This is a genomic window from Flavobacterium anhuiense, assembly GCF_004151235.1.
In the GTDB taxonomy this organism is placed as follows: domain Bacteria; phylum Bacteroidota; class Bacteroidia; order Flavobacteriales; family Flavobacteriaceae; genus Flavobacterium; species Flavobacterium anhuiense_A.
In genome coordinates, this window is record NZ_JUIV01000028.1 from 1 (window position 1) to 43,186 (window position 43,186).

The following is a 43,186-nucleotide window of genomic DNA, read 5'->3' on the forward strand; positions in this document are numbered from 1 at the left end:
TAAATTATCTTTTGTTTCTTCCATTATGGCTGTGGCTTTAGTAAAATAGCTTTCTATAGTTTTGATCTGCTCTTCTGAAAAAGTGGCAAGCAATTCCATAGTTTTCTGCTGCAGTTCGTCAAAGAAAGGTTTGAGAAGCTTCATGCTGTTTTCGACATTTGGAACAATGATGACCTTTCTTCGGTCTTCTTTGGTGAAATGCCTTTCCACGAGCTTCATTTTTTCCAATCGGTCTATTAATCCCGTTACGGCACCTGTGCTTAAACCCGTAAGTTTTGAAATTTCTCCCGCGGTTATAGATTCGTAGGGAAGAATAAGCCCTAAATATTTGTGGTCGGTTCCCGAAAGCCCTGCTTTTCGTGCAATCGCAGCATGCATAAATGCAGATGCATCAGAATACTTTCTGCTCGCATTTTGGAATCTTAACAGTATATTTTGGTCGTTAATTTTGCTCATAAACTAAGTATCTTAGTAGCAAAGATAAATAAATTGTATAAAAAATCTTTTTTCTGTATAAAATGTTTTTTGACTATCTACATATTAATGGTGTAAGAATGATAGAAAACTGATACTTTACTGTTTCCTGAGTTCGTGTAAAGAAGATGAAACGATATTGATAATATCCTAAAAAATTAAGATATAAAATATTTTAATGAAATAAATAGTTGGCTTTTTTTATTATAAGTTCTGTAATAATTACAATATGACCCTTTTTCTGATACAAATAGAACCATAGTTTGGCTAGTCTTTATTGTTAATTTGTTCCCTGTCTCTAAGAATTTTTCTAAAGAGGCAAACCAGCTTATTAACTAATACCTAACCAACCAATTATGAATGAAAAAAAAATGCGATGCATTAAAAAGCGCGGCTGCAGTCTTTTTAATGCAGGCATCATAATAGCAATGCTATTGTATGCCGGATTGATGTCAGCTCAAAATTCTGACCAGAAAAAAATCAAGGGCACTGTCACATCAGAAACAGATGGCCAGCCTCTTTTTGGGGTGAATGTCCAACTTAAAGGAACCAATCAGAAAACAGCAACAGATGCCGATGGAGGTTTTGCCATTACGGCAAGAATCGGTGAAACGGTTGTATTTAGCTATCTGGGTTTTGTCAAGGAAGAAGTGAAAATTACCGATACGCAGCTCACAATCAAATTGAAAGAGGATTTAAAAGCGCTAAATGAAGTGGTGGTAATCGGATACGGAAAAGCCAAGCGAAAAGATCTTACAGGAGCCATATCCTCTGTCAGCGGAGATGAACTCCGCAGGACACAGCCTGTTACTTTTGACCAAGCGCTCCAAGGAAAAGTAGCCGGTGTAGTAGTACAGCAGACTTCAGGGCAGCCTGGAGGAGGTGTAAACATACAGATACGAGGTATGTCTTCGTTTGGCAGCAGCTCGCCATTGTATGTAATTGACGGGGTTATCATTGGCCAAAGTTTTGACAGCGGTAATGGCACCAATCCACTAGCAACCATAAATCCTTCGGATATTGAATCGGTTGATGTCTTGAAAGATGCTTCGGCAACCGCAATTTATGGTTCGCAGGCCACAAATGGCGTAATTGTGATTACTACCAAAAGGGGCAAGGAAGGAGCTCCTAAAATAACCTATGAGGTTTCAACGGGATTCCAAGAGCTTATCAAGCAGTATCCGACCATGGATTTAAGGGAATATGCCACATTTATTAATCAGAGAGCTGCAGTTTGGGGTTTTGATGATAGGCCTGAGTTTGCCAATCCAAATTATTTGGGCGAAGGCACAAACTGGCAGGAAGAATTGTTTCGCAAAGCCCCTATGGTGAATCATGTCCTAACTTTAAGCGGAGGTTCTGAAAAAACGCAGTATCTGCTTTCAGGATCGTATTTTAATCAGGAAGGTATAGCCTTGGGGTCTGAATTTACAAGAGCATCAGTGCGATTGAACCTAGACAATAAGACAACCAGCTGGCTAAAGCTAGGAACCAGTCTGCAGCTGACCCACATTGATGAGAATGTGAACTCTACCGGATCAAACGTTATTCAGGAAGCGCTAAGCCAGACACCGGACATTCCCGTGAGAAATGCCGACGGAAGCTTTGCAGGGGAAGAAAGCAGTGAAGGATGGATTGCAAAGCGTGTAAATCCTTATGCATTGGCGCTTATCAATAAAAATAATCCAAAGAGAAATCAGTTTTTTGGCAATTTTTATTTAGATATCGCTTTCACAAAAGACTTTTCTTTCCGTAACGAGATCTCAGGCAATTTTCTGTACAAGACAGAAGACAGGTTTAGCCCCACCTATAAATTCGGTTTAGCCGAAAAAGTGACCAATGAAGCTTTTTACTCATACAATCAGGATTATTTTACCACATTTAGAAGTTTCTTCACCTATTCAAAAGTCTTTAATAAAAAATATAATTTCAATGCCCTTTTAGGACATGAGGCGCAGCTTACACAGTTTGAAAATGTTTCTGCGGGTAGAAGAAATTTCATCTCCAACAATGTAACCAATATCGGAAGCGGCGATATGACCACTGCAACCAATGGAGGTACCAAAGGGGACAGCGCACTGGAATCGTACTTTGGACGTTTAAATTTCATTTATGATGACAGATACCTTTTTACGGCAAATATCCGTGCTGACGGCTCATCAAAATTTGCGCCTGACAACCGTTGGGTAACCACATATTCCGGAGCATTCGCATGGAAATTAAACAATGAGAAATTCTTAAAAGGCTCTAAAATAGTCAATGAATTGAAATTGAGAACAGGATATGGCCTTACCAACAATCAAAATGTCAGAAACAATGCCTACCTGTCAACCTTAGAATCGGTATCAACAGGGCTTTCAGGCAACGCGCAAATGACTACCAATATTGCAAATCCCGCAGTGGAATGGGAAAAAACCAAATACGGAAATATAGGGCTTGATGCTGCGCTGTTTGGATGGAAGCTTAATCTATCTGTCGATGTTTACAACCGTATGACTGATGGACTATTGATGCAGATTCCTCTTCCATTATATTCGGGAACTATTGTGGGGTATTCTCCCGGAGCCATCAATGCCCCTTATGTAAATATTGGACAGGTCCGCAACAGAGGTATAGATCTTCATTTGAGCTCAAAAAATATGGAGCGCGGAGATTTTACATGGACTACAGATTTTACTTTATCCCATAATAAAAATAAGGTAATGAAATTAAATACAGACGGAGCTTTCCTTCCAGGATATTATGGAGGAGATGTTGTGTCTAGAACTGTAGTAGGCGGTTCCATTGGAGCATTCTACGGTTATAAAGTAGATGGAGTATTTGCTACAGCAGAAGATTTTAAAAACCATGCACTGCCAACCAATACCGACGGAACAGTGCTGCCGATTACTCCCAATTCGGGCGGAGTATGGTATGGAGATCTCAAATTTAAAGACCTTAACGGAGATGGAGTAATCACTGAAAAAGATCAGACCTTTTTAGGATCGCCTGTTCCGCAATTTCAGTTTGGACTTGGCAATACTTTCACCTACAAAGGTTTTGATCTGAATATTTTCTTTACAGCCAACCAGGGAAGCGAGGTCGTAAACGGAATGAGAATCAATGGAGACAATCCGCTTACCAATAACGGCTATTTGAAGTCTTTAAAAGATCACGCTGTATTGGCTTTAATTGATCCTAACGGTTCAGCTTCAGATGTCAATAACGTGTATGTGACCAATCCGGAAACGTCTATTGTGGGACTGAAAAACAATGACAGCAACAGAAACAACCGTTTTTCTGACCGATATGTAGAAAACGGTTCTTTTATAAGATGCCGAAACATGACTTTAGGATATTCTTTTCCAAGTGAGATGATGAAAAAAATACATATAAGCTCCCTTAGGCTGTATGTGAATGTCAACAATCCTTTTTTAATTACCAGCTATACGGGAATGGACCCGGAGGTGGGTTCATGGAATCCTCTGCAGGCGGGAATTGATAATGGTTTCTATCCGCAATCCCGAAGCTTTACATTTGGACTTAATCTGGGATTAACTAACTAAAAAATGAAACAGAACAATATGAGGTCTATTTATAAAAATATCATTTTAAGCCTGCTTGCTTCGGCAGTGCTTGCTGGATGCCAAGACGATTTTCTTGATCGTCCATCGCAATCAGAAATAAGTACAGAGAACTTTTACCAGACAAAAGAGGAGCTTCGTTTGGCTACTGCAGCCTTGTATGGAGGAAGAATATGGGCACAATGGAATAATACGGCTTATCTGCCTTTAGGAGATATATTAAGTGGTAATCTTATTCTGCAATATCAGGGTTCCGATCTGGTGCAACTCAATACTTTTACCCTTTCGGGATCCAATGGACGACTGACAACCGGGTGGGCAGCACTTTACATTATCGTGGCACACTGCAATACGACTATTAATGCCATTAATGAGAGAACCCCATCAACAGTTTCAGCTGCAGATAAAAATGCTGCAATAGCCGAAGCAAGATTCATACGTGCCATGGCTTACTATCATTTGGCGATGCTTTGGGGAGAAGTGCCTATTATAGAAGATAACACCAAACTGATTAAATCGCCTCTAATCAATAAAAACAAAATAGAGGATGTGTACAGATTTGTAATTGAGGATTTAACTTTTGCAGCAGAAAAACTGCCTAAAACTGATCAGCCAGGCCGAGTTACGTCATGGTCTGCTAAAGGAATGTTAAGCAAGGTTTATCTGACTAGAGCAGGAGTTGGCCAGACAGGAGGAAGCCGCAATCAGGAGTATTTAAATCTGGCAAAGACCTATGCCAAAGATGTCATTGCAAACAGCGGGCTAAGCCTGCTGCCTAGTTATGCAGATCTTTTTAAGACCAAGTTTAACGACAATCAGGAATCACTTTTTGCGCTGCAGTGGTCTGCCACTACCGAATGGATGCAGGGCAATCATCTGCTGACCTATTCGCCGAGCAATGACATTAATCCTCAAAAAGGGGGCGCTTGGGGTTCTCCAGGCGTGAGCTACGATTTGTATTTAGCTTATACAGAACAGGATTCTATCCGACGCAAAGCAAGCTTTATGCTGCCAGGAGACCATTATCCTGAGCTTAATGCTGCGGGAGGCGGTTATACGGCTGCTTCTCCTGGAATGAAAAAGCATATCATAGGCAATGAAGCCGACAATAATTCTCCTGCTATGTCTTACTTGGGATCTATTGAACATAACGCTCTTCTCAGACTTGCAGATGTATATCTGGTATATGCAGAAGCAGTGCTTGGAAATGATGTTTCAACAAGTGATGCCGATGCGCTCCTCTATTTTAATAAAGTAAGAACGCGTGCTGGTGTGAATCCTCTTACCTCAATTAATGAAGATATCATTTTGAACGAAAGAAGAGTGGAATTTGCTTGCGAGGGACAATATTGGTATGATTTGGTAAGGCTGTCATATTATAATCCCCAAAAAGCAGTACAGCTTTTAACTGATCAGCAGAGAGTATTGTTTGATTATGACAAGGATTCAAAAACAGCAACGCCAAAGGATCCTATTGGAACGATATCGCCTGCAACCTCTGCCACTTTTACCCTGCAGCTTCCAACGACAGAAGTTGTAGTGAATCCTAAACTAAATGAACCGTCAGTTCCATACTATAAATAATGACAGTTATGAAAAAAATAATAGACAATAGTTTTGCACGCCTGTTTTTTGCAAGCATGATGCTTGTAGCGGCAATGTTTGTGTCCTGCAACAATGATGAAGATTCAGGTTCTGGACCGGTGATCACAGAAGTGCGCAATTATGCGGCGGCTCCTAATGACACATTGGTTAATAAACTGGTTCCGGGACAGTGGGTTGTCCTAAAAGGATCCAATTTAAAGGACGCCGTAAAGATTGCCTTCAATGGTATAGCTGTCGATTTTAATGGAGGTCTATTTGCAGACAATTATGCAGTTGTACAGGTGCCGGCAGTGATTCCATTTCCTTCTGTAGCTGAAAATGATTTAAACACCATTGAGCTTGTCACTCCAAAAGGGAAAGTGATTTTTGATATTGATATAATGGCTGGACCTCCCGCGCTGGATCGCATATCAAATGAAAATGCTCTGCCAGGAGAAGAGGTGGTTGTGTACGGAACAAATTTGTTCCATATCAGCGAACTCATTTTTGCAGGCGTGTCAGTACAGGAATTTACAGGTTCAGATGACGGAACATCAGTCAGTTTTATAATGCCTAGTATTGCGACAAGCGGGCCTTTAAAAATAACAACAGAGTCAGGTGAAATTCTTACCGCATTTAATGTGAATGATAAAACAACTGGTGTGATATCAAATGCAGATAATATCTTCAATTGGCCATATTGGGGAGGTGCGCAAGTTGTTAATGGCGCGGGTAATTCTAATTTTCCTGGAGGAAATGTAACGAATTTCTTTGTTATGGATTTTGCTTCTTTATCCGCTGGAGACGGACAGTCTTGGAGCCATGCGGTCAGAATTGGTCAAACACAATGGATACCTGCCGAAAATCTTTCAGATCCTGTTGATAATTGGGCTTTAAAATTTGAAATAAACGTTCCAAATCCTTGGTTGGGCGGTTCTATAATGGTTGCTGCTTCAACAGGAAATTATTTAGCAAGATATGAGCCTTGGCAAGGTTCTCCAACAGGTTTTAAAACAACAGGCTGGCAGACTGTAACGATTCCTTTTGCACAGTTTCGTGATGGAGGAAATGGAAAAGGTGACATCGTGAAAAATATTACAGAGCTGGTTGGAGCAGAAGGAAAATCCGAATGTCAGATATATCTGCATAATTATGGAGCTTCAGGTATAGCTTTTAAAGCTGCTTTTGATAATATAAGAGTGGTAAAAATTATTAATGAGCAAAGTAATTAAAGAATTAAGCCTGCGGATATTCTAAATATCTGAATTTTTTCGCAAGGTTTAAATAAAATTCATTAATTCTAAAATAAATAAAATGAAACATAAATTTTTATATCAGATGCTGCTGCTCTTTATGATCAGCGCATCCTCATTTAGCTGTTCTAAAAATGCAGATGAAGAGCCGTTTTTGACAGTTTCGTCAGAATCAGTTTCTTTTATGCCTGAAGGAGGCACATCTGAACCAATTACTATAGAGGCAAACAGCAAATGGACTATAACAAATTCAGCCTCATCTTGGCTGCAGCTCAGTAAATTAAGTGGTGCTCAAGGGACAGACAAGACCACATTCACTGCCTCTGCCAATAACAGCGGAGTTAGCCGTTCGGCTGTGCTGACTGTTACAGCAGATAACGGACAGGCAAGACGAATCACAGTAACACAGACTGCTAATTTATATCCTAGCTACAATATTTCTCCCAAAGCTCCAGATGCTGCTGGAATGAGCAGCACAGCTTCAGAATTGGCTTCCAAAATGACTTTGGGAATTAATATTGGTAATACTATGGAGGCACTCGGTGGTGAAACCGCTTGGGGCAATGAAAAGATTACTGAAGAGTATATAAAATTTTTAAAAAACAGCGGTTTTACTGCGGTACGAATTCCTTGTTCTTGGGTTAACGGTTATCTGAGTGATGCCTCCAAAATGAAGATTGACCAAGCTTGGCTTAACAGGGTCAAAGAGGTAATCCAGTACTGCGTGAACAATGACATGTATGTGATGCTGAACATTCACTGGGACGGCGGATGGCTTGATGAAAACATCAGTCTGGCTAAAAAAGAAGTGACCAATGCAAAGCAGAAAGCGCTTTGGGAACAGATTGCCACCACAATGCGGGAATTTGACGAACATTTGATTTTTGCTGGTTCTAATGAACCGCCTGCAGATGATGCTCAGGAAATGGAAATCCTAAATAGTTATCATGAAACTTTTATAAAAGCAGTTCGCGAAACAGGAGGAAAGAACAGTTATAGAACATTAGTGGTTCAGGGGCCATCTACAAATGCGGGACTTTCTTATGAGTTGATGAACAAAATTCCCTATGATGCTGTTCCCAACCGTCTTATGGTTGAGGTTCACGAATACACGCCGTCGCAGTTTTGTTTTCTAGACGAAGATGTCAGCTGGGGAAAAATGGTTTTCTATTGGGGGACTGGAAATCATTCTACTCTTGAGCCAGACCGAAATCCTACTTATGGTGAAGAAGACGCCATTTTAGAATCGTTCCGAAAACTTAAAGAAAAGTTTGTCAGTAAAGGAATTCCTGTTGTATTGGGAGAATATGCGGCAATGAGACGCACGATAAATGGGAAACACCAGCCTAAAGATATAGCGCTACATAATAAATCGGTGGATTATTGGACAACTTTTGTAACCAGACAATGTAAGATCAATGGTGTGGTGCCTTTTTATTGGGAAGTAGGAAATGTAATAGACAGAAAAAATAATGCAATAAGAGATCAAGCTATGGTCACGGCATTGAAAGAAGGGATTAAATAATAATCAAAAAGAATTTATAGAGCATATTGCCGCATTTCTGATGCGGCAACTCTTATCAATGCCAAAATGCTGAGAATTAAAAGTATTGGCCAGGTAAGAATAGATTGTAAGGATGATAATATTTTAAACTTTTAAAAACAAATCAAGATGAAAAAAGCTTACTTATTATGTGTATTGATTTTATCAGTTTTTGCTTCCCAAGCCCAGAGCGTTTGGAAAAATGTTCAGATTGGAGGAGCAGGTTTTGTTACCGGCATTATTCCAAGTAAAACAGATGCCAATTTAAAATACGCCCGTACAGATGTGGGGGGAGCCTATCGATGGGATTCATCCAGCAGCAGATGGATACCTTTGTTGGACTGGACCAGTGTAGACCAGCTGGGGTATCAGGGAGTGGAATCATTGGCTATCGACCCTCAGAATAATAATGTGGTATATATGCTGGTAGGAACCGATTATTTTAATGGCCAGAAAACAGCGATTTTAAAATCAACTGACAGAGGCGTTAATTTTACTGAAACTATAGTGACCTCACAATTTAAGGCGCATGGAAACGGCATGGGAAGATCTAATGGCGAGCGATTGGCTGTAGATCCCAACAATTCTAATGTGCTTTTCTGCGGAAGCAGACGCGACGGATTGTTTAAAAGCACCAATGGCGGTTCGACTTGGACTAAGGTATCGTCATTTCCGGTTACGGCAACAGCAAATGATAACGGAATCTGTTTTGTAATTTTTGATTCTGCATCGGTTTCTGGAGGCATCACCCAGACTATTTATGCTGGCGTTTCCAGAACTGGAGCTTCCAATCTTTATAAAAGTACAGATGCTGGAAATACTTGGAATGCCGTTTCGGGAGCCACAGTAAATTATATGCCTCAGCGTGCAGTGTTAGATTCCAACAGGGCTTTATTAATCACTTATGCTGATAAGGAAGGGCCTTGGAATCCTTCTTCAGGGCAGATTTGGAAACTTTCTGCTACGGGTGCTTTAACTAATATTACTCCATCAGGTTTTTCGGGGCCTTTTGGCGGAATTGATGTTGACCCTTCCAATTCGCAGCGTCTGATTGCCTCTTCGATGAATACTTATATGGCGCAGTATACCAATGCACAAGGCAATATAATTTATGCAGATCGTTTCTTTTTAAGTACAGATGGAGGTGCATCATGGAGAGATCTGGTTGGAAATTCAGGAATCAATGTCTTAGACAATGGCTGTACTTGGATTTCAGGATCTTCAGCATCCATTCACTGGACTGGCGATATCAAATTTAATCCTTTTAATACCAATAAGGCAAGCGTAATATCTGGAAACGGCATTTTTACCTGTGATGATCTTAATGCATCAAAAACCTCTTGGAAGTTTGATGCTATTGGCCTTGAAGAGAGTGTTCCACTAGGTTTAATCAGCATTCCAGGCGGACCTTTAATGAGTGTCATTGGAGATTATGACGGATTTAAACATACTGATGTTTCGGTATATGCACCACAATATAAGCCTGCAATGGGAACCACATCTGGATTGGCTTATGCATCAGGAAATACCAATAAAATTGTAAGACTTGGAGAATATATGTACTATTCCAACAATCAAGGAACTGATTGGATAAAGACAACTGCAAACTTAGCAGGACCACGCGGAACGGTGGCACTTTCGTATGACGGCGCAACTATTCTGCATGTTCCGGAATCTTCCAGCACTATGTACCGTTCCACCAATAATGGAGCTAGCTGGACGACTGTAACAGGAATTAATTTCAATACGGTTGCCGTATCTGATGCTGTTACGAACAACAAGTTTTATGCCTACAACGGAAGTAACGGAGATTTAAAAGTAAGTACAGACGGAGGAGCTTCTTTCAATACGGTTTCTAATGTTGGAGCTTGGGGATCTAGCCTGATTAGAACAGTTCCTGGGTATGCTGGGCACTTGTGGATTGCTAAGAATTCTGGAGGACTAATAAGGTCAGTTGATGGCGGAACTAGTTTTAGTACACCTTCAACAGCTGTAAGTAATGCTTCAGCAGTCGGAATTGGTAAAGCGAAGGCTGGCGCTTCTTATCCAACTATTTACATCTGGGGTACTGTAAGCGGCGTTACGGGAGTTTTCCGTTCTGTAGACCAAGGCAGCAATTGGACTCGCGTTAATGATGATGCGCATGAGTATGGAGGTACAGGAAACGGAAACTTCGTAATGGGAGACATGAATATCTACGGACGCGTTTATATGAGCACCGTTGGAAGAGGCCTTGTTTATGGTGACGATCTTGCTGAAACCGCAGCTTATTACACCATTTCAAATAGAAGCACTGGACTGCTGATAGACGGAATGAGCAGAACCACAAATGGAAGTAACGCAGGACAATGGAACTACAGCGGAAGCAGTGCCCAGCAATGGGCTCTAGAGTATAACGGCAGCGAAGTTATGATTAAAAACAGAGCTACTGGATTGTACATCGACGGAATGAGCAGAACAGCTAATCCATCAATCGCTGGACAATGGGGCTATAGTGGAAGTGAAGCGCAGAAATGGATACAGGAAGATGCTGGTTCGGGCTATTTAAAGTTTAAAAATAAAGCGACCGGATTGTACCTGGATGGTTTAGGAAATGCAACTAACGGAGCCGATTTAAGCCAATGGAGTCTCAGTTCAAGTAATAACCAGCAATGGTCTCTTACTGCGGTATCGAGCGCAACTTTGAGGTTAAGTGCTAATGCAGAAAACCTGCAAGATCAAAAAATTACTGTAATCTGTTCTCCAAATCCGTTTACAAGCAGCTTTAAAATTGAAATAAACGATTATAAGGAACCGATAAGCGTGCGAATTTTTGATATTAACGGAAAAAATGTTGAGTCTGCGCAAGTCAAAGACCAAAGCCAGCTGTCAATGGGAAATACGCTTCAGTCGGGATTCTATATCGTAAAAGTGGAAGGAACTGGAGGCAATCTTCTCCAATCATTTAAAATGATTAAAAAAACTAGATAAATTAAATTGACAGAAGTCCTAACAGTAGAATAATCTCTGTTAGGACTTTCATATAGAGATTATGTACCTGTATCGGCAGAATCTGCTGTAAATTAGAAAGCCAATAATCTTTTGCAATAAAAGCCAAAAAGAAAAATTTAAAAATACGTTAGCTCACAGCTAAACAAAAAATAAAAATCAAAATGTATAAAAAGAATAAAAAAAAACAATTATTTACAGCTTTATGTATCCTCTGCGCCAGTTTTTTACAGGCACAGCAAAAATACCAGTCGCCGGTTACAGAGAACACTGAAAAGGTCGCTTCCGGAAAATTTAAACCGACTTGGGAATCTCTCCAGCAGTATAAAACTCCCGAATGGTTTCGTAATGCTAAGTTTGGAATTTGGGCGCATTGGGGACCACAATGCCAGCCGGAGCAGGGAGATTGGTATGGCCGATTTATGTATGATGAAGGCGGAGCGCAGTACAAATGGCATGTAGAACATTACGGACACCCGTCTAAAGCAGGGTTTAAGGAGGTTATTAAGGATTGGAAGGCTGAAAACTGGGATCCTGAGAAAATTGTAGCGCTTTATAAACGAGTTGGAGCACAGTATTTTTTTGCCATGGCCAACCATCATGACAATCTCGATTTATGGAACAGCAAATACCAAGCGTGGAATTCTGTAAAAGTCGGCCCTAAAAAGGATATTATTTCAGGCTGGGCTGCGGCGGCTAAAAAACAGGGATTGCCATTTGGATTAAGCGTTCATGCGGCTCATGCTTGGACTTGGTTTGAAACTTCGCAACGTTCAGACAAAAAAGGGCCTTATGCTGGAATTCCTTACGATGGAAAACTTACCAAGAAAGACGGAATTGGCACTTGGTGGGAAGGGTTAGATCCTCAGGCTTTATATGCGCAAAACCATCCGCTAAGCGCTGGAAGCGAGCAAAGCATTACCTCCTTATGGGGACAGTGGAACTGGGACAATGGAGCCTCTATTCCTTCTGTAGAATATTGCGAAAACTTTTATAACCGCACGATGGATTTAATCAATATTTACAAACCAGACCTTCTTTATTTTGATGATACGGGACTTCCGCTTTATCCGGTAAGCGATGCAGGCCTCAAAATAGCGGCCCATTACTACAATACCAACATGGCGGCCCATGATAACAAGCTGGAAGCAGTTCTATTTGGAAAAGTGCTGACTCCAGAACAGAAAAAATGTATGGTTTGGGATGTGGAAAGAGGAGTGCCCGACCAGATTCAAAACGAAGCTTGGCAGACCTGCACCTGTATTGGCGACTGGCATTACAGCAGGGCAATTTATGACAACAACGGATATAAATCAGCCAAAACGGTTGTTCAGATGCTTATTGATATTGTCAGCAAAAATGGAAACTTGCTGTTAAATATTCCAGTGCGCGGAGATGGTTCTATTGATGATAAAGAAATTGCAATTCTTGAAGATATAGCCAAATGGATGGATATAAACAAAGAAAGTATTTTTGATACCCGCCCTTGGAAAATTTTTGGAGAAGGGCCGATTGCTGAGACAAGCAATCCAATAAAAGATGCAGGCTTTAATGAAGGTAAGGCCAGCTTAACTGAGAAAGACATTCGTTTTAACCAGAAAGGCAATCTGCTTTATGTTTCGGTTATGGGAGCGCCTTCAGAAGATATAATCGTAAAATCTCTTGGCAAAGCAAAAGAAAGCAGAAAAATAAAAAGCATTAAAGTGCTGGGAAGCAATGAAAAAATATCATGGAAACAGAATAATGATTCGCTGGCAATTGCCAAACCAAAAGTTATACCGAATGCCATAGCGGTAGTTTTTAAGATACAGTATTAAGTCGCTGCCAAAAGTTATTAATAATTAGGAACATACAAAATTGTTCAAACTCATAGATATGATAAAAAAAATCTTTCTCATTACCGTATTTCTTGCGATTAATCTTGCAGATGCTCAGAAGATAAATGACTGGGAGAATCCAGCGGTTAATGGCATTAATAAGGAAAAACCCCATGCTTATGGTTTTCTTGCCGAGAAGAAAAAAAATAATCCAATGCTTAGGTCCCTAAATGGGATGTGGAAATTTAACTGGTCTGCTGATCCCCAGTCTAGACCGGTTGGATTTTATGCCAAAGATTTTTCTACAGATAAATGGAATGCTATTCTGGTGCCTGGGAGTTGGGAATTGCAGGGATTTGGAACGCCAATTTATACCAATGTCGCCTATCCCTTCAAAAAAGATATTCCAAGAGTAAGCGCTGAGCCCGATAAAGATTTTACAGCTTATAAAGAAAGGAATCCGGTAGGGAGTTATACAACAAGTTTCGTTGTTCCAGATAATTGGTTTAATAAACAGGTGTTTATTAATTTTGGTGGAGTCCAGTCGGCAATGTATCTATGGGTAAACGGACATAAAGTTGGCTATAGCGAAAACTCTATGTCGCCTGCCGAGTTCGATATTACTCCCTACATAGAGAAAGGGGAAAATAAACTGGCTGTAGAGGTTTACAAATACTGCGACGGCAGTTATATGGAAGATCAGGATATCTGGCGATTGGCAGGGATATTTCGAGATGTGGATCTGATTGCAAGACCTAAAATTTTTATTGGAGATTATTTTGTAAAAGCAGTTCTGGATAAAAGCTTTTCAAAGGCAGAAGTTGCCATCGATGTCCGTTTGGATAATAGGCATAAGGAGCATGTTTCAGGTTTGAAAGTTGAAGCAGCCATAAGCGGGTATTCAAAATCAGGAGATTATATAGAAAAACAGTTTCAGGCAAAAGTGCCTGTTTCATCATCAGATAAAAGCACCTTTACGATTAGCGCCATACTTGAGAATCCGAAACTGTGGTCAGCAGAAACTCCGGATTTGTACAAGCTTGTGCTAGAGCTTAAAAATAAGAAAAATGAGATTGTAGACAGAGCCGAATGCTATTTTGGCGTTCGAAGCATTGAAGTGCGCGGGGACGTATTTTACATCAATGGAAAAGCAGTGAAATTGAAAGGCATTAATAGGCATGAAATGCATCCGCGTACCGGAAAATATATCAGCCGCCAGCTCATGGTGAAAGACATGGAGCTCATGAAGCAGGCCAATATCAATATGATACGCACAAGCCATTATCCCGATGATCCATTGTTTTATGAGCTTTGCGATAAATACGGTTTTTATGTAATGGACGAGGCGAATCAGGAATCCCATGCTTTCGGTCTCGGGAATAAAGAGCTGGGTGAAGATCCTCTATGGAAAACTTCTCATATAGAACGTGCAGTATCGCTTGTTGAAAGAGATAAAAATCATGCGTGCGTTATCTTCTGGTCGTTGGGGAATGAAGGCGGAAAAGGAGAAAATATGAAGGCAATGGCAGATACCATTCGCAAACTTGATAAGACGCGTCTTGTTTTCTCGGATACCCACAGAGAAATATCAGATCTCTATGATGACAGCTATCTGCATCCTGAGGATTTTAGGAAATTGGGCGAGAGGATCAAAGACAAACCCGTAATTATGCGCGAGTATGCGCATGTTATGGGAAATTCTGGAGGCAATCTGCAGGAGTACTGGGATGTAATTTATGCAGATCCAAGCTTATGCGGAGCTGCAATCTGGGAATGGGACGAGCACGGACTGCCAAAAGCTAAAGATGGTTCTCCGTTTAAGCTTACCCAGCATCCTGACGATTATACATTAAAAGACAGTGAATTTTGGGCGTATGGCGGAGATTTTGGAGACAAGCCCAACGATGGCAATTTTGTTATGAGAGGACTGGTTTCTTCTGATCGAAAACCGTATCCGCATTATTATGAGGTGCAGAAAGTCTATCAGCCTGTCGTTTTCCAGATGCAGGATGAAAAGAAAACAAGCATTAAAGCCACCAATCGTTTTGATTTTCTGCCGCTTCAAAATTTCGATATCGAATATGAATATGTCTGCGAAGGAAAATCTTTGCAGAAAGGCCTTCTGAACTTTGGTTCTGTTTTGCCAGGCGCTTCTTCTGTTATTGATCTTCCATATCTTCAGAACGAACAGAAAACCTGTTTTGAAATCTGCCTCAATATTTATGTAAGGCTAAAAGACGCCGCGCTTTGGGCAGAAACAGGCTATTGCATCGCCCGCGAGCAGTTTGTCATTAAACCTTATCAATGGAAAAATAATGTTTCTGGAGCAAAGACTGTTAAAGTAAAGGAAAGCCCTGCTGCTATTGAGCTTAAAACGGATGATATGAATTTTGTTTTCGATAAAACCAATGGTAATTTGACAAGTTGGAAGATTAAAGATCAGGAGCTGTTAGTGGGGCCTTTGGAACCTTATTTCTGGAAAACGCCAAACGATAACCAGAAGCAGAGCGGTTATGCAAAAGAATTCTCAAAATGGAAAAACGCGACAGCCGATAGAGTGGTTAAAAAGGTTTCTGTAACCAGACAAGATTCCTTAGCTACGGTAAAGTTTGATATCAATTTTCCCCGTATTGGAGCCAATTATACACTGGAATATCAGCTCAACGGAGATGGAAAATTAGGCACAAAAGCTTTTTATAGGCCATTAAACGATACTATCGGGCAAATTCCTAAATTTGGAATGAGACTTCGCATTCCCAAAAATTATAATGCTGTAAATTGGTATGGCCGAGGCCCTTATGAGAATTACCCAGACCGAAAAACAGCTTCTTTTTTAGGAGCGTATCACAAAGATCTGGAACATTTTATTGTTCCGTATCCAGCTCCGCAAGATAATGCAAATCGCAGTGATGTGTGCTGGTTTTCTCTTGAATCTCCAAACGGAAACAGTATTAAAGTAACGGGATTGCAACCGTTGAATTTCCGTGCTTGGCCTTATACAGAAGAAGATTTGGAAAATGCCAGACATGACTATCAGCTGGCCAGACGCGATTTTATAAACCTAAATATTGATCTAAATATACATGGTGTTGGAGGCGATGATTCTTGGGGAGCAAAAACAATGGAAAAATATACCAATTCTGGCAGCAAACCGTATGAGTTTGGATTTACTTTAGAATATATCCAAAAGCAGTAGCGTCTTAGCTGCATTATTTTAGAACAGCATAAAATCAAATAACAAAAATGAATAATCTAATTCTGCATCACATACACTATTTAAAGAAAAGCATGCTGTTTTTATGCCTGCTGTTTCTAAATTTTTTATCTCTGCATGCACAGGAAAACGTAAAGAGAAAACAGCTTTTTGACGATGATTGGAGATTTTTTTTAGGAGAGAAAACTAAAGCGTCATCTGATAATTTCAATGATAAAGATTGGCGAAAGCTTGATCTGCCTCATGATTGGAGCATTGAAGGTAAAGTTCATCCAAAAAACACTACTGGCGCAGGAGGAGGATATTTTCCGGCAGGAGTCGCTTGGTACAGAAAAACTTTTACGGTGCCTGACAGCTGGAAGACCAAAAAAACAGCGATTTATTTTGAAGGGGTTTATATGAATTCCGAAGTGTTTATTAATGGCAAGTCGCTTGGGGTTTATCCGTACGGATATTCCCCTTTCAGCTATGATCTTTCTCCGCATCTCAAATATGGAGAACAGAATGTGATTGCGGTGCGAGTAGATAATTCGCAGCAGATGAACAGCCGCTGGTATAGCGGATCGGGAATCTATAGGCACGTCTGGCTAATTCATACTGATCCAGTCCATATAGCACAATGGGGAACAGGAATCAGCACTTTCGAGATTTCTCCCAAAAAAGCCACAGTCCGTGTGGAAACCAAAGTGATCAATGAAACCGAATCGTTACAGGAAATTACCGTTACAGCATTAATCCAAAATCCGAATTCCAATACCGCAGGAGGTCATGAAACAAAAGTGGCGCTTTCTCCAAAGAGCGAAAAAGTCGTGACTCAGCTTATAAAAGTTAGCAATCCGGCACTTTGGAGCCCGCTGCAGCCTTTTTTGTATAAAGCTTTAATAAAGGTTTCAAAACAGAAGAAAATCCTTGATGAGAGTATTGTCGATTTTGGAATCCGCTCTCTTAAATTTACAGTTGAGAATGGATTTCAGCTCAACGGAAAAACAATTAAGCTCAACGGAGGGTGCGTGCATCACGACAACGGTTCTCTGGGTGCCGCTGCTTTTGACCGTGCAGAACAGCGCAAAGTGGAGCTTTTAAAAGCCAGCGGATTCAATGCTGTAAGAACTTCTCATAATCCACCTTCAGAAGCCTTTTTAGACGCTTGCGACAGATTAGGTTTGCTGGTTATGGACGAATCTTTTGACTGCTGGAAGATTGGGAAAAATAAATATGACTATTCAAACTATTTCAATGCTTGGTGGAAACGCGATTTGCAGGCCATGGTGCTCCGCGACCGCAATCATCCGAGTATTTTTATGTGGAGCATTGGAAATGAAATACCAGAAAGGGAAGATCCTGATGCAGTGAATACGGCCAAAATGCTTTCTGAAGAAATAAAGAAAATCGATACAAGCCGTCCGATAACATCGGCTATTGTTAATGGCGGTAAAAATTGGGATATATTCGATCCTTTGATGGCTCAGCATGATGTTGCGGGATACAACTACAGCTTAGATAAAGCGCCGCAAGATCATATAAGAGTGCCTTCTCGAGTTATAGTTCAAACAGAATCGTATCCTAAAGATGCTTTTAAAAACTGGGAATTCGTGCAGAAAAACAAGTACATCATTGGAGATTTTGTATGGACAGCCATGGATTATCTGGGAGAATCTGGAATAGGACGCTACTATTATTCTGGAGAGGTGCCTGGAGAGCATTGGGAAAATGATTTTTTTCCATGGCATGGCGCTTACTGCGGAGATATAGATCTTATAGGTTGGAGAAAACCTATTGCACATTATAGAGGCATGCTTTATAATGATAAAGAAAAACTCTATATGGCTGTTCGAGAGCCGGCACCTGAACCTCTTGAAATCAAACAGACCTGGTGGTCGGTATATCCGACTTGGGAAAGCTGGACATGGCCGGAATATATTGGTAAAAATGTTGAGGTCGAAGTGTATTCAAAATACCCGAAGGTTAGACTGTATCTTAATGGCCAGCTTTTAGGAGAGAAGGAAACAGGAGAGAAGCAAGAATTTAAAACTGTTTTTGTCGTACCTTACGCATCAGGAACCTTGAAAGCGGTTGGTTTAGCAAATGAAGAAGAACAGGAATCCGTTACGCTGAAGACTGCAGGTGAGGCGGTGCAGATTAAATTGGCAGCCGACCGAAAGGAGATCAAAGCCGACGGGCAAGATTTAACTTATATTGCAGTTGAACTACTGGATCGGGAAGGAGTTTTGAATCCTAATGCAGATGGACGCCTTACTTTTAAAATTCAGGGGCCTGGATCTATCCAAGCAATCGATAACGCGAATCTAAAGGATTTTGAACCCTATCAATTTCTTACTCGAAAAGCTTGGCACGGAAGAGCATTGGCAATTGTAAGAAGCACACATGAAAAAGGGGAAATCAAACTAACGGTTTCAGGAGATGGATTACAACCGCAGACCTTTACTATTACATCAAATAATTAAAAGAATATGATATCAGCAGCAAGGCAAAGCCTTTTTTTAATCCTTTTTTTATGTTCATCCTGTATAGACGCCCAAAAGATCAGTTCTCCTGATGGACGCATGCAGGTTATTTTAAACCTGCCAGATAAAAACAAGCCTGATGGTGTTTCTTATAAAGTTTTATACCAAAGCGAAACGACCCTTTCTGAAGTGGTGCGCGAATCAAAATTAGGCATCACACGAGAGGATCAGCAGTTTGTGGGGAATCTATTGTTTGTTGGGCAATCCGAATCTGTTTCGGTGAAAGATACGTACGACATGATTTGTGGCAAGCGCAAGCATTGCGAAAATACAGCGGTTGAAAAAACATTTCATTTTAAAAACACAAACAATCAGACTTTAGATATCATTTTCAGGGTTTATAACAACGGAGTAGCCTTTCGTTATGTATTTCCTGATGCTTCCGATTCTAAACTTAGCATTACTGGAGAAGCTACGACATACAGCCTGCCGAAAAAAGCAGACCGATGGATGCAGCCATACGATCCTTCTTACGAAAGATTTTTTCCTTATAGCACAGGCGAATCAGCAACAGATAAGGCACAGCAATATGGATTTCCAGCATTGTACAAACTTCAAGACCAACCAGTTTGGGCACTGGTTTCTGAAGCTGATATCAGCAAGGATAACTGCGCTGCCAGATTAACGAGCACTTCAGATGCTGATGAATATCAAATCACATATCCTTCTGCTGCGCAATCAGAACAGCCGTGGCATTCCCAATGGCATACCGTAGTAATTGGAAAACTTTCTGATATCGTGGCTTCTACTCTTATTACAGATGTAAGTGCACCTAGCCGCGTGAAAGATACCCAATGGATTAAGCCTGGTGCCGTTTCGTGGATTTACTGGGCCAACAACCGAGGGTCTAAGGATTTTCAGATTGTGAAGGATTATATCGATTTGGCTGTTGAGATGAACTGGCCATACGTGCTCATTGACTGGGAATGGGATGTAATGGCAAATGGCGGCAGTATTATCGATGCGGTAAACTATGCCAAAAGCAAATCAATAAAGCCTATGATATGGTACAATTCTGGCACAAGCTGGATGGAACCTACACCAAACGATCGTTTGCAAACAGCTGAAAAACGAGCTAAAGAATTTTCTTGGCTAAATAAGATTGGAGTGTATGGCATTAAAGTCGACTTTTTTGCAGGCGATCAGCAAGAAATGATGCAGTATTATATCGCTATTTTAGAGGATGCCGCTAAATATCATCTGATGGTAAATTTTCATGGTGCTACTGTTCCTCGAGGCTGGGCAAGAACCTATCCGAATCTGATGTCCACCGAGGCAGTTTATGGAGCAGAATGGTACAACAATACGGCTGAACTTACAGATAAAGCGGCTGTACACAATACCACGCTCCCTTTTACTCGAAATGTAGTAGGCTCGATGGATTACACTCCTGTTACTTTTTCCAATTCTCAGCATCCGCATATTACTTCTTATGGCCACGAATTGGCTTTGGCAGTCGTTTTTGAATCAGGCCTGCAGCATTTTGCCGATAGGCCATCGGCATACAGATCATTGCCTGAACCGGCCAAAGAATTTCTGAAAAAAGTGCCGGTAAGTTGGGACGATACGCAATTAATTGACGGCTATCCCGGAGAAAAAGTTATTATCGCCCGTAAAAAGGCAAATAAATGGTACATTGGAGGCTTAAACGGTAAAGATCAGACTCAGACTTTAACTGTAACATTTGATTTCCTTGGCAAAGGAACTTATAGTTTTGAACTTATAAAAGACGGTAAAGACGATAAATCTTTTTCTTCTGAAATAATAAAGGTAAAAAAAGGCAGTGTATTAAAAATTGAGTGCCTGCCAAGAGGAGGGTTTACAGGGGTAATAAAATAGTTAGAATATTGACAATTAAAATAAAAGCATTTTGAAAACAAAAGGAATTAGAACCGCATTGCTTATTTTTCTGATGGTTGCAGGAAAGACATTTGGACAAAGTAAAACCATTAATCTATGGGATAAGAAAGCGCCAGGCGCTATAGCTAATGCCGGTTATAAAGAGACCAATTCAGACGATAGCTGGATGCAGCGTGTCACAAATCCGAGATTGGACGTGTATCCTGCTCCTGCAGAAAAAGCAACAGGTACAGCTGTCATTATCTGTCCTGGCGGAGGTTACTCGGGAATGGCTATCGGGCATGAGGGAAAACAGGTTGCAGAATGGCTCAATAGTCTTGGAATTACGGCTTTTGTACTAAAATACAGATTGCCAGATACTGCTATAATGACTGATAAATCGGTTGGTCCTATGCAAGACGGACAGCGTACTATCCGTTTGGTTAGAAGCAGGGCCAAAGAGTGGGGAATCGATCCCAAAAAGATTGGCATTATGGGGTTTTCTGCTGGTGGGCATTTGGCATCTACTCTTTCTACGCATTTTAATGCAAAAGTATATGATGATGCAGATGCGACTAGTGCGCGTCCAGATTTTTCATTGCTGATATATCCTGTAATATCAATGCGTGAAGATATCACACATATGGGATCGAGAATTAATCTTTTGGGTGAAAAACCATTAGCGGAGCAGGTTAATAATTTTTCAAATGAGCTGCAAGTCAATAGTGAAACTCCGACAGCATTTTTAGTGCATTCGATGGATGATGGTGCTGTACCCGTAGAAAGCAGTATCGAATATGCTTTAGCGCTAAAGAAAAATAAAATTCCTTGCGAACTCCATATCTACGAAAAAGGAGGTCACGGCTACGGACTTGGCAAATCGGGCAGCACAGAATCTGATTGGAGTCTGGCATGCGGCAGATGGCTTAAAGCAAAAGGCTTGATCAATTAAAAGAACCTAACCCGTTGGTATAAAAATTTTAAACACATAGGAACATAGATTTTATGTTTTTTAAAGTCTCCAAAAGAGAAATTTATTTCTTTCACATAGCTACTATGTGCATTTAAACTAGTGAAACGCCTTTTTTAAGCTTTTCTGAATCTATGTTTCTATGTGTTAAAATTAAATTTGGAGTAATTGCACCCAATGGGCAAGAACCTATATTTAATTTCTCAGCCACTGTCTGTTTGCGGAAGCAGATCTTTTTGGAAAACCAATCAATTCATCTTTATATGGTCTAAAATATAGATGATTACAACAATTATTGCCCTTTTTTAATACAAAGCGTACCGTAGTTAGCTATTTTTTCTTGTCAAATTTGCCCGTTGAAAAAACTTCGAAGCTATAATTCAAATTACCAATATGAATTAGTGCAGCGAGATGTCAAAAATAGTTTTCCAAAAGAGATGACGCTTACTCGAACGTTTTTAAGTTTTTTCAAAGCGCACTAAAAAACATTTACTTACTAACTAGAATAACCACACATCAAATGAACAGGACTTTATTACAGGCAATTATTTTTATATTTTTATCAGCAAGCGGATCGGCGCAAGTGCTTCATCTCAAATCTCCCAACGGAAAGATTGAGATGGAATTAGAAAACGGCACCAAAATCCGATGGTCTGTAAAACATAACAATACAGAAGTCGTTGCTCCTTCTGCTATTTCACTAACCTTGGGCAGCGGAGAGGTTTTAGGAAACAATGCCAAAATTGCAAGTACTAAAAATTCGGCTTCCAACACCATTTTTGAAACGCCTGTTTATAAAAAGAAAACGGTTGTCGACCAATACAATCAGCTGATTGTGAATTTTAAAGGGAATTTTGGCCTGATACTAAGAGCCTATAATGATGGTGTAGCGTATCGTTTTTTTACAAATAAGAATAAAAAAATTACCATTGTATCTGAAGAAGCCAGTTTTAACTTCAGTCAAGACCATAAAGCTTTTGTGCCCTATGTTCGCGATATAAGAGAAAAAGACATGTACACTTCTGCTTTTGAAGCGCTTTATGATGAAATTCCGCTTTCTAAATTTGTCAAAGATTCATTGGCTATTTCTCCGCTTCTTGTTGATTTAGGAAATGGAAAAAAAGCATCTATTATTGAGGCTGAACTCCAAGATTATCCTGGGATGTTCTTAACACGCAATAATGAGGCACAATATGGCCTGAAGGGAATATTTGCCCGTTATCCAAAAAAAGAACGTTTAGGAGGCTATAATAAAATGAACTACATGGTCTCTGAGAGAGAAAACTACATTGCGGAAACAAATGGCAGCAGAAGTTTTCCTTGGAGGGCAGTCATAATAAGCGAAAACGACAGCGAGCTTTTGAATAATGATATGGTTCAGAAACTTTCTTCGCCTTCACAAATTTCCGATATAAGCTGGATAAAGCCTGGTAAAGTTGCTTGGGACTGGTGGAATGATTGGAATATATCGAAAGTAGATTTTAAGGCAGGAATCAATACGCAGACTTATAAATATTATATTGATTTTGCCTCTAAAAACAATATTGAATATGTGGTGATAGACGAGGGATGGAGTGAAGAAACCGATATCTTGAAGATCTCGCCTGCTATGGGCATTAAGGAGCTTATCGAATACGGTAAGAAAAAAAATGTCGGAATCATCCTTTGGGCTTCATGGTATGCCATAAATCAGGTTTTAGATGATGCATTTGCGAAGTATTCGAATATGGGAGTGAAAGGCTTTAAAATAGATTTCATAGACCGTGACGATCAAAAAATGGTTAACTCTCTTTATAATATTGCCAATAAAGCAGCTTCTTACAAACTTCTTATTGATTATCACGGAATGTATAAGCCAACGGGCATTCAAAGAACCTATCCTAATATTGTGAATTTTGAAGGCGTTAAAGGATTGGAAAATGCCAAATGGACACCACATGATGACATGCCGCATTATGAAACAAGCATACCTTTTATAAGAATGCTGGCCGGGCCTATGGATTATACGCCGGGAGCAATGCGCAATGCTACAAAAGCAGATTTTCGTCCAAGCAATTCGCTGCCTATGAGCCAAGGCACAAGATGCCATCAGTTGGGAATGTATGTTCTTTATGAAGCGCCGTTGCAAATGATGGCAGATAGTCCAACAGCTTATATGAAAGAGCAGGAAAGCACCACATTTATATCTCAAATTCCAACCACTTTTGATGAAACTGTTGCGTTGGATGGAAAAGTGGGCCAATATGCGGCCATTGCCAGAAAAAAAGGCAATACATGGTTTGTAGGCGGATTAACCAATTGGTCGGCTAGAGAAATAGAGATCGATTTATCTTTCCTTGGAAAAGGAAGCTTTACAGCAGAAATTTTTAAAGACGGATTGAATGCTGAAAAAGATCCTACAGATTATAAGCGCGAAATAATTAAAGTGACCAATGCCAGCAAACTGAAAGTGCAAATGGCACCTGGAGGTGGTTTTGCGATTATAATTAACCCAGAAAAATAGTTAAAATATCTCGGAATGAATCTCTTGCTTATTGAGGCAAGTATTGTTCTGTAACCTGATAATGAATTAGAAAGTATACCATAATGAAAAAAAGATATATCACTGTACTGCTATTATTATATTTTTTCCTCTCACCATTTTTTGGATGGGCGCAAAAGGCTCTTTATTTAGATCAAAGCCAACCGATCGAAGTTCGTGTAAAGGATGCCTTATCGCGAATGACGGTAGAAGAAAAAGTGGCACTTTGCCATGCGCAGTCAAAGTTCAGCTCTAAAGGAGTTCCGCGTCTGGGCATACCAGATGTATGGTCATCAGATGGATCGCACGGAGTAAGCGATGAAAAATTGTGGGATGAGTGGAACTCGGCACAATGGACCAGTGATTCCTGCACTGCTTTTCCTGCTTTAACCTGCCTGGCGGCAACATTCAACCCAAAGATAGCACAGCTTTACGGCACATCTATTGGAGAAGAAGCCCGATACCGAAACAAAACCATGCTGTTAGGGCCTGGCGTCAATATTTACCGTACGCCACTTAATGGGCGAAATTTCGAATACATGGGCGAAGATCCTTTTTTGGCTTCGCGAATGGTGGTTCCATACGTGCAAGGCGTACAGTCTAATGGAGTGGCGGCATGCGTGAAACATTTCGCCCTGAACAATCAGGAAATTGCTCGTGGTGAAATTAATGTCAATGTAAGCGATCGCGCCTTGCATGAGATTTATTTTCCAGCCTTCAAAGCAGCAGTTCAGGAAGGAAACGTATGGTCTATCATGGGAGCATACAACAAAATATGGGGTGTACATTGCTGCCACAACGACATCTTGCTCAACCAAATCTTAAAAATCGATTGGAAATTTGATGGTGTAGTGGTTAGCGATTGGGGAGGTGTCCATAATACGGATGAAGCGGTCAATGGCGGACTTGATATTGAAATGGGCACTTATACAAACGGATTGACCACGCAAGGCCATTTTCCTTTTTCGAGCTATTATTTAGCCGATCCTCTTTTAAAGGGAATTAAATCGGGCCAATACGAAATGTCAAAACTTGACGATAAAGCAAGCCGAATTCTCCGAATGATTTTCCGCACCACTATGAGCGCCAAGCGTCCTTATGGCCGTTTTGTTTCTCCAGAACATAGCGATGCAGCTAGAAAAATAGCACAGGAAGGAATCGTACTGCTTAAAAATGAGAAACAGTTTTTGCCTATTCCACAAGGCAGATATAAAAAAATTGCTGTGATAGGTGAAAATGCCGTGAAAAGCCTGATTGTTGGCGGAGGTTCTACGTCATTGAAAGCGGCTTACGAAATTTCTCCTTTGCAGGGATTAAAAAATAAATACGGCGAAAATAATATTGTTTACAGTATGGGATATGCTTCGGGACGACCGCTTTATGGCGCCGAAGAACCCTCTAAATTAAACCTTGATTCTTTGCAAAATGCCGCAATTGAAACTGCCCGCCATGCAGATATAGTGCTTTTTGTTGGAGGGTTGAATAAAAATTATTTTCAAGATTGCGAAAGCGGAGACCGTAAATCACTGAGTCTGCCGTTTGGTCAAGATAAGCTTATTGAAGAAATTCAGAAAGTGAATCATAACGTTGCAGTTGTTTTATTAAGCGGAAATGCGGTTTTGATGCCTTGGCTTAATAAGGCAAAAGCCGTTGTGCAAGGATGGTATCTTGGCTCGGAAGCAGGAAATGCTTTGGCCGATATTATTTCGGGCGAAGCAAACCCATCAGGAAAGCTCCCTATTTCATTTCCTAAAAAACTGGAAGACGTAGGGGCACATTCTTTTGACCAGCTTTGTTATCCAGGTGATGGAAATAATGTCTATCATAAAGAAGACATCTTAGTAGGATACCGCTGGTACGATACTAAAAAAATCCCTGTGCTTTTCCCTTTCGGATATGGATTGAGCTACACCACATTCCAGTACGGAAAGCCAGCTGTTTCATCAAAAACGATTACAACTGCTGACTCTTTAGAGGTAACCGTTTCCATAAAAAACACAGGAAAAGTGGCAGGAAAAGAAGTTGTGCAGCTTTATGTTAATGACGAAACATCGAGCCTGCCTCGTCCTACTAAAGAATTAAAAGGATTTGAAAAAATTTCGCTTGAGCCGGGAGAAGAAAAAACAGTGCGTTTTACTTTAACAAAAAAAGATCTTTCTTATTACGACGACACTAAAAAAGAATGGATTGCAGAACCAGGCAAATTCAGAATAATGATTGGAGCTTCGGCTACTGATATTAGAGGTGTGGCAGATTTTAATTTAAAATAAAGCATTGCAATAATTTACAATTATGAAAAGAATAATTTTCCTTTTAATTACTATAGTCGGATGCTGCCATTTTTTGAATGCGCAAGGATACAAGAATCCAGTTATTTCTGGATTTCATCCCGATCCGAGCGTTTGCAGAGTAGGAGATGACTATTATCTGGTGACTTCCAGCTTTGAGTACTTTCCGGGAGTTCCTGTTTTTCACAGTAAAGATTTAATCAATTGGACCAAAATTGGACATTGCCTTACGCGTGCTTCTCAGCTCAAATTAGACAAATGCGCTCCTTCAGCTGGGATTTATGCTCCAACAATCCGTTATCATGAAGGCCGTTTTTATATGGTCACGACCAATGTATCGGGCGGAGGAAATTTTTATGTGCATACCGATAATCCTGCAGGAGAATGGTCAGAACCCGTTTTTGTAGATCAGGGCGGTATAGATCCTTCTTTATATTTCGAAGGGGACAAATCTTATTTTGTATCGAATCAGAATGGCATTACCATTTGCGAAATTGATATTAAAACAGGAAAAAAACTCACCAAAGGACAAACGGTGTGGAATGGAACAGGAGGACGTTATCCTGAAGCGCCTCACATTTATAAAAAAGACGGCTGGTATTACCTGCTTATTTCAGAAGGAGGCACAGAATACGGCCATAAAATAACCATAGCGCGAAGCAGGAACATTTATGGACCTTATGAATCCAATCCTGCCAATCCGATTCTGACGCATATTAACGAAATTGCTCAAAGCAATCCGATTCAAGGGACTGGGCATGGTGATTTTATTCAGGCGCATGATGGTTCTTGGTGGATTGTCTTTCTGGCTTTCCGTCCGCAAAGTCTGCTGCACCATGTTTTAGGCCGAGAAACTTTTTTGGCTCCTGTAAGATGGGATGCAGATGCTTGGCCCGTAATAAATGGCAATGGCACAGTAAATATAGATATGAATGTGCCTACTTTACCATTACAGGCTGTAAAACCTCATGATTTTTCTACGAGTTTTGATGAAATGAAGCTCGGTGTGGATTGGAATTATCTCAGAAATCCTTTCATGCCGCAATACTCGCTTACCGAAAAGAAAGGTTCATTGCGATTAAAAGCCACTTCGGTATCTTTAGACGATAATGATTCGCCAACCTTTGCAGGACGCAGACAGGAACACATTGATTTTTCAGCTTCCACCGTGATGTCATTGAATAATGCAAAAGCAAAAGATGAAGCTGGAATGACCATCTTCTATTCGAGTCAGGCTCATTATGATCTTTCTTTGAAAAAAACAGAAAAAGGCAAAAACAAACTAGTATTGCGTTATAAAATGGGCATATTGAATCATACCGCATCTGAAGTGGAAATTCCTGCCGATACAATTTATTTGAAAGTGGAAGGCAATAAGGATTTTTACAGCTTCTATTATTCTTTGGATGGAAAGGAATTTAAGTTTTTGGATAAAATCAATGTTTGGTATCTAAGCTCTGAGACAAATGGAGGTTTTACTGGCGTGTATGTTGGACTGTATGCCTCATCTCAAAATAAAAATACCAAAGCCTTTGCGGATTTTGACAGTTTCACATATAAACCCGGTAAAATGGAATAGAAAATGGATCGACTGCAAAAAATCTGCAAAGCACAGATAATAGCCGTTTTATTGGCAGTTTTTTTAGCCAGCACGACAAATGCCCAAACAGCAATGGCCAATGCTGCATCTAGAAACTCAACAAGTTTGAATGGGAAATGGAAAGTGCTGTCTGATCCGGGAGCTGCTGGCGACTGGAAGAAAGTTTGGATAGAGCCAAAACCGCAGAAGAAAACAGATTTTTTTGAATATTCATTTGACGGTGCGCCAGAATTGAATGTTCCGGGCGACTTCAATTCGCAATTATGCGAGCTTGCTTTTTATGAAGGTGCTGTCTGGTACAAAAAAACGGTTACTCTTAAAAAGAAAAATTCAAGACAGTTTCTGTACTTTGGAGCTATAAATTATAGCGCCGATGTGTATTTTAATGAAGAAAAACTGGGAAGCCATGAAGGAGGCTTCACTCCGTTCCAATTTGAAATTACAGACAAAATAGAGGATGGCGAAAATACCATAATTGTAAAAGCAGACAATAGGCGTTTAGAGAACGGAATTCCCGGTTTAGGATATGACTGGCTGAATTATGGAGGAATTACTCGCGAGGTGAAAATTATTGAAACCCCAAAAACATACATTGAGGATTATTCCATCCAGCTAGAAAAAGGCAGTCTGAGCAATGTGCTGGGATGGATTCGATTAAACGGCGAGAATTTGAGCCAGAAAATTATAGTTAAAATACCAGAATTAAATATTGTTTATCAGACAAAGACCAATAGCAATGGTTATGCAAAGCTTGAATTTTCGTCCAAGTTCCAGCTATGGTCGCCTCAAAATTCTAAACGATACCATGTAATTGTGGAATGCGACACGGATTCCATTGCTGATGAAATCGGCTTTAGAAGCATTGAGACCAAAGGGAGTGAAATTCTGCTTAATAAAAAACCTCTTTTCATTAAGGCCATAAACATTCATGAAGAAAACCCGATGAAAAAATCTAGAGCATTTTCATTGGATGATGACAGGCTATTGCTTAATTCTGCCAAAGAGCTAGGATGTAATTTAGTGAGATTGGCACACTATCCGCACAATGAAGACATGATTAAAGAAGCTGAAAAAATGGGTCTGATGGTGTGGAGCGAGCTTCCGATCTATCAGAATGTTAAGTTTTCCGATAGTTTGGTTCCCAAAAAAATGCGGCATATGCTGCAAGAAATGATTGCTAGAGACAAAAACCGATGTGCAGTCGTAGTCTGGAGCCTTTCGAACGAAACATATCCGGGCACTCCAAATAGAGATAAAGCGCTTATTGATTTAACAAAAGAATGTAAAGCGATCGATTCTACAAGATTGGTTACCCATGTTATCAATACGCAAGGTTATGCCAATAATGCATTTCATGTTTGGGATCCGCTTTATAATTATTCTGATTTAATTGCTCTTAATGAGTATATAGGCTGGTATATTCCTTGGCAAGGAAAACCTTCAGAAGTGAAGTGGAAAATAGATTTCTCTAATAAACCCGTATTTATTTCTGAATTTGGAGCAGAGGCATTATATGGAACCAGAAATGTTCCTGCAGATCAAGCTGCCTACTGGTCTGAGGAATATCAGGAGCAGGTTTATAAAAATCAGATTGAAATGTTTAAGACTATTCCAAATTTAAGAGGCGTCTGCCCATGGCTACTGTATGATTACAGATCATTGGGAAGAATGCACCCCGTGTATCAGAAGGGATATAATAGGAAAGGATTGATCTCTGAAAATGGAGAAAAGAAAAAAGCTTGGCACATTATAAATAACTATTACAAAGAAGATAAAAAATGAAAAACAAACCATTTTTAATGGCTATGCTGGCCTTGTTCTGCTGGTCTATAGGACACTCCCAAACAGAAAATGCTGCAGATAAAAAATTAAACCTGCAGCCCATAGTATTCAATGCCGACGACAAACCGGCATTTGAAGATCCGCCACAAGGATTTAGGGACAAGCACGCGGAATTAGCTTCGGGAAAACTTACTGTGGTCCAGTACAATTCCAAAACATTGGGCACGCGCCGCGAAATGGCAGTTTACACCCCTGCAGGTTATGCAGCTGATAAAAAATACCCGGTGCTTTATCTGCTCCATGGCCTTAATTCAGATAAAGGGCAATGGACGGATTGGATTCGTGCCCAGGATGTTATAGATAATTTAATCCGTGACGGAAAAATCAAACCAATGCTGGTGGTTTTTCCCAACTGCAACTCAAGTGTCACTGTTGAAAATCCGACTCCTGACCAAGAGAAGGAGAAAGAAATGGGATATAAAAGTTATGGAGTATCTTTTGAGAAAGATCTGCTGAAGGATATCATTCCGTATATTGAATCAAATTATGCTGTATACCGAAATCGAGAGCAGCGAGCTTTAGCAGGTTTGTCTATGGGAGGCGGGCAATCTCTAAACATTGGCCTTTCCAATATCGATACTTTTGCTTTTATTGGAGGTTTTTCATCAGCTCCCAATACAAATGAAGTCGGGGGACTTTCGACTCTTAAGCTTGTGCCAGACGTAAAAGCAGCAAGAAAAAATCTTAAAGTATTGTGGGTTTCTTGCGGCAGTAAAGACTGGCTTTTCAATGTGAGCCAGCGCATTCATGGCTGCTTAAAAGCAAATCAAGTGCCTCATGTGTGGCATGTAGATGGCAATGCGCACGATGATGTAGAATGGGCCAACAATCTGTATCTTTTCTCGCAGCATATTTTTAAATAAATATTCTTTTAAGCAGTTTATAGTAGTTTTTTGAAGCACTTTTAAATAAAACGAATATAGGCTGAGAAAATAAAAAAAGCAGCCTTAATGATGATATTAAAGACTGCTTTTTTATTGCGTTGTTTTTATAGTTTTTTGTGAAGTTTTAAATACTCAGAAGGAGATAAACCAAATTCTTCACGGAAATATTTTGAGAATCTTTTCGGCGAATTAAATCCAACTTCGTAGGCTATTTGCGAAACCTGCAGCTGGCTTTTATCTAAAAGCTGTCGTCCTCTTTTCAATCGGATTGTACGGATGAATTCGGCAGGGCCTTTGCCTGTTATAAACATTAGTTTTTTATACAGATGCCCTCGGCTCAAACCTAAAGTGTCTCCAAGATTTTCTACAGAAAATTCAGTATCGCTAATATGCTGTTCGACCGCTTTTATCGCTTTTTCGATAAAAATTTCATCTAGAGAGGTAATGGTAATCTCCTGCGGATTAACGTCTATTTTTTGTTTAAATGCGGCATGGCTCTTTTTGGTCCATTCTATAAATTTATTAATTCGAAGTTTGAGAATATGGATATTAAATGGTTTGGTGATATAATCGTCCGCTCCATATTTTAGCCCGTCTATATGATATTCCTCAGCAGTGCGCGCAGTGAGCAGAATTACAGGAATATGTGACCAGTAGATATTGGTTTTGACCAATTTGCAAAGCTCAATGCCATCCATTATAGGCATCATTACATCACTTACAATAACTGTAATATTGTGTTTTTGCAGCAGTTCAATAGCCTCTTGTCCATTATGGGCCGTCAGCACCGTAAAGTCATCTTTTAGGTTGTCTTCTATAAATTCGCACAGGTCTTTATTGTCATCCACAAAAAGAACGAGCTGCTGGGCAGGACTTTCTGTTTTTTCTTCTTCTTCTTCTTCTTCTTCTTCTTCAATGGTTATAATATCTGCTTGAGCAGGATTAAGCATCAAATTCTTTTCAGAGCTTTCTCTAATTGGGATTTTAAAGGTAAATGCACACCCATGTGGAATATTATCTTCAATGGTTATGGTGCCGCCATGAAGCTGTATGTATTCATTTGCAATATGCAGTCCAAGACCGCTGCCGGTTTCATTCTGGCTCTGTTCTCCTTGATAAAATCTATCAAATACAAGCGGTTTATCCTTATCGTTGATTCCCGAGCCAGTGTCGAGAACTTTGACGCAGACTTGAGTATCGTTGCGGCTAATTTTTACCTGAATTTTTCCTCCATCGGGAGTATATTTAAAAGCATTCGAAAGCAGATTGGCAAGTGTTTTTTGTATCTTATCCTTGTCAAATTCCATAAGCAGGCTGTCTATTTCGCTTTCAAAAGATAATTGGATATTGCGTTCAGCGGCATACACATTAAACGAACTGCAGATATCCTCGGCGAAACTTACAAACTCTGATGCCTTTAAGTTTAAGCTGACGATTCCTGCATCTAATTTGCGAAAATCTAGCAGAGAATTGATTAAGGAAAGAAGCTGCTGCGCATTTTTATGGATGACATTTATTTTCTTTCGCATAACCTCATCCATAGAATCATTCAAGAGCACTTGCAGAGGCGTTATGATAAGGGTTAGGGGAGTTCTCAGATCATGGCTTATGTTGGTGAAAAAGTTCAGCTTCATTTCGTTAATCTGCCATTCCTTCTCACGATTCATTTTCTCGCGCTGTTCCTCTAATTTTAAATGATGGCGGATTTTTGATCTGCGCACGGTATACCATATTAGGGCCGCGATCGTTAGCCCATAAAAAAGATACGCCCAGATAGTTAAATAAAAAGGAGGCAGTACACTTAATGCCAATACTTTGATATTATCGTTCCAACCCGAAGCATTATCATATGCTTTTACCAAAAGTTTGTAATTGCCGGCTGGCAAGGCAGAAATTGCAATTTTATTGTCCTGAATAGGAATCCATTCCGTATTAAAACCTTCAATCTTGTAAAAATACTTGACCTTATCGGCATTTAATAAATCAGTACTCGTAAACTTAAGAGTAATAAGCCTGTCATCGTGCCTTAAAGTAAGTTTGGAAAGCAGTTCTGTCGAATGCTGCAGCAATTTATGTCCATTATAGACAGAATCCACCTCTATAGTCTGATTTCCAAGAGTTAGCCCTGTAAAAATAATTTTTGAAACCGGCCTATTTTCTTTTAGCAGCTTGTTTGGATTGATTATGGTATATCCGTCCAGATTGCCAAGCAAAATATCACCGTTTCTTAATTGCAGTATAGAGTGTTTGTTAAAATAATTATCCATCAGTCCATCCCTAACCGAATAGTTTTTGCTGCTTATGGATAAATTATCATTGGCATCATAACTTACAGTTAAAATGGAAAGTCCATTAGGGGTAGTAACCCAGATGTTATTGCGGTTATCTTCCAATATGCCGCTTACAGAATTGTCGCAAAGGCCATTTGATTTGTTGAAGTAATAAATGGTATCTTTTTTCGGATCCCAGATATTCAGTCCATCATTATGGGCAATCCATAATATATTGTGTTTGTCTTTGTAGACCGTAGAAATCTGAAAGTGTTTGAATTTTTGCGTTCCTTTTTTATTGCCATACGATACGACTTTCTTATTATTGGTAATATCAATATTGAAAAGCCCGTAACCCGTACCCAGCAGAAGCTCATCGCCTGAATCGTAAAACATATCGAGCGCAAAGACTTGATCTTCAAATACAGAAATCACAGAATCAAAACTTGTGGCATCTGACGGAAGCTGCTGTATTTTTCCTCCCATAGACCCTATCCAGATATTTCCGTAACGGTCCTGTTTTAAGTTCCAGACATTGTTGTTGCTTAGTTTGCTGTTTTTCGTGGTATATTGGGTTATGGCGCCATTTTGCCAGCAAAACAGCCCATTTTGATAAGTGCCGATCCAAATGCGGTTTTTGCGATCTTCCAATAAACAGGTGATAGCTGCTTTGGGAAATGGAATTCGAGAAGTATTTCCTGATTTTTTATCTTTTTTAAAAAGTCCTTTCCCATCTGTTGCAATCCAGAGATCTTCGTTGTGATCCTCCATTATGGTGCTAATATCAGAGCATTCCGGGTGTTTGAAATTGATGAAATTTTTAAAGCTTTCATTAAAAAAAGAGAGCCCTTTTTTGCTGTGTCCAATCCAGATGGTCCTATCGTTGTCGCGATACATGCAGGTTATATTGTTGGATGGCAGAGAATTGTCTTTGTTTGAGTTTTGAACACAGTTTATTATGCTGTTTTTTGATTTGTCAAAAATAAAAAGCCCTTTATGGTCTGTTCCAATCCATATTTCGCCTGGCTTATTTTCGATAATGCTGCTAACGAAATTAATGTCGCTGTCTACACTGGATTTTAATGTTATAGAGCTCCATTTTTTCGTCTGATCATCGCGATAGAAAACTTCATTCGGACTATTGTTGAAATAAGTCCATAATCCGTTGTTGCTGTCCAGAAAAACGATATGCCATTCATCAGTTCCATTTCTTCTGCTTGAAACTGGGAGTGAAATGTTTTTAATATGACCTGTAGTACTGTTTAACTGCCAGCATTTTTGAGAATTTTCAATGCAATATACAGACTCGCCATTATCTGTTACACTAATAAAAAAAGGTTCTTCAATGCTTACGCCTGTAAAGATGGAAGTATGCCTTTTTTTTATGTCGTAGAAAGAAATATTTTTTTTATTGAAAACCCATAAATTCTTTTTTTTATCCACATAAATTTTACAGTTGCTGTCTGCGCGAATGTGCAGCTTGTTTAAAAGAAAACCGATGTCTGTAATAAAGCAGTCCTTATCTCTGTTATATATTGCATTATCATGTCCAAAATTGACCCATATATTGCCCATGCCGTCTTCTTGAAGGCCTAATATATCATTTGAAATTAGGCTGTTGGGCTTTTTAGAGTTGGTAGTGTAAACCTTGAATTCGTAGCCATCATATCTATTAAGTCCGGTTTCGGTGCCAATCCATAAAAAACCGTAACTGTCCCTTAGAAATGTCTTGACATTGGTGCTCGAAAACCCTTCGCTGGTTTTCAACTGATGAAAAATATAATTGGACTGCGCAAGAATGCTCTGGAACGAAATTATTCCAAAAACAGCAAGAAATAATAAGAGGGCTTTATGTTTTTTCATTCGGTCTAAATTAATCATTTATCTGCAGCTGCAGTATCAAAAGGACTGTTTTTATGTAAAATCACAGCCATTATTTCAATCACTATCGATTTTATTTTCTTTTAGAATCGATAGTGAAATTTGAAATATGCAATACGCTTGGCTTATTAAAGATATTTATTTTTCAAAGCTGTATTTAATGCCTTTTGAGATGGTATCCCAGTCATCTGTTCGAAAAGGAGCAGCAGGGAAATTTTCTGCATTGTATAAATTACAGTCGCTAGCATCGTCAGCCCAGCCGTAGCGGACAGCTTCAGGATTTTGTACCTGATCGCTCCAGACCAAAAGCTGACTGCCTTTTATTTGGGCTTTGGCGTAATGAAAAACATGATCAGATCCTGCAACTTCAAATCCTTTTACATATTGGTATTTATCATGAACAGTTAAACCGCTTTCGGCATTGTCAAATGTTAAGAGAATTTGGTTGCCTTTTGTTTCCATAGACTTGTATGCTGGTCCGCTGAAAACATTTCCTTTTTCATACACTTTATTTAAGGCAATGGCCGCCAGTCTATATCCTACCTCTTGTTTATTTTTTGGATGAATATCTTTTGGATCTCCAATATCTGCAGTAACACACATGCCAGTATTGGCAACATTGTTAAGGGTGAAAGCTTGCGCTTCTCTTAATTCTGCCCAATAACTGCCAACGCTGCTGTTTCCTCCAAACTCATTAAAAGAAGACAGCTGGACAAAAAAGAAAGGAAAATCACCTTGATTCCATTTTGTTCTCCAGTCATTGATTAGTAACGGAAAAGCTTTTTTATATTGTTCGGCGCGTGTAGCATTTGCCTCGCCTTGATACCAAAGCACACCCTGAAAAGAATAGGGAACCAAAGGATTGATCATGGCATTGTAAAGAAGAGAGGGATAGCTGTTTGGAGAAAGGTCTGTTTTGATTTCTGTAACCTGAAATTTCCATTTTCCTGCAAGTGGCACAATTGTCGTGCCTACAGTTAATTTTAAATCAGCTTCATCGCCAAAAATGCCGCCCCCTCCGCTGTAATCCGTTACTCGCACTGCAACCGTGTTAATGCCTTCTTTAAGCGTTCCAGAAGGTATTTTGTATATTCTTTTTTTGTCCCATTGGGTATTTTTCCCCACTTCAATTCCATTTACATAAGAAAGATCTTCATCATCTATTTTGCCTAGCTCCAGTAAAGCTTCTTTACTGGCATCTTCTTTTGAAATTATAAAAGACTTGCGCATCCAAACCGTGCCGTCTAAACTGCCTAATTGCTGGTTCCACAATTGCGGGGCATGTACTTCTGGCCATGCGCTATCGTCAAAACTTGCTGTTTTGTACTGGCTTTCAGAGTTTGAAGTTATTTTAGATTTTTGAAGAGCTTCAATTTTTGCTGTAAGCGCATCGAGTTTATTTTTTAGAAATGAATCCATTGTGCCTTTTGGAAGATCGGCAATCATGCTGCTGAACTCAGGGCTTTTTTCAAAAGCTTCTTTGCTGGTCCAGGTTTCTGAGCACGTGCCTCCCCAAGAAGCATTTATTATTCCAATCGGGATCTTTAATTCATTGTACACTTTTTTTGCAAAAAAATAGCCCACTGCTGTAAAGGCGCCCGTATTTTTTTTGCTGCTTTCTTTCCAGCTGCCAGCTTTGATCTCCTCTTTAGGTGTCGAATTTAAATCTTTGTCCACTAAAAATTGTCGTATCCAAGGATTATCTGCTTGACTGATTTCATAATCAGCATTCTGAGCTTGGCCAACGGTCCATTCCATATTAGACTGTCCGCTGCAGATCCAAACTTCTCCGACTAGAACATTCTCAATGGTAATGCTGTTCTTTCCTTTAATCGTCATTTTAAAAGGCCCGCCTGCCTTTTCAGGCTTTAAGTATAAAAGCCATTTTCCATTTTTGTCTGCTTTGGTTCTTTGGATCTGTTTATTAAAAGCGACTTCAATTTTTTCTCCTGAATCGGCCCAGCCCCAAACAGAAATGGGTTTATTGCGCTGTAAGACCATTCCGTCGCTAAAAAGCAGCGGCATTTTTACATTAGCATTTGCGCATAAACTCAGCGCAAAAAGCAAAGTGATTAATTTTTTTTTCATTTTGGTTGGTTTAAATTTATAGTTAGCATTAAATCTGCGGCAAGAGCTGCAGGGATGTTCAAAGATTGCAATTGTTTAAAAAAAATTATTGCTGCCAAACTGTTACACCGCCTGGGGGCAAAGTTTTGCCGCCAATTATTATATTTGCCGTACTGGATATTTTTTCTATCTGATAATCTTCTGAGGAATAATTTACCGCGATCCAAAAACCGTCACGCCAATTGATGTAAACACCTTTAGGATATTGTTCAACAGTAATTCCAGCCTGCTTGTATACATGCTGCAGAACGTCTTTTTCAAGTTGGGCATCATCTGTATCAGTGCCAATATAAGTAACGGTTCCTTTTCCTATTTTGTTGGTTACTGCAGATGCTGTACCTGCGTAGAATTGATTGGTATATTTAGCAAGCACATTTTCAGGTTTATTGGCTTTTACTAGATCTGCCCAGCTATTCCAGTAATACTCCTTTCCGAAACATTGGATTGTGCCTTTTGCGTAGGGTAGAAGATGGTCAAAATCTTCAATTTTGGCATCTATTAGGTCGTATATCGGATTTCCCCACCCTTGGAATAAATGTCCGTTTTTGTCCTTAACGGCGGTGCGCACCGTTAAGATTAAATGCCCGCCTTGTTTTACATACTCTGTCCATTTATTGATAAGTTTCTCGTCTGCCAGCTCATAAGCAGGGGCAATCACCACCTTATAAGAATCTAATGGCTCGTTTTCGTAGATTATTTCTGCCGGCGCGCCGCATGATTTTACGATTTCCAAATATTTCTGGAAAAAAGCTAGGGTATTCCATTGGCTTGTCTGCCCTTGGCGTCCCATGCTCCATAAATTGTCATAATTCCATAATAAGGCAGTTTTTCGAGCCTGTATTTCTTTAGGCATTTCTGTCTTAGGATTATAAGCTTTTCTCAATGATTTCATTTCCTGCATGGTCTGCTGGTAATCTTTTCCTCCCTGCGATAAGGTGGTTCCATCAAGTTTGGTAATCCCGCTGTGGTATTGTTCAGCGCCATAATTTATTTGGCGGTAACGATAGGAGCACGCAAAGGACATTCCTTCAGCCATACAATGATAAAGCCACATGCGCACCGCTCCAGGCTGAAGCAAAGGATTAACATTTCCCCAGTTGACAAAACCAGGCTGGAGTTCCATTATGCCAGAAATGTTGTCTTTAGTTTTGAAAAAACTCAGCGCAAAAGAAAGTTCCCCTGGATCGCCAAGACGAAAACCCTTTTCTCCTATATTAGGAACTCCTTTATTCGGATAACTGGTAAAAGCATTAAAATCGAGTTTTTTTGTTCTTCTTGGATCTGCTGATGGAGTAGTAGCGGTATAATTTGTTGTTACAAATTGATTTTTAGCAATTAAAGGCCTGATAATGTCTGCCTGAAAATCTAAAAAATCGGCCTGCGTATCGGCAGTATATCGTTTAAAGTCCAGCAAGGCATGCGGATTGATTCCCCACCATCCAACAAGATTTGCATTTGGAATTTTAATCTGGCCAAAACTGCTGTAAGTCTGGCTCCAAAAGGCAGTTCCCCATGCAGTATTCAAAGCGCTTATGGTGCGGTATTTACTTTCCAACCAATTGCGGAAAGCATCTTGTGAGGAAGGGCTATAGTCTTCTTTGGCTTCCGGTTCGTTGTCGAGCTGCCATCCTATTACATTTGGATTATGGCCATAGCGTGCCGCCAATTTACTAATGATGTTTTTAGAAAAATTTCTCCATACGGGATTGCTCAAAGACTGCTGTGCTCTTGTGCCATGCTCAGCCCTTTGATAATGGCTGTCCATCAAATAGATTTCAGGATATTTAATGCCCATCCAGATAGGAGAAATTGCTGTAGGGGTGCCTAGAATAACCTTTAATTTGTATTTTCCGGCAAGATTTATCACTTCATCAAGCCATTCAAATTGGTAGTTTCCTTCTTCGGGTTCCATCTCTATCCAAGCGAATTCCGCAATATGGATAAACTCAAAACCAATCTTAGAAATGTTGCTGATATCTCTTTCCCAGTCTTTTTTATTCCAATGTTCTGGGTAATAATAAATTCCCATTGCCATCAGATTTTCTTTAGGAAAGAAAATTGGGGACTTTTGTGCCATTATGCCTGCTGAAGACAGCAGCAATAAATAAATGATATATTTTTTTACTTTCATGGATCTATATTTTTCTCACTTGCATTGAGACCTGCATTAAGTTGTCTTAATGCAGGTGTTCGATGTGATTGTTTTAGAATAATTAAATTTTAATGGCTTGAAGCATTCCGTTATAATGGATTTCTTTTCCAGAAGCATCAGAAAGGAATGCTTTCGGATTAGATGGATCGACAGCGATGATTTTAAATTTTCGGTCTTTTAGCATGCCTTTAAAATCTCCTTTGCGCTCGCCAATGGTTAAAGTTTCGTTTTTTTGATCATAATTGAAGCTTATCGTGGCATAATTGCCTTTTTCGTAATTGTAGTTAACACCTTCATCTTCATACAAGGTAAAGCTTCCGTCGCGGCCTTTATAAACATACAGCACCATATTATCAGCAGGTTTCTGATCGGTGTATTGGATTTCAGGGCCAAAGGGAACTATAGCGCCTTCAGGAATAAAGAGGGGAATGCGTCCATAAGGAGCGTCAGCCTGTAGAGTCTGCCCTCCTGACACATGCTTGCCCGTATAAAAATCATACCAGTTTGTGCCAGCAGGAAGATATACTTCTCTTTTTCTGGCTCCATATTGGTAAACAGGGCACACCATAAAAGAAGACCCAAACATGAATTGGCTGCTGATGTTAACGACATTTTTATCGTTTTGAAAATCCATCACCAAAGGGCGCATAATGGTATAATCGTTAAAATGCGTCATACCGGCCATAGTATAGATGTATGGCATTAGTCTGTAACGCAAACGGTCATAAAATACAATTGATTCGTAGGCAGGATGGCCTTCAGGAGCGATGTTCCAAGGTTCGCGATATGGAAATTGCCCATGAGAACGGTATAAAGGAGCAAATGCCCCAAACTGATGCCAGCGCGTGTTTAATTCGCGCCATTCTTTGCTGTCAGAGTTTTCATTTCCACTTTTGTCGTAGTACTGCTGTGCGCTCACATAGCGGTCTTCAACGCAAAACCCTCCTATATCCATCGTCCAGTACGGAATACCGCTTGCGGCAAAATTAAGGCCTGCCGAAATCTGCGCTTTCAAATCTTCCCATCTCGTTGCAATATCTCCGCTCCAGGTTGCTGTTGAGTAACGCTGCAGTCCGGCGAAACCTGACCTAGTTAAAAGAAATACACGTTTATTAGGATCTACAGCCCTTTGTCCGTCATATATTGCTTCGGCGTTCATTAGGGCATAAGTGTTGAAATACTCTGTCGAAGGCCCTAAAGCGGTTGGTCCCTGCAATTTTTTGCGGTACTCCATATCTGTGCAGTCCAATACGTTAGGTTCGCTAGCATCCATCCACCATGCATCAACTCCTATAGGATATAAATTCTCATAAATCTGCTTCCAAAACAGTTTGCGCGCACCGCTTGCATAAGCGTCATAAAATGAGCCTACATAACCTGGGCCAACCCAGTCGCGTACATTGTCTTTAATGGCCTGCTGATACATCCATCCTTTTTGGTCGAATTCTTTAAAGTGGTCTGTGGTTTTATAAAATTTAGGCCAGACGGAGATCATCATTTTGGCATTCATCGAATGGATGGAGTCTGTCATGGCTTTTGGATCAGGAAAACGCTTAGGATCAAATTTGTGGCTTCCCCATGCATCATCTTCCCAATAATTCCAGTCTAAAACTATATTATCAATTGGAATCTGGCGCGTTCTGAATTCTTTTAAATTGCTTAAGATTTCATCTTGGGTTTTGTATCGCTCGCGGCTCTGCCAATAGCCCATTGCCCATTTGGGCATAATTTGGGATTTTCCCGTCAAGGTTCTATATCCCTTAATTATGCTGTCCATGGAATTGCCATGAATAAAGTAGTAATCGATTTTTTTGTTCATTTCGCTCCACCAGACCTGGCTGTTTTTTTCCTCAGCCAATTGAGGCGTTCTTACCCTTAATCCGCAATAGGATGTTGAACCGTCCGGTTTCCATTCTATTCTTAAAGCAGTGCGCTTGTCTGCTTTCAGATTCATAGAGAATTTGTAGCTGTTAGGATTCCAAGCTGTTCTCCATCGCTCAGGAACCACTAATTGATTGTCTAGATAGACTTTTACATATCCGGAATAATATAAAGTAAATTTATACTCTCCGTCTTGCGGCGCTTCGATTTCCCCTTCATAAGCAACAGCAGCATTCTTTAAAGGCAGATCTTTTGGCAGATTTTTAATGCTTTTAACGTCTTCAAAAAAAATAGACTGCTCTTGACGGATGAGTGGTGCATTTTTCTTCTCTGGCGTGATGTAGGTTCCCGTTAAGAAGCCTGGTTCGCCATTTTTTCCATATAATTTGAAAACCTTGTTTAGCTGCTCATAAGGACGGCTGTCTCCAAATCGGCTTAAGGAATAGCTGTCCCATAAAAGGCCATAGTTTTTATTTGATACAATAAAAGGAACCGATACCTTGGTATTGTATTGGAAAAGCTCTTCGCTTTTATCTTTGTAATTGAATTCATCCGACTGATGCTGTCCCAGCCCATAAAACGCTTCATCTTTAGGCGATTCAAATATCTGTCGCACCGTATAGCCTTTTGTCTGATCAGCCTCTATAGGAAGAAAAGTCCTCCCGCCGCCTGCTTTTTCAGCCAGCAGCATTTTGCCGTTTTTATCTTTAAACTTGATTCCTCCATCTTTTGCCGAAACCATTACATTTAAAGTCTTGGTTGCGAGTTTAATGGAGTCTTTTAATTGACTGATTTTGAAGGGGACAGTTTGCTGGCCGGGAACAATAATCAGGCTGGAATCTTTCACAGATTCTTTGGCTGACGCAGCAACATGTATCAGATCATTGCCTAAAACCTGCAGACGCAGTGTGCGCAATTGGTTTTCTGCGTTTGGTTTCAAGTCTATAAACACACTGTCATTTGTTTTGGTGTAATTTTTAACAGCGCACGATGCCAAGAGCAATCCGGCGGAAAGACCTAAAGCGATTGTGTTTTTTTTCATGTTTTTTGGTTAAGAATAGTTTATATGATAATTAGCAGTTTTTGCGATTTATGTTTTCCCCGATCTAGAAGTTACTATATTCAGTCGAGCTAAATTTCAAATGGGTTCCAAACGATGGCAAGCTGTAAAAGTCAAATGGCAATCTGCATTTTTTGGTGACTGCATGAGGCTCATTCAAGTTGTATTGGCAGCTGATAATGCTGGGGTGTAAAAATATCTTTTAATGTAAAAGGACAGGGGGCGTAAATGTGTTATTTGAGAGGCTCTTATGTATTATCAGGTTTTTGGATGCTGTAAAAGGGGTCAGAATGTATTTTATGGCTGGCGGAAATGTATTATTGCTTTTGAGCATTCAAAGTAAAGAGTACATTAGCATCTGTGAAGTTTCAGAGCTGGAGCACCGAACAGCCTACTTGAGGATTATGAAGAAGAAGCAGCTGTTCAGAATCATCTTGAAATCAAAAATAAACTGACTAACCAACCTCTATAATTATGAATATAAAATTTAGCATATGTTTATTGCTTGTAAGTTTCTTTAAACTAAACGCCCAATCGGTGGTAAAAAGTCCGGACGGAAAACTTGCGGTTTCGGTTTCTGTAAACAAGGGAATACCCCAGTATAGCGTAACATTCAATGAAAAAACGTTTATAGAAAAATCGCCATTAGGCTTAAAGACAAATGCGGGAGATTTCAGTTCTGGACTGGCTTTGCAGGCAAATAGCATCCAAAACAAAATCGACGAATCGTATCAGCTGCGCAACATCAAAAAAAGCAGCGTGCATTACACGGCCAACGAAGCTGTTTTTTCGTTCACAAAAGAAGGCAGAGCGGCTCTTGATGTGATTTTTAGGGTGAGCAATAATAATCTGGCGTTCAAATATAAAGTCTATCCGCAGAAGGAAACGCTTTCGTGCGTGGTTCAGGAAG

The 43,186-nt window shown here is 39.9% G+C and carries 21 protein-coding genes; 16 read left to right on the top strand and 5 right to left on the bottom strand.

The window, feature by feature from the left end:
* Positions 1 to 456 (bottom strand): MarR family winged helix-turn-helix transcriptional regulator (locus tag NU08_RS21100; RefSeq protein ID WP_129749019.1); only part of this gene is annotated, 456 nt, incomplete at its 3' end.
* Positions 457 to 830: 374 nt separating this feature from the next.
* Here NU08_RS21100 and NU08_RS21105 point away from each other — a divergent pair.
* The 15 genes from NU08_RS21105 (at position 831) to NU08_RS21175 (ending at position 30,884) form a co-directional block, all read left to right on the top strand.
* Positions 831 to 4,019, top strand: a complete 3,189-nt coding sequence (locus NU08_RS21105) for a SusC/RagA family TonB-linked outer membrane protein (RefSeq protein ID WP_129749020.1) — start codon at positions 831 to 833, stop codon at positions 4,017 to 4,019.
* Between the two features lie 3 nt (positions 4,020 to 4,022).
* Complete coding sequence (locus NU08_RS21110) at positions 4,023 to 5,621, top strand: RagB/SusD family nutrient uptake outer membrane protein (protein ID WP_242502620.1); 1,599 nt, start codon at positions 4,023 to 4,025, stop codon at positions 5,619 to 5,621.
* 8 nt (positions 5,622 to 5,629) lie between these two features.
* On the top strand, positions 5,630 to 6,853 hold the full coding sequence (locus NU08_RS21115; RefSeq protein WP_129749021.1) for a glycan-binding surface protein: 1,224 nt from the start codon (positions 5,630 to 5,632) through the stop codon (positions 6,851 to 6,853).
* 82 nt (positions 6,854 to 6,935) lie between these two features.
* Entirely contained in the window at positions 6,936 to 8,399 is a 1,464-nt protein-coding gene (locus NU08_RS21120) for a cellulase family glycosylhydrolase (RefSeq protein WP_129749022.1), read from the top strand.
* 147 nt (positions 8,400 to 8,546) lie between these two features.
* Positions 8,547 to 11,387: an RICIN domain-containing protein gene (locus tag NU08_RS21125; protein ID WP_129749023.1), complete on the top strand. Its 2,841-nt coding sequence runs from the start codon at positions 8,547 to 8,549 to the stop codon at positions 11,385 to 11,387.
* Positions 11,388 to 11,569: 182 nt separating this feature from the next.
* The gene (locus NU08_RS21130) at positions 11,570 to 13,222 is read left to right on the top strand and encodes an alpha-L-fucosidase (protein ID WP_129749024.1); all 1,653 of its coding nucleotides are present in this window, start codon (positions 11,570 to 11,572) and stop codon (positions 13,220 to 13,222) included.
* A gap of 58 nt (positions 13,223 to 13,280) precedes the next feature.
* Positions 13,281 to 16,418, top strand: coding sequence for a glycoside hydrolase family 2 TIM barrel-domain containing protein (locus NU08_RS21135; protein ID WP_129749025.1), 3,138 nt, complete (start codon positions 13,281 to 13,283; stop codon positions 16,416 to 16,418).
* A gap of 47 nt (positions 16,419 to 16,465) precedes the next feature.
* Positions 16,466 to 18,901, top strand: a complete 2,436-nt coding sequence (locus NU08_RS21140; RefSeq protein WP_129749026.1) for a sugar-binding domain-containing protein — start codon at positions 16,466 to 16,468, stop codon at positions 18,899 to 18,901.
* Between the two features lie 6 nt (positions 18,902 to 18,907).
* Positions 18,908 to 20,800 (top strand): glycoside hydrolase family 97 protein, encoded by a 1,893-nt coding sequence (locus NU08_RS21145; protein ID WP_129749027.1) that lies wholly within the window; start codon positions 18,908 to 18,910, stop codon positions 20,798 to 20,800.
* Positions 20,801 to 20,831: 31 nt separating this feature from the next.
* Positions 20,832 to 21,752: an alpha/beta hydrolase gene (locus tag NU08_RS21150; protein WP_242502621.1), complete on the top strand. Its 921-nt coding sequence runs from the start codon at positions 20,832 to 20,834 to the stop codon at positions 21,750 to 21,752.
* A gap of 538 nt (positions 21,753 to 22,290) precedes the next feature.
* The gene (locus tag NU08_RS21155) at positions 22,291 to 24,273 is read left to right on the top strand and encodes a glycoside hydrolase family 97 protein (RefSeq protein ID WP_129749028.1); all 1,983 of its coding nucleotides are present in this window, start codon (positions 22,291 to 22,293) and stop codon (positions 24,271 to 24,273) included.
* Between the two features lie 83 nt (positions 24,274 to 24,356).
* Complete coding sequence (locus tag NU08_RS21160; RefSeq protein WP_129749029.1) at positions 24,357 to 26,561, top strand: beta-glucosidase family protein; 2,205 nt, start codon at positions 24,357 to 24,359, stop codon at positions 26,559 to 26,561.
* A gap of 22 nt (positions 26,562 to 26,583) precedes the next feature.
* Positions 26,584 to 28,158 carry a glycoside hydrolase family 43 protein gene (locus NU08_RS21165; protein ID WP_129749030.1) on the top strand — a complete coding sequence of 525 codons (1,575 nt, stop codon included), beginning with the start codon at positions 26,584 to 26,586 and terminating at the stop codon, positions 28,156 to 28,158.
* A 3-nt stretch (positions 28,159 to 28,161) separates the two neighbouring features.
* A complete protein-coding gene (locus NU08_RS21170) occupies positions 28,162 to 29,961 on the top strand; it encodes a glycoside hydrolase family 2 protein (protein WP_242502622.1) in 1,800 nt (599 codons plus the stop codon).
* Entirely contained in the window at positions 29,958 to 30,884 is a 927-nt protein-coding gene (locus NU08_RS21175) for an alpha/beta hydrolase (RefSeq protein ID WP_207214088.1), read from the top strand. Before NU08_RS21170 ends, NU08_RS21175 begins: the two co-directional genes overlap by 4 nt.
* A 125-nt stretch (positions 30,885 to 31,009) precedes the next feature.
* On the opposite strand, the gene NU08_RS21180 is transcribed toward NU08_RS21175, so the two are convergent.
* The 4 genes from NU08_RS21180 to NU08_RS21195 all read right to left on the bottom strand — a co-directional run bounded on the left by NU08_RS21180 (position 31,010) and on the right by NU08_RS21195 (position 42,258).
* The gene (locus NU08_RS21180; RefSeq protein ID WP_129749031.1) at positions 31,010 to 35,038 is read right to left on the bottom strand and encodes a hybrid sensor histidine kinase/response regulator transcription factor; all 4,029 of its coding nucleotides are present in this window, start codon (positions 35,036 to 35,038) and stop codon (positions 31,010 to 31,012) included.
* Between the two features lie 156 nt (positions 35,039 to 35,194).
* Positions 35,195 to 37,144, bottom strand: coding sequence for a sialate O-acetylesterase (locus NU08_RS21185; RefSeq protein ID WP_129749032.1), 1,950 nt, complete (start codon positions 37,142 to 37,144; stop codon positions 35,195 to 35,197).
* Between the two features lie 85 nt (positions 37,145 to 37,229).
* Entirely contained in the window at positions 37,230 to 39,314 is a 2,085-nt protein-coding gene (locus NU08_RS21190) for a beta-galactosidase (RefSeq protein WP_129749033.1), read from the bottom strand.
* Between the two features lie 82 nt (positions 39,315 to 39,396).
* Positions 39,397 to 42,258, bottom strand: a complete 2,862-nt coding sequence (locus NU08_RS21195) for a TIM-barrel domain-containing protein (protein WP_129749034.1) — start codon at positions 42,256 to 42,258, stop codon at positions 39,397 to 39,399.
* A 492-nt stretch (positions 42,259 to 42,750) separates the two neighbouring features.
* Here NU08_RS21195 and NU08_RS21200 point away from each other — a divergent pair.
* The coding region (locus NU08_RS21200) for a glycoside hydrolase family 97 N-terminal domain-containing protein (protein ID WP_207214089.1) at positions 42,751 to 43,186 on the top strand (436 nt) is incomplete at its 3' end.

Coding starts and splice junctions, on each gene's coding strand:
- NU08_RS21180 (WP_129749031.1), bottom strand. CDS start 35,038: ATGAAAAAACATAAAGCCCTCTTATTATTTCTTGCTGTTTTTGGAATA.
- NU08_RS21170 (WP_242502622.1), top strand. CDS start 28,162: ATGGATCGACTGCAAAAAATCTGCAAAGCACAGATAATAGCCGTTTTA.
- NU08_RS21145 (WP_129749027.1), top strand. CDS start 18,908: ATGATATCAGCAGCAAGGCAAAGCCTTTTTTTAATCCTTTTTTTATGT.
- NU08_RS21195 (WP_129749034.1), bottom strand. CDS start 42,258: ATGAAAAAAAACACAATCGCTTTAGGTCTTTCCGCCGGATTGCTCTTG.
- NU08_RS21190 (WP_129749033.1), bottom strand. CDS start 39,314: ATGAAAGTAAAAAAATATATCATTTATTTATTGCTGCTGTCTTCAGCA.
- NU08_RS21185 (WP_129749032.1), bottom strand. CDS start 37,144: ATGAAAAAAAAATTAATCACTTTGCTTTTTGCGCTGAGTTTATGCGCA.
- NU08_RS21110 (WP_242502620.1), top strand. CDS start 4,023: ATGAAACAGAACAATATGAGGTCTATTTATAAAAATATCATTTTAAGC.
- NU08_RS21175 (WP_207214088.1), top strand. CDS start 29,958: ATGAAAAACAAACCATTTTTAATGGCTATGCTGGCCTTGTTCTGCTGG.
- NU08_RS21115 (WP_129749021.1), top strand. CDS start 5,630: ATGAAAAAAATAATAGACAATAGTTTTGCACGCCTGTTTTTTGCAAGC.
- NU08_RS21165 (WP_129749030.1), top strand. CDS start 26,584: ATGAAAAGAATAATTTTCCTTTTAATTACTATAGTCGGATGCTGCCAT.
- NU08_RS21135 (WP_129749025.1), top strand. CDS start 13,281: ATGATAAAAAAAATCTTTCTCATTACCGTATTTCTTGCGATTAATCTT.
- NU08_RS21140 (WP_129749026.1), top strand. CDS start 16,466: ATGAATAATCTAATTCTGCATCACATACACTATTTAAAGAAAAGCATG.
- NU08_RS21155 (WP_129749028.1), top strand. CDS start 22,291: ATGAACAGGACTTTATTACAGGCAATTATTTTTATATTTTTATCAGCA.
- NU08_RS21105 (WP_129749020.1), top strand. CDS start 831: ATGAATGAAAAAAAAATGCGATGCATTAAAAAGCGCGGCTGCAGTCTT.
- NU08_RS21120 (WP_129749022.1), top strand. CDS start 6,936: ATGAAACATAAATTTTTATATCAGATGCTGCTGCTCTTTATGATCAGC.
- NU08_RS21130 (WP_129749024.1), top strand. CDS start 11,570: ATGTATAAAAAGAATAAAAAAAAACAATTATTTACAGCTTTATGTATC.
- NU08_RS21160 (WP_129749029.1), top strand. CDS start 24,357: ATGAAAAAAAGATATATCACTGTACTGCTATTATTATATTTTTTCCTC.
- NU08_RS21125 (WP_129749023.1), top strand. CDS start 8,547: ATGAAAAAAGCTTACTTATTATGTGTATTGATTTTATCAGTTTTTGCT.